Annotated in this window: 56 protein-coding genes (2 of these 56 cut by a window edge); 38 read left to right on the top strand and 18 right to left on the bottom strand. The window is 71.4% G+C overall.

Translation table 11 applies throughout. The annotated features are described in order from the left end of the window. The 3 genes from ABIA35_RS28315 to ABIA35_RS28305 form a co-directional block, all read left to right on the top strand. A protein-coding gene (locus ABIA35_RS28315; RefSeq protein WP_370341790.1) for a bifunctional (p)ppGpp synthetase/guanosine-3',5'-bis(diphosphate) 3'-pyrophosphohydrolase crosses the window boundary here: on the top strand, positions 1-2,139 show its 3' portion. 213 nt of this gene lie to the left of the window's left edge; only the last 2,139 of its 2,352 coding nucleotides appear in the window; its start codon lies beyond the left edge, outside the window; it ends in the stop codon at positions 2,137-2,139. 77 nt (positions 2,140-2,216) lie between these two features. After that, a complete protein-coding gene (locus tag ABIA35_RS28310; protein ID WP_370359894.1) occupies positions 2,217-3,116 on the top strand; it encodes a hypothetical protein in 900 nt (299 codons plus the stop codon). Positions 3,117-3,207: 91 nt separating this feature from the next. Beyond that, positions 3,208-3,765 (top strand): hypothetical protein, encoded by a 558-nt coding sequence (locus tag ABIA35_RS28305; RefSeq protein ID WP_370341787.1) that lies wholly within the window; start codon positions 3,208-3,210, stop codon positions 3,763-3,765. A 136-nt stretch (positions 3,766-3,901) separates the two neighbouring features. Here ABIA35_RS28305 and ABIA35_RS28300 read toward each other — a convergent pair whose 3' ends face one another. Further along, complete coding sequence (locus tag ABIA35_RS28300) at positions 3,902-5,146, bottom strand: DUF349 domain-containing protein (protein ID WP_370359893.1); 1,245 nt, start codon at positions 5,144-5,146, stop codon at positions 3,902-3,904. A 205-nt stretch (positions 5,147-5,351) separates the two neighbouring features. Continuing rightward, positions 5,352-6,179, bottom strand: coding sequence for a peptidylprolyl isomerase (locus tag ABIA35_RS28295; protein ID WP_370341784.1), 828 nt, complete (start codon positions 6,177-6,179; stop codon positions 5,352-5,354). A gap of 209 nt (positions 6,180-6,388) precedes the next feature. Between ABIA35_RS28295 and ABIA35_RS28290 the strand changes: the two genes are divergently transcribed. The 5 genes from ABIA35_RS28290 (at position 6,389) to ABIA35_RS28270 (ending at position 11,575) form a co-directional block, all read left to right on the top strand. Then, positions 6,389-7,108, top strand: coding sequence for an MBL fold metallo-hydrolase (locus tag ABIA35_RS28290; RefSeq protein ID WP_370359892.1), 720 nt, complete (start codon positions 6,389-6,391; stop codon positions 7,106-7,108). Positions 7,109-7,125: 17 nt separating this feature from the next. Continuing rightward, positions 7,126-8,388 (top strand): histidine--tRNA ligase, encoded by a 1,263-nt coding sequence (hisS, locus tag ABIA35_RS28285; protein ID WP_370341782.1) that lies wholly within the window; start codon positions 7,126-7,128, stop codon positions 8,386-8,388. Then, a complete protein-coding gene (gene aspS / locus ABIA35_RS28280) occupies positions 8,385-10,190 on the top strand; it encodes an aspartate--tRNA ligase (RefSeq protein WP_370359891.1) in 1,806 nt (601 codons plus the stop codon). The genes hisS and aspS overlap by 4 nt, the downstream gene beginning before the upstream one ends. A 92-nt stretch (positions 10,191-10,282) precedes the next feature. Beyond that, complete coding sequence (locus ABIA35_RS28275) at positions 10,283-11,041, top strand: hypothetical protein (RefSeq protein ID WP_370341779.1); 759 nt, start codon at positions 10,283-10,285, stop codon at positions 11,039-11,041. A gap of 63 nt (positions 11,042-11,104) precedes the next feature. Then, positions 11,105-11,575 (top strand): pyridoxamine 5'-phosphate oxidase family protein, encoded by a 471-nt coding sequence (locus tag ABIA35_RS28270; RefSeq protein WP_370359890.1) that lies wholly within the window; start codon positions 11,105-11,107, stop codon positions 11,573-11,575. Positions 11,576-11,656: 81 nt separating this feature from the next. Here ABIA35_RS28270 and ABIA35_RS28265 read toward each other — a convergent pair whose 3' ends face one another. Then, complete coding sequence (locus tag ABIA35_RS28265; protein WP_370359919.1) at positions 11,657-12,328, bottom strand: YitT family protein; 672 nt, start codon at positions 12,326-12,328, stop codon at positions 11,657-11,659. A gap of 295 nt (positions 12,329-12,623) precedes the next feature. Between ABIA35_RS28265 and ABIA35_RS28260 the strand changes: the two genes are divergently transcribed. Beyond that, positions 12,624-14,144, top strand: coding sequence for a PLP-dependent aminotransferase family protein (locus ABIA35_RS28260; RefSeq protein WP_370341774.1), 1,521 nt, complete (start codon positions 12,624-12,626; stop codon positions 14,142-14,144). Positions 14,145-14,169: 25 nt separating this feature from the next. Beyond that, positions 14,170-14,727, top strand: coding sequence for a GNAT family N-acetyltransferase (locus ABIA35_RS28255; protein WP_370359889.1), 558 nt, complete (start codon positions 14,170-14,172; stop codon positions 14,725-14,727). A gap of 16 nt (positions 14,728-14,743) precedes the next feature. Here the strand turns inward: ABIA35_RS28255 and ABIA35_RS28250 are convergent, their stop codons facing one another. From ABIA35_RS28250 to ABIA35_RS28235, 4 genes are all read right to left on the bottom strand, one after another. Then, positions 14,744-15,343 (bottom strand): hypothetical protein, encoded by a 600-nt coding sequence (locus ABIA35_RS28250; RefSeq protein ID WP_370341772.1) that lies wholly within the window; start codon positions 15,341-15,343, stop codon positions 14,744-14,746. A 135-nt stretch (positions 15,344-15,478) separates the two neighbouring features. Continuing rightward, positions 15,479-16,240 carry an iron export ABC transporter permease subunit FetB gene (gene fetB, locus ABIA35_RS28245; RefSeq protein ID WP_370341771.1) on the bottom strand — a complete coding sequence of 254 codons (762 nt, stop codon included), beginning with the start codon at positions 16,238-16,240 and terminating at the stop codon, positions 15,479-15,481. Between the two features lie 166 nt (positions 16,241-16,406). Continuing rightward, positions 16,407-17,078, bottom strand: coding sequence for an ATP-binding cassette domain-containing protein (locus ABIA35_RS28240; RefSeq protein ID WP_370341770.1), 672 nt, complete (start codon positions 17,076-17,078; stop codon positions 16,407-16,409). Continuing rightward, positions 17,075-17,860 carry a GNAT family N-acetyltransferase gene (locus ABIA35_RS28235; protein ID WP_370359888.1) on the bottom strand — a complete coding sequence of 262 codons (786 nt, stop codon included), beginning with the start codon at positions 17,858-17,860 and terminating at the stop codon, positions 17,075-17,077. The genes ABIA35_RS28240 and ABIA35_RS28235 overlap by 4 nt, the downstream gene beginning before the upstream one ends. A gap of 64 nt (positions 17,861-17,924) precedes the next feature. On the opposite strand from ABIA35_RS28235, the gene ABIA35_RS28230 reads away from it, so the two are divergent. The 7 genes from ABIA35_RS28230 (at position 17,925) to ABIA35_RS28200 (ending at position 26,570) form a co-directional block, all read left to right on the top strand. Beyond that, positions 17,925-19,316: a replication-associated recombination protein A gene (locus tag ABIA35_RS28230; RefSeq protein WP_370341767.1), complete on the top strand. Its 1,392-nt coding sequence runs from the start codon at positions 17,925-17,927 to the stop codon at positions 19,314-19,316. A 135-nt stretch (positions 19,317-19,451) separates the two neighbouring features. Further along, positions 19,452-19,877: a DUF948 domain-containing protein gene (locus ABIA35_RS28225; RefSeq protein ID WP_370341766.1), complete on the top strand. Its 426-nt coding sequence runs from the start codon at positions 19,452-19,454 to the stop codon at positions 19,875-19,877. 7 nt (positions 19,878-19,884) lie between these two features. Next, positions 19,885-20,184 (top strand): hypothetical protein, encoded by a 300-nt coding sequence (locus ABIA35_RS28220; protein WP_370341764.1) that lies wholly within the window; start codon positions 19,885-19,887, stop codon positions 20,182-20,184. A 122-nt stretch (positions 20,185-20,306) separates the two neighbouring features. Next, the gene (gene alaS, locus ABIA35_RS28215; protein WP_370341763.1) at positions 20,307-22,976 is read left to right on the top strand and encodes an alanine--tRNA ligase; all 2,670 of its coding nucleotides are present in this window, start codon (positions 20,307-20,309) and stop codon (positions 22,974-22,976) included. 264 nt (positions 22,977-23,240) lie between these two features. After that, positions 23,241-23,756: a Holliday junction resolvase RuvX gene (gene ruvX, locus ABIA35_RS28210; protein ID WP_370341761.1), complete on the top strand. Its 516-nt coding sequence runs from the start codon at positions 23,241-23,243 to the stop codon at positions 23,754-23,756. Next, positions 23,756-25,738, top strand: coding sequence for an endolytic transglycosylase MltG (gene mltG, locus ABIA35_RS28205; protein WP_370359887.1), 1,983 nt, complete (start codon positions 23,756-23,758; stop codon positions 25,736-25,738). Before ruvX ends, mltG begins: the two co-directional genes overlap by 1 nt. Before the next feature lie 10 nt (positions 25,739-25,748). After that, the gene (locus ABIA35_RS28200) at positions 25,749-26,570 is read left to right on the top strand and encodes a shikimate dehydrogenase (protein ID WP_370359918.1); all 822 of its coding nucleotides are present in this window, start codon (positions 25,749-25,751) and stop codon (positions 26,568-26,570) included. A gap of 64 nt (positions 26,571-26,634) precedes the next feature. On the opposite strand, the gene ABIA35_RS28195 is transcribed toward ABIA35_RS28200, so the two are convergent. Next, entirely contained in the window at positions 26,635-27,522 is an 888-nt protein-coding gene (locus tag ABIA35_RS28195; protein ID WP_370341759.1) for a class I SAM-dependent methyltransferase, read from the bottom strand. A 121-nt stretch (positions 27,523-27,643) separates the two neighbouring features. Between ABIA35_RS28195 and ABIA35_RS28190 the strand changes: the two genes are divergently transcribed. Then, complete coding sequence (locus tag ABIA35_RS28190; protein ID WP_370359886.1) at positions 27,644-28,243, top strand: TetR/AcrR family transcriptional regulator; 600 nt, start codon at positions 27,644-27,646, stop codon at positions 28,241-28,243. Here the strand turns inward: ABIA35_RS28190 and ABIA35_RS28185 are convergent. The 4 genes from ABIA35_RS28185 to ABIA35_RS28170 form a co-directional block, all read right to left on the bottom strand. Next, positions 28,240-30,021, bottom strand: coding sequence for a protein kinase (locus ABIA35_RS28185; protein WP_370359885.1), 1,782 nt, complete (start codon positions 30,019-30,021; stop codon positions 28,240-28,242). The two genes, ABIA35_RS28190 and ABIA35_RS28185, sit on opposite strands and share 4 nt — an antisense overlap. A gap of 80 nt (positions 30,022-30,101) precedes the next feature. After that, on the bottom strand, positions 30,102-31,064 hold the full coding sequence (locus ABIA35_RS28180) for an ATP-binding cassette domain-containing protein (RefSeq protein WP_370341865.1): 963 nt from the start codon (positions 31,062-31,064) through the stop codon (positions 30,102-30,104). Continuing rightward, a complete protein-coding gene (locus ABIA35_RS28175; protein ID WP_370359884.1) occupies positions 31,061-31,927 on the bottom strand; it encodes an ABC transporter permease in 867 nt (288 codons plus the stop codon). The genes ABIA35_RS28180 and ABIA35_RS28175 overlap by 4 nt, the downstream gene beginning before the upstream one ends. Further along, positions 31,920-32,714, bottom strand: coding sequence for an ABC transporter permease (locus ABIA35_RS28170; RefSeq protein WP_370341754.1), 795 nt, complete (start codon positions 32,712-32,714; stop codon positions 31,920-31,922). The genes ABIA35_RS28175 and ABIA35_RS28170 overlap by 8 nt, the downstream gene beginning before the upstream one ends. Positions 32,715-32,840: 126 nt before the next feature. Between ABIA35_RS28170 and aroC the strand changes: the two genes are divergently transcribed. From aroC to nusB, 7 genes are all read left to right on the top strand, one after another. Next, complete coding sequence (gene aroC / locus ABIA35_RS28165) at positions 32,841-34,088, top strand: chorismate synthase (RefSeq protein WP_370359883.1); 1,248 nt, start codon at positions 32,841-32,843, stop codon at positions 34,086-34,088. Then, positions 34,085-34,591, top strand: coding sequence for a shikimate kinase (locus ABIA35_RS28160; RefSeq protein ID WP_370341751.1), 507 nt, complete (start codon positions 34,085-34,087; stop codon positions 34,589-34,591). The genes aroC and ABIA35_RS28160 overlap by 4 nt, the downstream gene beginning before the upstream one ends. Continuing rightward, a complete protein-coding gene (gene aroB / locus ABIA35_RS28155) occupies positions 34,588-35,700 on the top strand; it encodes a 3-dehydroquinate synthase (RefSeq protein ID WP_370341750.1) in 1,113 nt (370 codons plus the stop codon). Before ABIA35_RS28160 ends, aroB begins: the two co-directional genes overlap by 4 nt. After that, positions 35,697-36,140: a type II 3-dehydroquinate dehydratase gene (gene aroQ, locus ABIA35_RS28150; protein WP_370341749.1), complete on the top strand. Its 444-nt coding sequence runs from the start codon at positions 35,697-35,699 to the stop codon at positions 36,138-36,140. The genes aroB and aroQ overlap by 4 nt, the downstream gene beginning before the upstream one ends. Before the next feature lie 24 nt (positions 36,141-36,164). Then, complete coding sequence (locus tag ABIA35_RS28145) at positions 36,165-37,304, top strand: aminopeptidase P family protein (RefSeq protein WP_370341748.1); 1,140 nt, start codon at positions 36,165-36,167, stop codon at positions 37,302-37,304. Between the two features lie 62 nt (positions 37,305-37,366). Then, positions 37,367-37,930, top strand: coding sequence for an elongation factor P (gene efp, locus ABIA35_RS28140; protein ID WP_370341747.1), 564 nt, complete (start codon positions 37,367-37,369; stop codon positions 37,928-37,930). Continuing rightward, complete coding sequence (gene nusB / locus ABIA35_RS28135) at positions 37,930-38,367, top strand: transcription antitermination factor NusB (protein WP_370341746.1); 438 nt, start codon at positions 37,930-37,932, stop codon at positions 38,365-38,367. Before efp ends, nusB begins: the two co-directional genes overlap by 1 nt. A 65-nt stretch (positions 38,368-38,432) precedes the next feature. Here nusB and ABIA35_RS28130 read toward each other — a convergent pair whose 3' ends face one another. Together ABIA35_RS28130 and ABIA35_RS28125 are read right to left on the bottom strand one after the other, a co-directional pair. Further along, positions 38,433-39,434: a phosphotriesterase gene (locus ABIA35_RS28130; RefSeq protein WP_370359882.1), complete on the bottom strand. Its 1,002-nt coding sequence runs from the start codon at positions 39,432-39,434 to the stop codon at positions 38,433-38,435. Beyond that, positions 39,431-39,856, bottom strand: coding sequence for a carboxymuconolactone decarboxylase family protein (locus tag ABIA35_RS28125; protein WP_370359881.1), 426 nt, complete (start codon positions 39,854-39,856; stop codon positions 39,431-39,433). Before ABIA35_RS28125 ends, ABIA35_RS28130 begins: the two co-directional genes overlap by 4 nt. A gap of 87 nt (positions 39,857-39,943) precedes the next feature. On the opposite strand from ABIA35_RS28125, the gene ABIA35_RS28120 reads away from it, so the two are divergent. Both ABIA35_RS28120 and ABIA35_RS28115 read left to right on the top strand, forming a co-directional pair. Then, positions 39,944-40,516: an ABATE domain-containing protein gene (locus ABIA35_RS28120; RefSeq protein WP_370359880.1), complete on the top strand. Its 573-nt coding sequence runs from the start codon at positions 39,944-39,946 to the stop codon at positions 40,514-40,516. Between the two features lie 99 nt (positions 40,517-40,615). After that, positions 40,616-41,440: an alpha/beta fold hydrolase gene (locus ABIA35_RS28115; RefSeq protein WP_370359879.1), complete on the top strand. Its 825-nt coding sequence runs from the start codon at positions 40,616-40,618 to the stop codon at positions 41,438-41,440. Between the two features lie 139 nt (positions 41,441-41,579). On the opposite strand, the gene ABIA35_RS28110 is transcribed toward ABIA35_RS28115, so the two are convergent. Continuing rightward, entirely contained in the window at positions 41,580-42,134 is a 555-nt protein-coding gene (locus ABIA35_RS28110; protein ID WP_370341740.1) for a transcriptional regulator, read from the bottom strand. A gap of 334 nt (positions 42,135-42,468) precedes the next feature. Here ABIA35_RS28110 and pyrR point away from each other — a divergent pair, with 334 nt between their 5' ends. The 9 genes from pyrR (at position 42,469) to ABIA35_RS28065 (ending at position 53,368) form a co-directional block, all read left to right on the top strand. Continuing rightward, positions 42,469-43,059, top strand: coding sequence for a bifunctional pyr operon transcriptional regulator/uracil phosphoribosyltransferase PyrR (pyrR, locus tag ABIA35_RS28105; protein WP_370341739.1), 591 nt, complete (start codon positions 42,469-42,471; stop codon positions 43,057-43,059). Continuing rightward, on the top strand, positions 43,056-44,060 hold the full coding sequence (locus ABIA35_RS28100; protein ID WP_370341737.1) for an aspartate carbamoyltransferase catalytic subunit: 1,005 nt from the start codon (positions 43,056-43,058) through the stop codon (positions 44,058-44,060). The genes pyrR and ABIA35_RS28100 overlap by 4 nt, the downstream gene beginning before the upstream one ends. Then, positions 44,057-45,349: a dihydroorotase gene (locus ABIA35_RS28095; RefSeq protein ID WP_370341736.1), complete on the top strand. Its 1,293-nt coding sequence runs from the start codon at positions 44,057-44,059 to the stop codon at positions 45,347-45,349. Before ABIA35_RS28100 ends, ABIA35_RS28095 begins: the two co-directional genes overlap by 4 nt. Further along, complete coding sequence (locus tag ABIA35_RS28090) at positions 45,346-45,918, top strand: hypothetical protein (RefSeq protein ID WP_370341735.1); 573 nt, start codon at positions 45,346-45,348, stop codon at positions 45,916-45,918. The genes ABIA35_RS28095 and ABIA35_RS28090 overlap by 4 nt, the downstream gene beginning before the upstream one ends. After that, the gene (carA, locus tag ABIA35_RS28085; RefSeq protein WP_370341734.1) at positions 45,915-47,063 is read left to right on the top strand and encodes a glutamine-hydrolyzing carbamoyl-phosphate synthase small subunit; all 1,149 of its coding nucleotides are present in this window, start codon (positions 45,915-45,917) and stop codon (positions 47,061-47,063) included. The genes ABIA35_RS28090 and carA overlap by 4 nt, the downstream gene beginning before the upstream one ends. A 1-nt stretch (position 47,064) precedes the next feature. Then, a complete protein-coding gene (gene carB, locus ABIA35_RS28080; protein ID WP_370341732.1) occupies positions 47,065-50,364 on the top strand; it encodes a carbamoyl-phosphate synthase large subunit in 3,300 nt (1,099 codons plus the stop codon). Between the two features lie 55 nt (positions 50,365-50,419). After that, complete coding sequence (locus tag ABIA35_RS28075) at positions 50,420-51,550, top strand: quinone-dependent dihydroorotate dehydrogenase (protein ID WP_370341731.1); 1,131 nt, start codon at positions 50,420-50,422, stop codon at positions 51,548-51,550. Between the two features lie 26 nt (positions 51,551-51,576). Next, the gene (gene pyrF, locus ABIA35_RS28070; RefSeq protein ID WP_370359877.1) at positions 51,577-52,422 is read left to right on the top strand and encodes an orotidine-5'-phosphate decarboxylase; all 846 of its coding nucleotides are present in this window, start codon (positions 51,577-51,579) and stop codon (positions 52,420-52,422) included. Positions 52,423-52,486: 64 nt separating this feature from the next. After that, positions 52,487-53,368, top strand: coding sequence for an aminoglycoside phosphotransferase family protein (locus ABIA35_RS28065; protein ID WP_370341864.1), 882 nt, complete (start codon positions 52,487-52,489; stop codon positions 53,366-53,368). A 33-nt stretch (positions 53,369-53,401) separates the two neighbouring features. Here the strand turns inward: ABIA35_RS28065 and ABIA35_RS28060 are convergent, their stop codons facing one another. Next, complete coding sequence (locus tag ABIA35_RS28060) at positions 53,402-53,839, bottom strand: SRPBCC family protein (protein ID WP_370341728.1); 438 nt, start codon at positions 53,837-53,839, stop codon at positions 53,402-53,404. After that, the gene (locus ABIA35_RS28055) at positions 53,836-54,270 is read right to left on the bottom strand and encodes an MmcQ/YjbR family DNA-binding protein (RefSeq protein WP_370341727.1); all 435 of its coding nucleotides are present in this window, start codon (positions 54,268-54,270) and stop codon (positions 53,836-53,838) included. The genes ABIA35_RS28060 and ABIA35_RS28055 overlap by 4 nt, the downstream gene beginning before the upstream one ends. A gap of 104 nt (positions 54,271-54,374) precedes the next feature. Here ABIA35_RS28055 and ABIA35_RS28050 point away from each other — a divergent pair, with 104 nt between their 5' ends. Continuing rightward, on the top strand, positions 54,375-55,019 hold the full coding sequence (locus ABIA35_RS28050) for a TetR/AcrR family transcriptional regulator (RefSeq protein WP_370341726.1): 645 nt from the start codon (positions 54,375-54,377) through the stop codon (positions 55,017-55,019). A 54-nt stretch (positions 55,020-55,073) separates the two neighbouring features. Here the strand turns inward: ABIA35_RS28050 and ABIA35_RS28045 are convergent, their stop codons facing one another. Further along, entirely contained in the window at positions 55,074-55,565 is a 492-nt protein-coding gene (locus ABIA35_RS28045) for a dCMP deaminase (RefSeq protein ID WP_370359876.1), read from the bottom strand. Between the two features lie 162 nt (positions 55,566-55,727). On the opposite strand from ABIA35_RS28045, the gene ABIA35_RS28040 reads away from it, so the two are divergent. Continuing rightward, positions 55,728-56,240, top strand: partial view of an HAD family hydrolase gene (locus tag ABIA35_RS28040; protein WP_370341724.1) — the 5' portion only. The gene runs 150 nt beyond the window's last position; only the first 513 of its 663 coding nucleotides appear in the window; it begins with the start codon at positions 55,728-55,730; its stop codon lies beyond the right edge, outside the window.

Below are 56,240 nucleotides of genomic sequence, written 5' to 3'. Positions count from 1 at the left end.
GTCGCCGAGCGCCACCACCGCGGCCAGCGGCGCAAGAGCGGCGACCCGTACATCACCCATCCGCTGGCGGTCACCACGATCCTGGCCGAGCTGGGCATGGACGTGCCCACGCTGTGCGCCGGGCTGCTGCACGACACCGTCGAGGACACCGACTACTCGCTCGACATGCTTCGCGGCGACTTCGGCGACACCGTCGCGCTGCTGGTCGACGGCGTCACCAAGCTGGACAAGGTCAAGCTCGGCGAGGCCACGCAGGCCGAGACCGTGCGCAAGATGGTCGTGGCCATGGCCCGGGACATCCGGGTGCTGGTGATCAAGCTCGCCGACCGGCTGCACAACATGCGCACCATGCGCTACATGAAGCGGGAGAAGCAGGAGAGCAAGTCCCGCGAGACGCTGGAGATCTACGCCCCGCTGGCGCACCGGCTGGGCATGAACACGATCAAGTGGGAGCTGGAGGACCTGGCGTTCGCCATCCTCTACCCCAAGATGTACGACGAGATCGTGCGCCTGGTCTCCGAGCGCGCGCCCAAGCGCGAGGAGTACCTCTCGCAGGTGATCGACGCCGTGCACGGCGACCTGCGCGAGGCCAAGATCCGCGCCACCGTCACCGGCCGGCCGAAGCACTACTACTCGGTCTACCAGAAGATGATCGTGCGCGGCCGCGACTTCGCCGACATCTACGACCTGGTCGGCATCCGGGTCCTGGTGGACTCGGTGCGCGACTGCTACGCGGCGCTCGGCGCCATCCACGCGCGGTGGAACCCGGTCCCGGGCCGGTTCAAGGACTACATCGCGATGCCGAAGTTCAACATGTACCAGTCCTTGCACACCACGGTGATCGGCCCCGGCGGCAAGGCCGTCGAGCTGCAGATCCGCACCTTCGCGATGCACCGCCGCGCCGAGTACGGCGTCGCGGCGCACTGGAAGTACAAGGAGGACGCGGTCGAGGGCGTCCGCAAGCCCACCAACGGCGCCGGGACCGCGAACCCCGGCGGCGACATGGCGTGGCTGCGGCAGCTGCTGGACTGGCAGAAGGAGACCGCGGACCCGAACGAGTTCCTGGACGCGCTGCGCTTCGACCTGTCCACTGCCGAGGTCTACGTCTTCACGCCCAAGGGCATGGTGATGGCGCTGCCCTCGGGATCGACCCCGGTCGACTTCGCCTACGCGGTCCACACCGAGGTCGGGCACCACACCATCGGCGCCCGCGTCAACGGCCGCCTGGTCCCGCTGGACAGCAAGCTGGACAACGGCGACGTGGTCGAGATCTTCACCTCCAAGGCGCCCAACTCCGGGCCCTCCCGCGACTGGCTGGGCTTCGTGGCGTCCCCGCGCGCCCGCAACAAGATCCGCCAGTGGTACACCAAGGAGCGCCGCGAGGAAGCGGTCGAGCAGGGCAAGGACCAGCTGGCCAAGGCCATGCGCAAGCAGGGCCTGCCGCTCCAGCGCCTGATGACCTCCGAATCCCTGGCCACCGTCGCCCACGACCTGCGCCACGCCGACATCAGCGCCCTGTACGCCGCCATCGGCGAGGGCCACGTCTCGGCGCAGCACGTGGTCCACCGCCTCCTGCACCTGCTCGGCGGCGAGGAGGGCGCCACCGAGGACCTGGCCGAGGCCACCGTCCCGGGCAACATCGAGAAGCTCTCCCGCCGAGGCCAGGCCCGCCCCGCCGGCGACCCCGGCGTCCTGGTGAAGGGCGCGGACGACATCTGGGTGAAACTGGCCCGCTGCTGCACCCCGGTCCCCGGCGACGACATCATCGGCTTCATCACCCGCGCCTCCGGCGTCAGCGTCCACCGCGCGGACTGCACCAACATCGAATCCCTGGCCGCCCAGCCCGAACGGATGGTGGAGGTGTCATGGTCGCCCGGAGGGGCGTCCATGTTTCTCGTCGCGATCCAAGTAGAGGCGCTTGACCGCTCGCGTCTCCTCTCGGACGTGACACGCGTGCTCTCGGACCAGCACGTCAACATCCTGTCGGCCTCGGTGACGACCAGCCGCGACCGGGTGGCGATCTCGCGCTTCACGTTCGAGATGGCGGACCCGGCGCACTTGGGGGCGGTGCTGAAGGCGGTGAAGGGCGTTGAAGGGGTGTTCGACGTCTATCGGGTGACGAGTGCGAAGCACGCCTGAGGAATTTCGCACTCTTTGGAGTGAAACGGGTGGGCGTGGCCTGATTTGCCGCGCCCGTCCTGAATATCATCCCTGACATGGTCAGTTCTTCGCATGAAGCCCTGCATCGGATCTTTCATCATGATTCGGAGCTCATCGGGCGTACTTTCCAAACTCTGGGGTTGGAGCTGCCGACACCTGACACGGTGTCTGTCATCTCCGGCGACGTCACAGAGATCCGGCCGCTGGAGCGGCGCATCGATACGTTACTGCGCTGCGAAACGGTTGACGGTGAAGCGTATCTGGTGCTTGTCGAGGCGCAGCGTGGGTGCGACCCGGACAAGCCGTTTTCGTGGATGTACTACCTCGCGTACCTGGCCGACAGATACAAGCTGCCTGTTCTGCTGCTTGTGGTCTGCCAGGACAAACGCGTCGCGAAGTGGGCATCGCAGCCCTTCAAACACGGGGTCGGGGCGTGGGCCGCGTTGACACTCCGGGCCCTCGTGGTGGGTCCGCACAACGTGCCGGCGGTCGTCGATGAGGAGGTGGCCAGCCGCGATGTCCTCCTGACGGTGTTCTCCGTGCTGACTCACGCGAACAACGCCGAGATCGATGCGATACTGAGAGCGCTGGTCTCGGCACTGAAGACGCTGGATGACGAAGAAAAGGCCTTCGACCTGGCCGAACTCACCCTTGTCGGCTTGGAGGACACCCCGGCCGGCGCGATCTGGAGGCAGATGATGGCGATGGACACTTCCTTCTACCGCTCGTCGTTCTCGCGACAGCTCCGTGCTGAGGGCCGTGCTGAGGGCCTTGCAGAAGGCAGTGCTGAGGGTCGCAGCGATGCCGTGTTGCGTGTCCTGGACAAGCGTGGTGTCGTCCTGAGCGAGGAGCAGCGTGCCCGCGTGGCGGGCTGCATCGATCTGGACCAGCTCGACGCCTGGCTCGATCGTGCCGTCACCGCGACCCGCGCATCAGAGGTCTTCGACGCCGACTGAATTCGCACAGGCGTTTCGGGCGATCGCAACGTTTTGGGCAAGCGCACGATTCGGTCTACAACCGGGACGCCGTGATCGCTAAGGTGTCCGGGTGCGGAGTCGAGTGCCGGCGCGGATGACGTTGTCCCCGGCGCGCAAGGGGTTGATCGCGGTGGGTGCCGCGCATCTTGTCGCGCTGCTCGGTCTGTTGGTCGCGGCTCAGTGGGATCGGGCTGCGATGTGGGTGGTGGCCGGTGGGTTCGGGGTGCTGGTCGTGGGCTTGCCGTGGATGTTGATGGCGCTGTGTGTGGACTACGTCGGGGACCCCGCCGCGTGGCGTCGCACCGTCGTGGTCGACGGGTTGGCGACCAGTGAGGGCTATACGGTTCCGCCGCATCCCGCCGACGAGAGCTACGTCCTGCACCGCGTCTATGAGTACACGACCCTGCGCGGCGAGAAGCGCCGTGCCGGAAGCCGCGCCACCTTCCCCGAGGCACCAGACGGTCGGATCCGGCTGCGCTACGACCCCCGGCGACCCAGTCGGATCTGGCCGGCGCGGGTCGCTCCCGGGACGGCCGCGGCCGGGGCCGTGATCGCCGTGCTGATGCTCACCGCGACCGCCTTCGCGTTGGCCGGGGCGATCGGCTTCGGGCATTCGACGTGGACCTAGCGCGGGTAGCCAGGCCCTGGGCCCCTTAAGGAACAACCCCTAAAGCGCGCAGAGCTTCCGCAACCACAGCACAGCCCCCAAAACCAGTCCGGGCGCCCTCCCGAAGGAAGACGCCCGGACCCCGAACCCTCAAACCTCAGCGCGTGAACTCCGCCAGCGCCTTCTCCGCCTCGGCCAGCCACTCCTGGCGAGCGGCGATCGAAGCCTCCGCGTCCGCGGCCTTCTTCTCCTGACCGGCGGCGCGGGCCTTGTCGGCCTGCACCCGGAGCTTCTCCAGCGCCGTGCGCAGCTGCTCCACCGTGGCCTCGGCGCGGGCGCGCTTCTCGGGGTCCTTGCGGGACAGCTCGGCGGCCTCGGCGTCGGCGATGGCGCGGTCGACGGTGTGCAGCCGGCCCTCGATGCGCTGGCGGGAGTCGCGGGGGACCGGGCCGATGGCCTCCCAGCGCTCGTTGAGCGAGCGCAGGGCCACCCGGGCGGCGCGGTGGTCGGTGATGGGCAGCAGCCCCTCGGCCTCGACCACCAGGATCTCCTTGGCGGCCAGGTTCTCGCGCTCGGCGCCGTTGCGCTCGTCCAGGAGCGCGTTGCGCGCGGCGAAGAAGGTGTCCTGGGCGGCCTTGAAGCGCTTCCAGAGCTCGTCCTCGACGTCGCGCTGGGCGCGCCCGGCCGTCTTCCACTCGCTCATCAGGTCGCGGAAGCGGCCGGCGGTGGGGTTCCAGTCCGTGCTGTCCTGCAGGGCCTCGGCCTCGGCGATCAGCTGCTCCTTGTGGGCGCGGATCTCCACGCGCTGGGCGTCCAGCTCGGCGAAGTGCTGCTTGCGGCGCTTGGCGAAGGCCGAGCGGGCCTGGGACAGGCGGTGCCACAGCTCGTCGTCGGTCTTGCGGTCCAGGCGCGGAGCGGCCTTCCACTCGTCCAGGAGGACCTTCATGCGGTCCCCGGCCACCCGCCACTCCGTGGAGGCCGCCAGGCGCTCGGCCTCCTCGGCCAGGGCCTGCTTGGCGCCGCGGGCCTGGGCCTGCTGCTGCTCGCGGACCGCGCGGTGCTCGGCCTTGCGCTGCTCGGCGAGCTCCACCAGGCCGTCCAGGCGGGTCAGCAGGCCGTCCAGGTCGCCCACGGCGTTGGCGCCGGAGATGGACTCGCGCAGCTTGCCGATCTTGTCCAGGGCGTCCTTCGGGGACGGCGCGGAGGGGCCGCTCTGCTTCAGGCGGTTGGCGATCAGGTCAACCTCGACCTTGAGGCCGTCGAACTTGCGCTGATAGTACGCCAGCGCCTCGTCCGGGGACCCCGCCGCCCACGAGCCGACCTGCCGCTCGCCGTCGGCGGTCCGGACGTAGACGGTGCCGTCCTCGGCGACCCGGCCCCAAGCCTCGGTTGCCTCGCCCACGATGAGCCTCCAAGTTCTGCTGGACCGGGGTGTCTGCGGACCGGTCCGCCACATACACCTGCACGGATCCGGGTCCCGGTCGTCCAGTGGGAAACAATAGCGCGGACCGTCCCGATGAGGGGACGGCCCGCGTCACGTTCCGGAATCGAACCGCTGTTCCTGCCCCGCCGTCAACCGTGGCGGGCCCTGGCGCGGATCGGCCGGGTTACTTGATGGTCACGCTCTTGATGGTGGCGTCCAGCTTCGGGTGGCCGTCTCCGGCCCCGTTGGCGTCGTCCTCGCCGCCGGCCGCGATCTTGGTGACCACGTCCATCCCGGAGGTGATCTTGCCCCACGGGGTGTAGTTCGCCGGCAGCGGGGAGTCCTTGTAGCAGATGAAGAACTGGCTGCCGTTGGTGCCGGGTCCGGCGTTGGCCATCGCGATGGTCCCGGCCGGGTAGGTGGCGCCGGTCAGGTTCTCGTCCTGGAACTGGTAGCCGGGACCGCCGCTGCCGGTGCCGCTGGGGTCGCCGCACTGCAGCACGTAGATCCCCGTGGTCACCAGGCGGTGGCACTTGGTGTTGTCGAAGTAGCCCTTGCCGGCCAGGTACTTGAACGAGTACGTGGTGTACGGCGCCTTCGTGGTCAGCGCCTCGAAGGCCAGGTCGCCCGAGCCGAAGTGGAGCGTGGCGGTGTACGGCTTGGCCGCGTCGGCCGCGTTGTAGGTCGGCACGCCGACGTCCTTGGACGCGTTGCCGGTCTTCTGGTAGCCGATCTGCTCCGGGCTGGAGCTGGTCGGCGCCGGCGAGGACGGCGAGGAGGTGTCCGACGGCGAGGACGCGCTGGTCGGCGTCGAGCTCGCGGCGCTGGTCGTCTTGTCGTTGCCGCCGGTCGCGACGGCGACGCCGACCCCTATCCCGACGACCGCCACCGCGGCCACGACCGCGGTGATCATGTTGCGCTTCTTGGCGGCCGCCTGCTGCTGGGCCAAGCGGGCCTGGACGCGCTCATACCGGGCGCGCTCGAGCTCTCGCTGACGGTCCTTGCTGGTCACCGTTTCGCCTCCGGATAGTGGGTCGGCCCGGCGGGCCGAGGTCATATCAGATCCGCTCTGTGATCGAGCTATCAGCGGGACAGTGTACGGTGCCTTCCCTAGAAAACACCTGTGAGCTTCCAATGAGTTCGCAAAGGGACCGGCGCCCCCGGTAGCCTGCGTAGGGAAATCTCCTGACCGCAATCACCGAACATAGTGTGGGGCGCAGCGTGCTAGTCGCCGGATTCCCAGCCGGAAGCCTGGGTGCGAACTGCTATCTCGTGGCGCCCGGCGCCGGTGAGCAGTGCGTGATCATCGATCCCGGCGAGGACGCCGTCCCCGGGGTCGAGGAAGTCGTCCGCGAGCACAAGCTGCAGCCGGTCGCGGTCCTGCTGACGCACGGCCACGTCGATCACACGATGAGCGTGGTCCCCGTCTGCGGCGACTACGGCGTCCCCGCCTACATCCACCCCGGCGACCGCGAGATGCTCACCGACCCGCAGACGTGGCTGGGCATCGCCCCGGGCACGCCGATCTTCGGGCGGTCCAAGTTCGTGGAGCCCTCGGACGTCAAGGAGCTCACCGACGGCGTCGTGCTGAGCCTGGCCGGTCTGGAGATCACCGTCGACCACGCCCCGGGCCATACCAAGGGCTCAGTGACGTTCCGGACTCCCGAGCTCCAGGACATCCCGCAGGTGCTCTTCACCGGGGACCTCCTGTTCGCCGGAGCAGTCGGCCGCTGGGACCTCCCCGGCGGCGACCGCGAAGAGTTGCTGGCGTCACTGGCCCGCGTCTGCCTGCCGCTGCCGGACGAGACCGTCGTCCTGTCCGGCCACGGCCCCCAGACCACGATCGGCCGCGAGCGCGCCACCAACCCCTACTTCTCCGAAGTAATCGGGCATGGTCTCACGGAAGCCGCGCCGCCGCAGATCAAACCCCGCGGCATGTAGGGACACCCACGACCATCATGAGCACCTTCAAGAACGCGCCGGGCACCTTCGACATCCTCCCGCCCGACTCGGCGGCCTACCTCGCGGTGCGCGAGGCGATGGCGGCGCCGCTGCGCGGGGCCGGCTACGGCTACGTCGAGACCCCGGCCTTCGAGTCGACCGCGATGTTCAAGCGCGGCGTCGGCGAGAGCACGGACATCGTCACCAAGGAGATGTACTCCTTCACCACCCGCGGCGGCGACGAGATCACCCTGCGCCCGGAGGGCACGGCCTCGGTGCTGCGCGCCGCGCTCCAGGCCAACCTGATCCGCGGCAGCCTGCCGGTGAAGCTGTGGTACTCCGGCTCCTTCTACCGCTACGAGAAGCAGCAGCGCGGCCGCTACCGCCACTTCTCCCAGGTCGGCGCGGAGGCCCTGGGCGCCGAGGACCCGGCGCTGGACGCCGAGCTGCTGATCATCGGCGACGACATCTACAAGGGCCTGGGCCTGACCGAGTACTCGCTGCTGCTGAACTCCCTCGGCGACCAGAAGTGCCGTCCGGTTTACCGCGAGAAGCTCCAGGAGTTCCTGCGCGGGTTGGACCTCGACGAGGAGACCCGCAAGCGCGCGGAGATCAACCCGCTGCGGGTGCTGGACGACAAGCGCGAGACGGTGCAGAAGCAGCTCACCGACGCCCCGCTGATCAGCGACAATCTCTGCGAGGAGTGCAAGGCCTACCACGACGAGGTCCGGCGCCTGCTCACCGCGGCCGGCGTGGCCTACGTCGACGACCCGAAGCTGGTCCGCGGCCTGGACTACTACACCCGCACCACCTTCGAGTTCGTGCACAGCGGCATCACCGGCTCGCCGACCGCGATCGGCGCCGGCGGCCGCTACGACGGCCTGTCCGAGGAGCTCGGCGGCCCGAACCTGCCCAGCGTCGGCTGGGCGCTGGGCGTGGACCGGACCATCCTGGCGATGCAGGCCGAGGGCCGCGAGGTGCCCGGCGGCGAGCAGCTCGGGGTGTTCGCGGTGCCGCTGGGCGACCAGGCCAGGGAGATCCTGTTCGAGCTGGTCACCGCGCTGCGCCGGGCCGGCGTCGCCGCCGACTTCGGCTACGGCAGCAAGGGGCTCAAGGCCGCGATGAAGGCCGCCGACCGTTCCGGCGCGAAGTTCGCGCTGGTGCTCGGCGAGCGGGACATCGCGGAGAACGTCATTCAAATCAAGGAACTGGCGACCGGCGAGCAGGAGTCCGTCTCCCTGGCCGACATCGTCACGACGATTCAGGAGAAGTTGAAGTGATCCGCACCCATGAGGCGGGTACGCTGCGCGCGTCCGACGCCGGTACCACCGTCACGCTGGCCGGGTGGGTCGCCCGCCGGCGCGATCACGGGGGCGTGACCTTCCTGGACCTCCGTGACGCCTCCGGGTTCGTCCAGGTCGTGGTCCGCGAGAGCGAGTCCGTGCACGACCTGCGCAACGAGTACTGCGTCGTGGCCACCGGCGAGGTGCGGGTGCGCCCCGAGGGCAACGAGAACCCGGACCTGCCGACCGGCGCGATCGAGGTCGTGGTGGACACCGTCGAGGTGCTCTCGCCGGCCGCGCCGCTGCCGTTCCCGATCGACGAGCACAAGAGCTCGAACATCAACGAGGAGATGCGGCTGAAGTACCGCTACCTCGACATCCGGCGCGAGCCGATGGCCCGGGCGCTGCGCATGCGCTCCAAGGCCACCAAGGTCATCCGGGACGTCATGGAGGAGCACGGCTTCCTCGACGTGGAGACCCCGACCCTGACCCGCTCGACCCCCGAGGGCGCGCGCGACTTCCTGGTACCGGTGCGCCTGCAGCCGGGCGCCTGGTACGCGCTGCCGCAGTCCCCGCAGCTGTTCAAGCAGCTGCTGATGGTCGCCGGCCTGGAGCGCTACTACCAGATCGCGCGCTGCTACCGGGACGAGGACTTCCGCGCCGACCGGCAGCCGGAGTTCACCCAGCTGGACATCGAGGCCTCCTTCGTCGACCAGGAGGACATCCTGAAGGTCGGCGAGGCCGTGGTGGCCGCGGTGTGGAAGGAGACGCTCGGCGTCGAGGTCCCGCTGCCGCTGCCGCGCATGAAGTACCACGAGGCGATGGACCGCTTCGGCTCGGACAAGCCGGACCTGCGCTTCGGCCAGGAGCTCACCGAGCTGACCGAGTACTTCGCCGGCACCGAGTTCCGGGTGTTCCAGGCGCCCTACGTCGGCGCCGTGGTGATGCCGGGAGGCGCGTCCCAGACCCGCAAGGAGCTGGACGCCTGGCAGGACTGGGCCAAGGCGCGCGGCGCCAAGGGCCTGGCCTACGTGGTCATCGACGCCGAGAGCGGCGAGCTGCGCGGCCCGGTGGCCAAGAACCTGTCCGAGGCGCACCTGGCGGGCCTGGCCGACAAGGTCGGCGCCAAGCCCGGCGACGCGGTGTTCTTCGCCGCCGGCAAGCGCACCGCCTCCCAGGAGCTGCTCGGCGCGGCCCGGCTGGAGATCGGCAAGCGCGGCGAGCTGATCGACGAGAGCGCCTGGAAGTTCCTGTGGGTCGTGGACTTCCCGATGTTCGAGCCGATCGAGGACGCCTCCGGCGTGCAGACCGGCTGGCACGCGGTGCACCACCCGTTCACCGCGCCCACCGCGGAGAGCCTGGACAGCTTCGACAAGGACCCCGGCTCGGCCCTGTCCAACGCCTACGACATCGTGCTCAACGGCACCGAGCTGGGCGGCGGGTCGATCCGTATCCACCGCAAGGACGTGCAGGAGCGCGCGTTCGACGCGATCGGGCTGTCGCACGAAGAGGCGCAGTCGCAGTTCGGCTTCCTGCTGGAGGCCTTCAACTACGGCCCGCCGCCGCACGGCGGGATCGCGTTCGGCCTGGACCGCCTGGTCGCGCTGCTGACCGGCGCGGACACCATCCGCGACGTGATGGCCTTCCCGAAGACCGCCACCGGCGGCGACCCGCTGACCGGCGCGCCGACGCCGATCACGGCGGCGCAGCGCAAGGAGGCCGGCGTGGACGCGGTGTACGAGCCCAAGGGCGGCCAGGACAAGCAGGACAAGAAGGACGCGGCCGCGGCCAAGGCCTGATCCGCGAAGCCTTGAAACGGGTCCGAGGGCGGGCCGGGAGTGATCCCGGCCCGCCCTTGTCGTGCGTCGCCGAACCCTGATTGACTGGTGGCATGGCTGCTGTGACCGGAGTTCTGGCCGACTACGCAGGCGGGGAAGCCTCGGAGAGCGACGTGGTGCGCGCACTGCTCGCCCACGACGGCTGGTACGCCCCGATGATGTGGCTCGACGAGGTGTTCCCGGACCGCAGGGTCTACGACAGCATGATCCCGGCGCCGGCCCTCGGCCAGGCCCCGGCCCCCGGCGACCTGTGGCTGTTCACCGGCGCCGCCGAGGTGGACGCCGCGATCCAGGCCGGCGCGGCCTTCGCCGCGGCCGGCGGTCCCGTGCGGGGCGTGGAGCTGTTCGGCGCGCTGAGCCGGAACGTGTCGGAGGTCCGAGTGAACCCCGCCGGGCCGACCGTGCACGGATGGTCGGTGGGCATCGACGACGCCGTGCTGGACTTCCTGGCGCGCTGGATCGGTGCGCTGGAGATCGAGACCGCGCTGAACGACAGCACCGAGGACCTCGGTCCGCGCCTGGCGGCCTTCGAGCACTACGTCGTCCCCGTCGACGACACCGGCCGGCCCCGCGTCGTCGCGCTGCCGAAGCCGCCGGGCAACTACGTCATGGCGTTCACCGCGCCGGACCTGTACATCGCGCACCAGCAGCGCGATCCCGGGGTGACCGGCGCCGCGGACATGACCGCCGCGACGCTGTTCGGGCTGGCGGACTACGACGGCGTGGACGGAGTGGTCCTGGACATGCAGGAGTCCGACTCCTTCGTCCTGCCGCGGGACCTCTGCGACGCGGTGCTGAAGCTGATCGCATAGTCAGGGCCGATCGCATAGTCAGGGCCGATCGCATAGTCAGGGCCGGCTGCCTATCGTGGCCGCATGACTGATCCCGCTCGTGCGCACGTCCTCCCGGACCCGGCCACCGAATACGGCCGGACCGTCCGCCGCCGCCTGGCCCAGGAGGAGATCGTCTGGCTGGTCACCGTCAACGCCGCGGGTGTTCCGCAACCGAACCCGGTGTGGTTCCTGTGGACCCCGGACGAGGACGACGAATGGGGCGACGGCAGTTTCCTGATCTACCACTCCGACACCGCGGCCCGGCTCCGCTCCATGACGGAGCGGCCGACGGTGGCGCTGCACTTCGACGGCGGCGTGCACGACCTGGAGGTCGCGGTCTTCACCGGCGACGTCGAGATCCTGGACGGGCATCCGCCGATCGGCGAGGTCCCGGAGTTCGTGGCGAAGTACACAGACCGGGCCGCGAAGTACTTCGGCAAGACGGTCGCCGAGGCCATGGAGAAGTACACGGTGGCGACGCGGATCCGCCCGAGCAAGGCCCGAGGGTTCTGAGCGGGGCTCGGAGACGATAAGCAGGCCGGAGCGCGTCCTCCAAGGCCCCACCAAGGAAGACGCGCTCCGGAGTCTGGCTATTCAGCAGTTCTCTGACACGAGCTGTCCGGCATTCACCCGGCGTGGCTTCTCAGCACGGGCCGCCTGCGCCGCCGTGTCCTGCTCTGCCGCGTCCTGCTCTGCCATGCCCTTCTTCGGCCGGATCGCCAGCAGCGGGATGAACCGGTGCGCCAGCGGCCCGATCAGCAGCGCGTAGGCCGCGGTCCCGATGCCCACCGTGCCGCCCAGGAGCCAGCCGGCGGACAGCACCGTGATCTCCATCGAGGTGCGGACCAGGCGGATCGAGTGGCCCCGGGCCGCGTAGCCGGTCATCACGCCGTCGCGCGGGCCGGGGCCCATGCCGGCCCCGATGTAGGCGCCGGTCGCCACGCCGTTCAGCACGATCCCGGCGAGCATCTCGCCCCAGCGCAGCCACCAGGCGTGCGGCGTCGGCATCCAGGCCATCGCGCCGTCCATCGCCAGGCCGACCACGACCACGTTGCTGAGCGTGCCGAAGCCGGGCTTCTGCCGGATCGGGATCCAGGCCAGCATCACCACCGCGCCGACCAGGATCACCGTCGTGCCGACCGGCAGTCCGATGTGCTCGGCCAGACCCTGGTGGAAGACGTCCCAGGGGTTCGCGCCGAGCCCGGACATCAGGATCATGCCGTCGCTGATGCCGTACAGGACCAGCCCGAGCTGGAGCTGGAGCATGCGGCGCGCTCGGCGGTCGCGGGGAATCGACAGCGCGGAGCTCAGCGCGGCGAGCCGGGCCAGCGCGGCGCGGGCCAGGTCCGCCACCGGCAGCGGTTCGGCGATCCGGTCCTCGTGCCGTCCGAGCATCGCGCGCTCGGCCTGGTCACCGGCCACGGGGGCGGTGAGGGTGGCGCGTTCCGCGGACGCCGTGCTGGTCATGTTGGCCTCCTGTGAGGATTGCCCTTGCGGGCCACTTCCATCAGGATGGAGGTCAAGTGGCCCGCTCATACAGGGCCAATCGAAGGAGGGTGGCATGGCTGCTCCGATGGAGCTGGTGACGACCGACCGCACGGTGGGCAGCACCCGCCTGGCCCGGCTGATCCGCGAGGTCGCGCATCTGGGCGGCGCCGGCGTCCCGGCCGCCGAGTCCGACCGCCGCCCGGCCTACCGCGCGCTGGCGCACAGCGTCCGGGGCCTGATCCTGGACGGCCGGATCGCGCTGCGTACGCGGGTCCCCGCCGAGCGGGACCTGGCCGCCGCCCTGGGGATGAGCCGGACCACCGTCACCGCCGCCTACGACCTGCTGCGCGAGGACGGCTTCCTGGAGAGCCGGCGCGGCTCGGGCACCTGGACCACGCTGCCGCCGGGGGCCGGGCCCCAGGTCTCCGGCGGCTGGCTGCTGCCCAGCCAGCCCGGCGCCGCGGATGTGGCCATCGACCTGTCCTGCGCCTCCTTCGGCATGCCCGGCGAGCTGATGGCCGAGGTGCTGGCCGAGGTCACGCCGACCATCTCGGCGCTGACCGCGGACACCGGCTACTACCACGCCGGCTGGCCGGAGCTGCGCGAGCTGATCGCCGAGCGCTACGTCCGGCGCGGGCTGCCGACCACGCCGGACCAGATCGTCATCACCTCCGGGGCGCAGCACGGCAACGTGCTGGCGCTGGGCCTGCTGTGCGGGCCGGGGGACCGGGTCGTGGTGGAGAGCCCGACCTACCCGAACAGCGTGGAGGCCATGCGGCGGGCCCGGCTGCGGCCGGTGCCGGTGCCGGTCGGCGAGGACGGCATCGAGTCCGACGTGCTGGCCGCGCAGCTGCGCCAGACCGCGCCGCGGGTGGCGTACCTGATCCCGGACTTCCAGAACCCCACCGGCACGCTGATGTCGCCCGAGCGCCGGGCCCAGGCGGCCGAGGCGGCGCGGGCCGCCGGCACCTGGATCGTCAACGACGAGACCGTCGCGGACATGGCCCTGGACGTCCCGGCCCCGGTGCCGTTCCCGGCCTCGGTCTCGCGCGCGGCGGCCGAGCAGGTGATCAGCGTCGGCTCGATGTCCAAGAGCCACTGGGGCGGTCTGCGGATCGGCTGGATCCGGACCACCCCGCGGATGGCCACCGAACTGGCCGGCCAGCGGGTGGCGATGGACATGGCGGGCTCGGTGCTGGACCAGATCATCGCCGCCGCCCTGCTGCGCCGCGGCGAGGGCATCGTCGAGGAGCGCCGGGCGCGGCTGCGGCGGCAGCGGGCCGCGCTGGAGGCGGCGCTGGCGGCGGAGCTGCCGGACTGGACGTGGCGCCGGCCGCCGGGCGGCCTGTCGCTGTGGGTCGACATGGGCGAACCGTCGTCCACGGAGCTGGCGGACCGGGCCGCGGCCTTCGGCGTGCGGCTGGTCGGCGGGCCGCAGTTCGGCGTGGACCCCGGGACGTTCGAGCACCGGGTGCGGATCCCGTACACGCTGCCCGAGGAGACGCTGCGCGACGCGGTGCGCAGGCTGGCTGCGGCGTTCCGCTGCGAGACCGCCCTGCCGCCGGTACCGGAGGAAAACCGTTGGGTGGCGTGACGACCGGTCGGCGATGATCGGCTGCGTGGACCCCTACCTCGAGACCGACCGCCTGCTGCTGCGCCGCTTCACCGCGGAGGACGCCGACCTGCTGATCGAGCTGGACAGCGATCCCGCGGTGATGCGGTATCTCACCGGGGGCAAGCCGACGCCGGCGCAGGACGTCCGCGACCGGATCCTGCCGCGGATCCTCGCGGGTCTGGAGAAGTGGGAGTACAAGCTCGGCATGCTCGCCGCGCACGAGAAGGACGGCGGCGCCTTCGTCGGCTGGTTCATCCTGCGGCCCGGGGCCGAGGGGCCGCTGGACGAGGTCGAACTCGGGTACCGGCTGCGGCGGGCCGCATGGGGCAGGGGCTATGCCACCGAGGGGTCGCAGGCGTTGCTGCGCAAGGCGTTCACCGAACTCGGGGTGCACCTCGTCTGGGCCGAGACGATGTTCGTGAACCGCGGTTCACGCAACGTGATGGAGAAGCTGGGGATGACCCACGTGAACACGTATTTCCCCGAGCTGGAGCCGATCGAGGGCTCCGAACTCGGGGAGGTCCGCTACGAGCTGACGGCGCGGGAGTGGGCCCGGCCGTAGCAGTCGGTGCTCCGGCTTACTGCTGCCCGCCGCTGGCGGCGCCGGCGGGCACCGAGATGGTCCCGGTGAAGACGTCGAAGTACATCGCGGCGGCCACCCCCAGCCCGATGACGCCGAGCACCAGCGCGCCCCAGGTCACGACCCGGACCCAGACCGGCGGCTGCTCCTTGGCGGCGAACGCGCCGAGGAACAGCGTGGCGGCGGCGATGACGACGGCCGCGATCGCGAAGCCCATGCTGACGAACGCCTGCTTGTGCCACACGTCGGTGTAGCGCTGCTTGATGATGGCGTCCGCGGCGGAGTTCGCGGTGTTGATCTGCCCGATCAGGGACTGGCGCTGCGACAGGACGTCGCCGAGCCAGTTCCCGCCGAGCGAGGTGATGGCCAGGCCCGCGGCGGCGACCGCGGCGGCGCCGGCGGCGATGACGCCCCCGGAGCCGGGCTTGGCGTCGTAGGCCGGGAGGGCGTCCGCGCCCTCGACGAGTTCGTCGTCCTCGACGAGCTCGGGCACGATCTCGTCGGACGGCTCGGTCTCGGCGAGGAGTACGGTTTCCGCGTCGTCGGCCTCGACGGCCTCCACGCGGTCGGTGCTGTCGGTGCTGCTAGACGTAGTCATGGGAGTGGAGCTTAGGCATAGCAGCCTGAGAGAGCGATTAACGGACGGCCGCAATTGAGGGTCGAAGAGGGTTTATGGTCTCGCCCCGCACCGCCTCCAGGCGCCCTGAGCTGGTATTTCGGCCTTCTGTCCGGACTACCGCAATTGCTGTGCGGGGGTGAACAACATCCGCTGCCCGAGCTCCGCCGACGCCAGCGCGGCGGTCACCGCGGCGGCCAGCAGCATGTACATCACCACGATCTGGTACCGGATCGCCACCTCCGGTGACACCCCGGCCAGGATCAGACCGGTCATCGCCCCCGGCAGACTGATCAGCCCGACCACCTTCGTGGAGTCCAGCGTCGGGATCAGCGCGGTGCGCAGCAGCTCCCTGCGATGCGGCGCGAAGGCGGCCGCGGCGCTGAGCCCCAGCGACAGCCGCGCCTCGATCGCCGCCCGCTGCCCGCGCGCCTCGGCGACCATCCGCGCCAGCGTCACGCCGGTGGCCGCCATCGACCCGCTGACCACCATCCCGCCGACCGGCACCACCACGCGCGGCGTCGTCTGGATCACCCCGAACGCCATCAGCACGCCCATCGTCACGGCGGCGGCGATCGCCACGGCCGCGGTGGCGACGTACCGCGAGTGCCGCAGCCCCTTGCCCCGCCGCCCGGCCACCTGCCCGGCGATGAGCACCATGACCGCGAGCCACCCGAAGCCGCCCAGCAGACCGGCGTGGTTGAACAGGTACAACAGCACCGCGCCGACCAGGAACAACTGGATCCCCGCCCGCACCGCCGCGACGACGACCTCGCGCGCCAGCCCGAGCCGCTGGCGCCAGGCGATGAGCACGGCGACGCCGACGAGGCTGATCGAGAGGGCGACGCCGGTCCATTCGGGGACTGCGGGGCTGCTCATGGGGCGAGTGTAGGGGGTGGGTCGGACAGGGGCGGGCGCCGGTGGGTGTGCCGGAGTGCGGCGAGGAGCCGGTCGGTGTGTCGGAGAGCGGCGGGCGATTGGTCGCCGTGCCGCACAGCGGCGGTTGGCGGTCGGCATTTTGCGGCGCGCGGGTCCGGCTCCGCCCCTAGCCGCCCTCGCTCACATAAGCCACTTCCGCGACCGGTCCGCTCTCCACCAGCCGCCCCTTGCGCAGCACCAGGGCGTCGTCGGCCATCTTCCGCACCTGCGCCGCCCGGTGGCTCACCAGGATCGCCGTCAGCCCGTCGCCGAGCAGCCCGCACAGAGTGTCCTCCACCGCGGCCGCGGCCTCCGGGTCCAGGGCCGAGGTCGGCTCGTCGAGCAGCAGCACCTGCGGCCCGACCGCCAGCGTGCGTGCCAGGCACACGCGCTGGCCCTCGCCGCCGGACAGGCCCTGGGTGGGCCGGTCGTAGAAGTCCTCGCCGAGCCCCACGCGCCTGAGCAGCTCCAGTGCCTGTTCGTCGGTCAGCTCGGGCGCTCCGACGCGGAGCTCCTCCGGGACCGACTCCGTCACCAGCACCGGCCGCTGGCCGACCAGGCCCACGCGCCGCCGGAGCGCGAGCACGTCCAGCGAGTCCAGCGGGGCGCCGTCCAGCAGGATCGTGCCCTCGCTCGGGTCGTCGAGGCGGTTGAACAGGCGCAGCAGCGTCGACTTGCCCGCGCCGCTGGGGCCGACCAGGGCCGTGCAGCGTCCCGGCGCGATCGTCGCGGTGACCCGGTCGATGATCAGCGCGTCCTCGCGGCGGACCGAGACCTCGCGCAGGTCGAAGCGGCTCACGCCGCGAGCCTGCCGCTCTTCATCTGGTGCGTCGTGCGGTAGCCGAGGCGCGCGTACATGCGGCGGGCCGGCTCGTTCGGGTGCCAGTGCCCCAGGGCGCAGAAGCCGTCGCCGTTCGCCAGCGAGCGGCGGGTCAGCCAGGAGGACACCGCCGTGCCGAGGCCCTGGCCGCGAGCTGCCGGGGCCGTGCCTATCGACGCCAGATATCCGTTGCCGCCGTCGCGCCGGCAGTACGCGCCGCAGGCCAGCAGCGCGCCGTCGGCGTCGCGCACCACGCCCCAGGCGTCGATCGCCTCCCAGCCCGGCTTGGCGGAGTGCGAGGGGTTCGCCAGTTTCAGGAACTCGCCGATCTCGGCGTCGGCGGACGCCGACGGCAGCAGTTCGGCGACCCGCTCCTCGCCGGGGAGCACCGCGAGCTCCACGCCCCACGCCGGGTCGAAGGCCATGAAGTCCCACTGGTCCAGCTCCGAGGCGGCCAGGGAGCCCAGGTCCGTCTCCCGCGGCACGCTGAAGCCGTGCGGCGGACGCGGCAGCTCGGCCAGCGCGCGGCGCAGCAGCGTCAGGGAGGTGTCCGGGGTCCCGATCACGGTCAGCCAGTCGACCAGGTCCGGGCCCTCCTTCGAACCGCCGAAGGCGAAGCCGCCGTCGGCCGCGAGCCAGGCCACGCCCTGGTCGGCCAGTGACTCCTCCGGGGCGGCGTCCGAGCGGAGCAGGTAGTCCCGGCCCGCGGCGGCGAACAGATCGTCGGTCGATTCCGCGCGCCGTATCACTGGTTCGGTCATCACTTCCCTCATGACGATCATTGTGGCGGACGGGGCTGTCAGTCCGGGGCGCTAAGGTCGTGACGTGGAGCAGCTGGACTTGTTCGAGGAGGCGGGCGCCGAGAAGGCCAGGATCGCGGCCCCGCTCGCGGTGCGCATGCGCCCGCGGGTCCTGGACGAGATCGTCGGGCAGAAGCACCTGCTGCGCTCCGGCTCCCCGCTGTGGCGGCTGGTCAAGGCCGGGGACGGGGTCACCGTCCCCTCCTCCATCCTGCTCTGGGGCCCGCCCGGCACCGGCAAGACCACCCTGGCCTACGTGCTGGCCAACGCCACCGAGCGCACCTTCGCCGAGCTGTCCGCGATCAACGCCGGGGTCAAGGAGGTCCGGGCCGTCGTCGAGCGGGCCAAGCGCGAACTGGGCATGTACGGCCGCGAGACGCTCCTGTTCCTCGACGAGATCCACCGCTTCTCCAAGGCGCAGCAGGACTCCCTGCTGCCGGCCGTGGAGAACCGCTGGGTCACCCTGGTCGCCGCGACCACCGAGAACCCACACTTCTCGGTCATCTCCCCGCTGCTGTCCCGCTCGCTGCTGCTGACCCTGCAGCCGCTGACCGAGGACGACGTCCGCGAGGTCATCCATCGCGCGCTGGAGGACGAGCGCGGCCTGGCCGGCAAGGTCACGCTCCCGGCGGACTCCGAGGAGCACCTGCTGCGCATCGCCGGCGGCGACGCCCGCCGTGCCCTCACCGCGCTGGAAGCAGGCGCGGCCGGCGCGCTGGCGGCGGCGAAGGGCGAGGGCCCCGCCGCGCTCGAGCTCGACATCCTGGAGCAGGCCGTCGACCGCGCCGCGGTCCGCTACGACCGGGACGGCGACCAGCACTACGACGTCGCCAGCGCCTTCATCAAGTCGGTCCGCGGCAGCGATGTGGACGCGGCCCTGCACTATCTGGCGCGCATGGTCGACGCCGGCGAGGACCCGCGCTTCATCGCCCGGCGCCTGGTGATCTCGGCCAGCGAGGACATCGGCATGGCCGATCCGAGCTCGCTGCAGATGGCGGTGGCCGCGATGCAGGCGGTCTCCTTCATCGGCTGGCCCGAGGCGCAGATCACGCTGGCGCACGCGGTGATCCATCTGGCCCTGGCCCCGAAGTCCAATTCCGCGGTCAAGGCCATCGGCGCGGCGCTGGGGGATGTGCACAAGGGTCTGGCCGGCCCGGTGCCGCCGCATCTGCGTGACGCTCATTACTCCGGCGCCCAGTCCCTGGGCCACGGCCAGGGCTACGTCTACGCCCACGACGTCCCCGGCGGCGTGGCCGCGCAGCAGTACGCCCCGGACGCCGTGAAGGACCGCCGCTACTACGAGCCCACCAGGCACGGCGCGGAGGCCCGCTACTCCGACGTCTACGACCGTGTCAGGGCCATGCTCGGTGGCGTAGACGCTCGTACGGACGATGCTGTAGGCCCCGACGGCTCCTGACACACCGATGCCGTAACCGCGCCGAGCCCCGTGCCTGATACCCCAGGCCGCGCGGTAGGGTGCTGTGCTCATACGCAATGTCTTGCTCATACAGAGCGCGTCTTCAAATTTCGATAACAACTCAGGGAGTCCCTGGTGTCCGCTGGCGCGATTGTCGGACTGGTGTTCGCGATCTTCTTCGCGATCGGAGTGTGCTTCTTTGCCTTCGTTCTGGTCCGCGTGGCCGAGGTGCTGAAGGAGACGACCAAGCTCGTCGCCGGGATCACCCAGGAGACCGTCCCGCTGCTGAACGAGATCACCGACACCGTCAAGAACGGCAACGCCCAGCTGGTCAAGGTCGACGCCATCACCGACAACGTCGAGACGATGTCCAAGAACGTCTCCGGACTGGTCTCCACCGCCACCTCGGCGATCGGCGGACCGCTGGTGAAGGTGGCCTCCTTCAGTTATGGGGTGCGCGCGGCCATCACCTCGCGCAAGAATGAGGATGTGGCCAAGCGCGTCAAGGCCGAGCTGAAGGCGGACCGCAAGGCCCGTCGCGCCGACAAGAAGAAGGGATGACGGTCTGATGTTCACGGGAACTGTGCGCCGCCTCTTCTGGGTGTCCATGGGCGCGACCGCGGGTGTGCTGGTCTTCCGCAAGGTCACCGCGACCGCCAAGGAGCTGACCCCCGCGGGCCTCGCGGACCGGGTCTCGGTCTCCGGCGGCGGTCTGCTGGACTCGGTCAAGGAGTTCTTCGAGGACGTGCGCGAGCGGGCGCACGACCGCGAGGAGGAGTTGAACGTCGCGCTGGGCATCGACGTGCCGCCGGCGTCGGACCGTGACCCGGAAGGTGACGGTTTCTCCAAGAAGGCGCGAGCTACCTAGGGCCGGTCGACCGCCCTTCCCGGCCGACCAGGCCCACCCCGACGCCCCGTCACCACTCGCGGCGCCAGGGTCCTCATCCGAACCCCGACGCGCGCCGCATTTCCTAGAAGGCTGACAAGCTCATGGAATCCGCGGAGATCCACCGCCGCTGGCTCGACTTCTTCCAGAAGAAGGGCCACACGGTCGTCCCGTCGGCGTCGCTCATCTCGAACGACCCGACCACCTTGCTCACCATCGCGGGCATGGCCCCGTTCAAGCCGTACTTCCTCGGTGAGCAGCCGCCGCCCTGGCCGCGCGCGACCTCGGTCCAGAAGTGCGTGCGCACGCTGGACATCGAGGAGGTCGGCAAGACCACCCGGCACGGCTCGTTCTTCCAGATGTGCGGCAACTTCTCCTTCGGCGACTACTTCAAGGAGACCGCCATCCCGATGGCGTGGGAGCTGTGCACCACGCCGGTCTCCGAGGGCGGCTTCGGCCTGGACCCGGACAAGATCTGGGTCACCGTCTACCTCGACGACGACGAGGCGGAGGAGATCTGGAAGAAGGCGGGCTTCCCGGCCGAGCGCATCCAGCGGCTGGGCATGAAGGAGAACTACTGGTCGATGGGCGTGCCCGGGCCCTGCGGCCCGTGCTCGGAGCTCTTCTACGACCGGGGCCCGGAGTTCGGCGAGGCCGGCGGCCCCGCGGTGAACGACGAGCGCTACATGGAGTTCTGGAACCTGGTCTTCATGCAGTTCGAGCGCGGCGCGGGCGGCGACAAGGGCGGCTTCCCGATCCTGGGCGAGCTCCCGTCGAAGTCCATCGACACCGGCCTCGGGCTGGAGCGCCTGGCGACGATCCTGCAGGGCGTCAACAACCTGTACGAGATCGACACCTCGCGCGCGATCCTGGACAAGGCGGCGTCCATCGCGGGCGTCGAGTACGGCGCGGAGACCAAGACCGACGTCTCGCTGCGCGTGGTCACCGACCATGTGAAGACCGCGACGATGATGATCGGCGACGGCATCACCCCCGGCAACGAGGGCCGCGGCTACGTGCTGCGCCGCCTGATGCGCCGCGCGATCCGCAACATGCGCCTGCTCGGCGCGCACGGCGCGACCATAAAGGATCTCGTCGAGACCACCATCGGCGCGATGGGCCAGGCCTACCCCGAGCTGATCGCGGACTCCTCGCGCATCGTCGCGGTCGCGGTGGCCGAGGAGACCTCGTTCCTGCAGACGCTGCGCACCGGTTCGGCGATGTTCGAGACCGTCGCGGACGAGGCGAAGAAGTCCGGCGGCACGGTCTTCTCCGGCGACCAGGCGTTCAAGCTGCACGACACCTTCGGCTTCCCGATCGACCTGACCCTGGAGATGGCCTCCGAGGCGGGCCTGACGGTCGACGAGGACGGTTTCCGCCGTCTGATGAAGGAGCAGCGGGACCAGGCGAAGGCGGACGCGCGGGCGAAGAAGACCGGCCACGCGGACATGTCCGCGTACCGGGAGCTGCTCGACGCGGCGGGCCCGTCGGCGTTCACCGGCTACCACGAGGTCTCCTCCGAGGGCCTGCTGAAGGCGATGCTGGTCAACGGCCAGGTCGGCAGCTCGGCGCAGCCCGGCGACGAGGTGGAGCTGGTCCTGGACCGCACCCCCTTCTACGCGGAGGGCGGCGGCCAGCTCGCCGACCACGGCCTGATCCGGCTCGGCAACGGAGCGCTGGCCGAGGTCGTGGACGTGCAAAAGCCCGTCGGCGACCTGATCGCGCACCGCGCGATCGTCCGCGACGGCGAGGTGCTGCTGGGCACCGAGGCGTGGGGCGAGGTGGACACCGCGCGGCGCGCGGCGATCTCCCGCGCGCACACCGCGACACACATGGTTCACAAGGCGTTCCGCGAGCTGCTCGGCGAGACCGCGACCCAGGCGGGCTCGGAGAACTCGCCCGGCCGCTTCCGCTTCGACTTCGCCTCCCCGGGCGCGGTGCCGCACTCGGTGCTGGCGGACGTCGAGCAGCGTGTCAACGAGCTGCTGATCGACGACCTCACGGTCACGGCGCAGGTGATGAGCCAGCCCGAAGCCAAGGCGATGGGCGCGATGGCGCTGTTCGGCGAGAAGTACGGCGACCGGGTCCGGGTGGTCTCGGTCGGCGAGTGGGCGCACGAGCTGTGCGGCGGCACGCACGTGGACAACACCGGCCGCCTGGGCCTGGTGAAGCTGCTGAGCGAGTCCTCGATCGGCTCCGGCGTGCGGCGCGTGGAGGCGCTGGTCGGCACCGACGCGTACCACTTCCTGGCGCGCGAGCACGTCCTGGTGGCGCAGCTCGCCGAGGTCGTGAAGGCGCGGCCGGAGGAGCTGGTCGAGCGGGTCGGCGGCATCATGACCAAGCTGCGCGACGCGGAGAAGGAGATCTCCGCGCTCAAGGCCGGCCAGCTGCTGCGGATCGCGGGCTCGCTCGCGGACGGCGCGACCGACGTGCACGGTGTCGCGGTGGTCACGCACCAGGCGCCGGACGGCGCGTCCGCGGACGACCTGCGCAAGCTGGTGCTGGACGTGCGCGGCCGGCTCGGCACGCGCCCGGCGGTGGTCGCGGTCGCGGCCGCGGCGGGGGAGCGCCCGGTGGTGGTCATCGCGACCAACGAGGGCTCGCGGGCCTTGAGCCTGAAGGCGGGCGAGCTGGTGCGCTCGGCGGCCAAGACGCTCGGCGGCGGCGGGGGCGGCAAGGACGACGTCGCGCAGGGCGGCGGCACCGACGTGACCGCGATCCCGGCGGCGCTGGAGGGCGTCGGCCGCGCGGTGGCGGAGAAGGTGGCGGCGTAAGGCGCGCTGAGGCACACACAGGCGCACACCGGCGCGCAGAGCACGCCGAGCGCTTTTCAGGCCCGGGACCGGATGACGGTCCCGGGCCCTTTACCGAGTCCCGAAGCCTGTCCCGTCACGGACGGTGATTCGTATCTTGTCATACCGTGTCCGGCAAGTCGGGTATCGCCGCCGGAGGCGACAGCGGAGGCCGGAACCGGGTACGGTCACGGACGCGTCACGGTTGGCGTGGACCGTACCCGGACGGAAGGAGGACCGCCGAACATGGAGATGTCAGAGGTCCCGGACCCGTCCCCGCAGCGCGAGATGCGCCGGGGTGTGCGGCTGGGGGTCGATGTCGGCACCGTCCGGATCGGCGTGGCCTCCTGCGACCGCGACGGCCTGCTGGCCACCCCGGTGGAGACGGTGAAGGCCGAGCCGCGCCGCGCCTCCCTGGACCGCCTGGCCGCGCTGGCCGCCGAGTACGAGGCCTTCGAGATCGTGGTCGGCCTGCCGCGCTCGCTGTCCGGCGGCGAGGGCCCGGCCGCGGCCAAGATCCGTGGCTACGCCCGGGATCTGGTCCGCCGCCTCGGTCCGCGGGTGCCGGTCCGGCTGGTCGACGAGCGTCTGTCCACGGTCACCGCGACCCAGGGGCTGCGGGCCTCGGGGGTCAAGGCGAAGAAGGGCAGATCGGTGGTAGACCAAGCGGCCGCCGTGGTTATCTTGCAGAACGCACTTGATGCCGAACGGATGTCCGGACGTCCGCCCGGCCTGATGGTCCAGCTGGAGGACGGCAACTGATGAGCGACGGCGATTGGCGATACGGGGGCGACGCGCCTCAGGGGCGGGGCCGCCGGAGGGCCGATGCGCAGCCGTCGGATCCGTACGAGCAGGATCCGTCGTATGGCCAGCAGGGTCAGCAGGGCCAGCAGCAGCAGGGGCAGCAGGGCCAGCAGCCCGGGTACGACCGGGGCTACGGCCAGCAGCAGGGTTCGTACGGCCAGCAGGGCCAGCAGGGCTACGGCAGCCAGCAGGGTTCTTACGGCCAGCAGCAGGGGTACGGCCAGTCCGGCCAGCAGCAGGGCCCCGGTCCGCAGCGCGGCTACGGCCAGCAGGCCGGCTACGGCGGCCAGGCGCAGCAGCAGGGCGGCGGCCAGGGCTACGGCCAGCCGCAGGTGCCGCAGCAATCGCAGCCGCAGTACGGCCAGCAGGGCCAGCAGGGACAGCAAGGACAGCAGCAGGGCTACCAGCAGTCCGGCTACGGCCAGCAGCCCCCACCGGGCTACGGCCAGCAGCAGGCCGCGCCGGCCGCCGGCGGCACGCGCGGCCGCCGCGCCGCCCGCCCGGGCCCGAAGGTCGTGCAGAGCGAGGTCATCGACCCCTACGCGCAGCCGTCGCAGGATCCGTACGGCGCCGGCGGCACCGCGACCGCGGCCGACTCCTACGCCGACGACGGCTGGGGCGACACCGGCTCGGCGGCCGCGGGCGAGGCCGGCTACACCGAGCACGGCAGCGCGGGCTGGGACGACGGCGGCCGGGCCGGCCGCCCTGCACGATCTTCGGGCCGGGGGAGCCGCGGCCGCCGCGGCGCCGCCGAGGAGGAGTACGACCAGGGCGGCTACGACCAGGCCGGGTACGGCCAGGGCGGCGGCGACTGGGACGACGACGGCTTCTTCGAGGACCAGGCCCCGCGCCGCCGCGGCGGCAAGCTGCGCGCCTGGGCCCCGCTGTTCGTCCTGGTCGGCATCCTGAGCTTGTTCGGCGGCTGCATGTACGCCGGCTACTCCTACTACAAGGGCAAGTACGGCCCCGCCCCCGACTACACCGCCGGGGCCACCTGTGCGGCGAGTGCGAAGGTGCCGGTGGACATCCCGCGCGGCGCGACCGGCTCGCAGATCGCGGACGCCCTGTTCACCGCCGGCGTGGTCAAGAGCTCGCGGGCCTACGTCAACGCGGCGAACCAGAACCAGGGCTCGACCGGCATCACCGCCGGCACGTACTCGATCTGCCCGGCGATCTCCGGCACCAACGCGGTGCTGGAACTGCTGAAGAAGTCGAACCTGTCCGACGCCTCGCAGATAATCGTCCAGTCCCACGAGTGGGCCAAGGACGTCGTGGCCAGTCTGATCGACAAGCGCAAGTGGAAGCAGGCCGACTTCGACAGCGCGGTGGCCGACAACACGATCGGCCTGCCGCCGTGGTCGAAGGACAGCAGCGGCAAGTTCACCATCGAGGGCATGCTCGAGCCGGGGACGTATTCGCTGACGACGTCGGACAACCCGGTGAGCGTGCTGAAGCAGATGGTGGCCAACCGCATGGCGTTCCTGAACAACATCGGCTTCCCCACCAAGGCCGTGGGCCTGACCTGCGGCACCGTCAAGTGCACGCCGGAGGACGTCCTGAAGGTCGCCTCGATCGCCGAGGGCGAGGTCACCGACCCGACCGACGGCCAGAAGGTCGCCGAGGGCGTCTACCTGCGCCTGAAGGACAACGACTACCTGGGCGTGGACTCCACGGCGCTGTACTACATCGGCCACCTCCCGAACGGCGCGCTCCCGACCGCGAAGCAGGTCCAGGACCCGAACAACCCGTACTCGACCTACGCCCCGCACCACGGCCTGCCGCCGACGCCGGTGTACATCCCCTCCGACGACATGATCAAGTCCGCCTTGGCGCCGAGCCACGACAACGACTACTACTGGTGCGTCACCGCGACCGGCACGGAGTTCTTCGAGAAGAGCCAGAAGGCGTCGCGCGACAAGGCCTGCTCCACGTCACAGTGAGGAACCCGACCTGAGCCGCCACGCCGCCGTCCTCGGTTCGCCGATCGCGCACTCGCTGTCCCCGGTCCTGCACCGGGCCGCGTACGCCGCCCTCGGCCTGACGGACTGGATCTACGACGCGCACGAGGTCGACGAGGCGTCGCTCCCGGACTTCCTGTCCGGGCTCGACGCCTCCTGGGCCGGCCTGTCGCTGACCATGCCCCTCAAGCGCGCGGTGATCCCGCTGCTGGACGAGGTGAGCGCGACGGCGCGGGCGGTGGAGGCGGTGAACACGGTGCTGTTCGCCCAGGACGGCGCCCGCACCGGCACCAACACCGACGTCCCCGGCCTGGTCAACGCCCTGGCCGAGCGCGGCGTGAGGCAGGCCTCGGCGGCGTCGGTCCTCGGCGCGGGCGCGACGGCCTCCTCGGCCCTGTCGGCCCTGTCGGGCATCGCGAAGGGCGAGGTCGAGATCTACATCCGCAACCGCGCCCGCGACGCCGAGGTCCACGCGATCGCCGAGGCGGTCGGCACCGCCGTCCGGATCCGCGACTGGGCCGAGGCCCCCGCGGCGTTCGAGGGCGACCTGGTCATCAGCACGACGCCGGCCGGCGCCACGGACACTCTCGCACCTTCGGTCCCGACGAACCCGGGGACCCTGTTCGACGTGCTCTACCACCCCTGGCCGACGCCGCTCGCCGCCGCGTGGGCGGAGCACGGCGGCGCGGTGCTCGGCGGGCTGGACCTGCTGGTGCACCAGGCGGTGTTGCAGGTGGAGCTGATGACCGGGCGGGCGCCGGCGCCGCTGGCGGAGCTGCGGGCTGCGGGGGAAGCGGCGCTGGGCGGGCGCTGAGGTTCGGCCCGGTCGGCTCGGTCGGCTCGGTCTGGCCCGGTCTGGCTCAGGTGACCTGACTCAGTCACTCTCGCGGAGCGCGGAGCGCGGCGACCGTCACCGTCGCGTATTCGACCTCGAACTCCCCGCCGACCGCGTCCACCTCGGCTCCGATCGCCTCCTGCAACGCGGCCACGGTCGTGCGCGGCAGCAGCGCGTGGCCGCCGAAGGTGGGGAACAGGTCCAGCCATTCGGCGCGGGTGTAGGTGCGCTTCCACTCGTCGCGCCAGTGCTCGACCTGCTCGAACCCGGCCTCGCGCAGCCGGTCGGCGGTGCCGGCCAGGAGCGGTGCGTAGACCTCTTTGCCGGCCCGCACGCCGTGCTGGTACATCGGGTGCTCCGGCAGGAGCTCGGCGTAGACCTCCGCGAAGGCCTCGGCGAGTTGCGGCGGGACCTGGAAGGCGTTCCAGAACAGCGCGATCCGACCGCCGGGCCGCAGGACCCGCGCCGCCTGCTCGGCCCCGGCCTCCGCGTCGACCCAGTGCCAGGTCATGCCCGCGGTCAGGACGTCGAAGAGCCGGGCCGCCGGATCCCAGTCCTCGAACGTCGCGACCTCGACGCCCACCCCGCGCCCCGCCGCGAAGGCGGCCATCCGCGCATCGGGCTCGACGCCGGTGACCACGCACCCGGCGGCCTGAAGCTGGCGGGCCACGATGCCGGTGCCGCAGCCGACGTCGAGCACGGTGCGCGCGGGCCGCCCGGCGACGACGCGGTCGATCAGCGCACGCGGATAGCCGGGGCGGGCGCGGTCGTAGCGGGCCGGGTCCTCGCCGAAGGAGGCGGAGATCGCGCTGCCGGCGGGCTGGGTTGGGGAGGGCGGCTGGTGGGGCTCGGGGCTCGGCACAGTGGGCGCTGCCGGTTCGGTCGGCCGCTGCACAGGCTCGTCGCTCGGGTCGCGGGGCTGCTCAGGCATGGTGTCTCCGGCTATAGTGACCGTGTGCCCACTCTAGTGGGCGCTCGCCCACCTTAAGTGGGCGCCTGCCCACTCGTCCACCGGACGTGCCATCCGCCATCCGCCGAAGGGAACCCCCGCCGTGCCGACCGGCATCGCCATCCGCGACCCCCGCCAGCAGCTCTTCGACGCCGCCGAGCGGGTCCTGCTCGGGCCGGGGCCGGCCGCGCTGACCAGCCGTGCGGTCACCGAGGAGGCCGGCGTGGCCAAGGGCGTGCTGCACCGGCACTTCGCCGACTTCGACGCCTTTCTCGCCGACTACCTCATCGACCGGGCGCGCCGGGTCGCCGAGCAGGACGAGCGGCTGCGGGCGCGGGCCGGGCAGGGCGATCCGGCCGACAACCTGGCCGAGGCGCTGACCGACTTCTTCGGGTCGGTGGCCCGGCACGTGCTCGCCCTCGTGACCTTCCGCGACGGCCTGCGCGCCCGCCTGCGAGCGGCGGGCGTCCCCGGGCTGCCGGTGCTGACCGAGGGCACGCGCATGGTGGCCGGCTACCTCGACGCCGAGCGCGCGCTCGGCCGGCTTCCCGCCACGCTCGACCCCGACCTCAAGACCCTGATGCTGGTGGGTTCGGCGCAGCTGGCCTTCGCCGAGCACGGCGACGAGCCGCCGGCCTTCGGCGAGGTCCGGCGGTTCGTCGTGGAGGCGTTGGGTTTGGGCAGGCCGCCGGGTTCGGGCTAGCCGCCGCTCGCGCCGCCGCCGCTGCTGGCCCCGCCGGAAGGAGTGCAGGTGATGTCCACGGACCCGGCAGTCGTCGAGCCCCCGGACGTGCCCGGCGCGCTCCACGTGACCTGGACCGTGCCGGACAGCCCCTTCTGCGAATGCTGATCGTCCACGACCGTGAACCCCGTGGTGGTCGTGCCGTCGCGGGCGTCGACCTCGCCCGAGCCGCTCGCGCCGCCGCTGCCGCCGGTCCCGGTGCCGGGCACGTGCCAGTGGAACGTGATCGGCACCGAATTCCCGGCCGGCAGCCCGCCCACGGTGAACGTCACCGCTCCGGTCGGCGGATCGGTCGGCGGACAGGGGCCGCTGTACGTGCTCTTCGTCATGCTCGCGCTGGCCGAGACCGTCACCGTGGCGCTCGGCGACGTCGGCGGCGCGCTGCTGCCGGTCGGGCTGCCCGGGCCGGAGGTCGGCGGCGGGCCGGCCGGCGCGGAGGTCGGCGGCGGGTCCCAGGAGTGCAGCGTCGGTATCGGCAGGCCGACGAGCGTCGCCGTGCTGGTCGGTGCCGATCCCGAGCCCGGGCCGGTGGCCGTGGTCGCCGAGGTGCTCGAGGCGTCGCTCGTCGCCTTCGCCGAGGTCGGGGAGCTGCTGCCGGCGCTGCTCGAACCCGGCTTCGGGGCCGCCCCCGCCACCCCCGGCGAATCTCCGCCGTCGGTCGGCGCGGCCTGGTCCGAACCGCTCGACACGATCTCGCCGGACGGCGCTGCCGCCGCCGCACTGTGCTTGCCCGGGGACAGGGTCATCGCCGCCACCACGGCTCCGATCACCGCGATCACCGCGGCGCCGATCCCGATCTTGGTCCCGCGGTTCATGCCCGCGCCGTCGTCACCGGCGGCGATGGCCGAACGTGACGCGTCCGTCGGTGCCACGGCTGTCGGGTCTTCCTCGGGAAGCGCCGCCACCAAAGCGCCGAGCTCCCGCCGCCCGCGCTCCTCCCACTCCAGCCCGAACTCCACGACCGCGGCCGCTTCCAGCTCGGCGAGGAACGCCGTCGCCGTCGCCGGCCGCTCCGCCGGGGTCTTGGCCAACCCCAGCGCCAGCAAAGGCGCCAGCGCCGCGGGTATGCCGGCCACGGGTATCGGAGCCGCCCGGTGCATCGTCTGCAGCTCGAACACGGAGTCCGCCGTGTACGGCACGCGCCCCGTCAGGCACTCGTAGAAGGTGGCCGTCGCCGCGTAGATGTCGCTCACGGGCCCCGGCGCCGCACCTTCCCACAGCTCGGGCGCCATATAAGAAGGCGGACCGGCTGCGGGCATCATCGCCCCGGTCCGCACGGCGAGCCCGAAGCCGCCCACCTTCACCGCCCCGTCGGGCGCGACCACCACGTCCGAGGGCTGGTAGTCCCGGTGCACGACCCCGATGTCGCCGGCGGCGCCGAGGCCGAGCAGCGACGCGCGCAGCACCGTGAGCGCCGCCTCCGGGGACAGCGGGCCGGAGATCGCGAGCACCCTCCGCAGTGCTGCGCCCTCGACCGCGTCCGTGACCAGCGCCAACGCGGACCCGTCCGCCGCCAGGCCGCGGACCCGCACCACGTTCGGGTGGTCCAGGCCCGCCAGGAGCTCCGCCTCGCGGCGGAAGCGTTCGCGGAACACCTCGTCCGAGCACAGCTTCTCGCTCAGGTACGTGATCGTGACCCGGTCGCCGCTCGCGTCGTGCACGGCCTCGTCGATCCGGCCGGCCTCCCCGACGCCCAGTACCCGGGTCCCGCTGTACCCGGGGACGGTCCATCCGGCCATGGCGCCCTCCCGATGTGGTGTCGCAGATCTTTTGTTCGATACTGACCAGCATCAATGCCCGAGATTGCCGCGTCACCATATCAGCCTGTGTACAGGTTGCGAATAACCTCTTCGATGTCTGCGTCGCGGATCGACACGTCCAGCAACTCGTAGCGCGCCGCGATCGCGGCCACCAGAGCCGCCGCGTTCGCCTCCGCCGGGAACGCCAGCCACTGCCGCGGGCCGTCGACCCGGGTCACCGTCGCGCCCGGCACGGTGATCGCCGGACCCGGCTCGGCCAGGTCGACGACCAGCGTCCGGTCCGCGGCGACCCGGGCCCGCAGCGCGGTCAGCTGGCCGTCGTAGGCGACGGTCCCGTGGTCGATGACCACCACCCGGCGGCACAGGCGCTCGATGTCGTCCAGGTCGTGGGTGGTCAGCACGATCGTCGTGCCCTGCTCGCGGTTCAGCTCGGACAGGAACTCGCGGACCACGGCCTTGCTGGTGACGTCCAGGCCGATCGTCGGCTCGTCCAGGTAGAGCACGGCCGGGTCGTGCAGCAGCGCCGCGGTCAGGTCGCCGCGCATGCGCTGGCCGAGGCTGAGCTGGCGCACCGGCGTGTCGAGGAGGGGTTCCAGCTCGAGCAGGGCGACGTAGCGTTCGAGGTTCGCGGCGAAGCGGGCGTCCGGGACCGCGTACATCCGGTGCAGCAGGGCGAAGGAGTCGCGCAGGGGCAGGTCCCACCACAGTGTGGTGCGCTGCCCGAACACCACGCCGATGCGCCGGGCCAGTTGCTTGCGGTCGCGGATCGGCTCCAGCCCGGCGACCCGGAGTGTGCCGGCGGAGGGGGACAGGATGCCGGTGAACATCTTGATGGAGGTGGACTTCCCCGCGCCGTTCGGCCCGATGTAGCCCAGCAGCTCTCCCTCGGCGACGGAGAGGTTCAGGTCGCGGACCGCCTCGACGGTGGTCCGTTCGCGTTTCAGGCGTCCGGCCTTCCTGCGCAGGGTGTAGGTCTTCGACAGGTTCTCGGCCTCGATGATCACAGAGGTCACGGCGGTCAGCTCCCGGTGGATCGGTGGTGGCGCAGGGCCTGGCGCCAGGCGAGGAGCGCCAGGGCCCACAGGGCCGCGGCGAACAGCGGCCCGGCGAAGCGGAGGAAGGCTGGGGTCCCGAGCGGGTCGGGGTGGCCCAGGACGTAGAGCGTGGGCTGCCAGTTCACGTAGGCCAGCGGCAGGCCGAAGGTCAGGAACAGCATCAGTTTGCGGCCGTACAGGGACAAGGGATAGGAGGTCATGAACTGGCCGCCGTAGGTGACGCTGTTCATCACCTCCGAGGCGTCGGCGGCGACGATCTGGAAGGCGCCGACCAGGATCCAGATCGCGCCGAAGACCGCGATGCCGATGAGCAGCGTGTAGGGCACCATCGCGGCGCGCAGGAGCGTCCAGTGCACTGGGGCCCTGGCCACGCCGATCGCGAGGGCAGCGTAGGCGGGGACCAGGGGAGCCACGCGGCGTGGGGTGAACTGGTCGGCGAACACCTGCGGGAGGACGCCGACCGGGCGGATCAGCAGGCCGTCGAATGTTCCGAGGCGGATGCGGTCGGCCAGGTTCTCGGTGCCGGTGAAGAGGAGGTCGCTGGTGAAGAAGGCGGCTTGCGCGGTGCCGTAGAGGTAGAGCGCTTCCGGGAGTGAGAAGCCGCCGATCGAGTCGACGTTGCCGAAGACGACCAGGATCCCGAGCAGCTCCAGGCTGGCGGTGAAGCCGGAGTTCACCATGGTGAGGATCATCGAGGCGCGGTATTGGAGGGCGGAGCGGCCCCACATTCGCGCGGTCCACATGTAGGTGGCTACGGGGCCCGGCGGTCTGCGGTCGGTTTCTGGCGCGGTCGGTGCGGCCACTTCGGCCGCCGCGGGTGCCTCAGCCACCCTGGACCACCACCCGGTGCCGGGCCCGGCGTGTGACCAGGCGCCCGGCCAGCAGCAGCGCCGCGGCCCAGCCGATCTCGAACAGGTACGCCCCGCCGATCGCGGCGCCGGTGCGCTTCCCGAGGAACACGTCCGCCGGCAGCTGCACGAGCGAGGCCCACGGCAGGGCGCGCGCCAGGTGCCCCAGCCAGCCGGGGAACAGCACCAGCGGCACGATCATGCCGCCGAGGAAGGAGGTCAGGATGTTCGCCATGCTGGTCACGCCCTTCTCGTCCAGCAGCCAGAAGGCGGACATCGCCGCCAGGTAGCGCAGTGCGAAGCTGACCACGGTGCCGAGGAACACCGCCACCAGGAACGCGGCCCAGACGCGCGGATCCTTCGGGACGTTCAGATGGAACAGCAGCGCGCCGATCACGAAGGGCACGACGCTGCGGCCCAGGATCGCGAACGCGGCCCGGCCCAGATCGGTGGCCAGCCAGTAGGTCTGGAAGTCGACCGGCCGGAACAGGTCGGTTCCGATGTCCCCGGACCGGATGCGGGCCGGGATGTCCAGGCCGTTGGTCAGCAGCGACATCGGCCCGATCATCGCCTGTGCGAGGAAGACATAGGTGAGGGCGTCGGCCAGCCCGTAGCCGCCGATGCTCGGCCGCTGGGTCCACACGGCGGTCATGATGAAGGCCTTGATCACGCCGAAGACGGTGTTGGCCAGTACGCCGCCGAACAGGGCGCCGCGGTAGGTGAGGTAGCGGCGGAAGGCTTGGCGGGAGATGAGGGCATAGACGACCAAGGGTCTTGTCCTTCCGAGGGCGAACTTGGCACTGTGCCAGCGGGCGGGTTCGGTGTGCAACGGGATTTGACGTCCACTCCCCGAACGCCGTCCGGCTCGCCTGTCAAGACGTGGAAGAATCGCACCATGTCGCTACGCTGGCTCACCGCAGGGGAATCCCACGGTCCGGCCCTCACCGCGGTCCTCGAAGGGCTGCCGGCCGGGGTCGAGACGTCCACCAAGGCCATCACCGACGCCCTGGCTCGGCGTCGCCTCGGTTATGGGCGCGGCGCGCGCATGAAGTTCGAGCAGGACCAGGTGACCATCCTCGGCGGCGTGCGGCACGGGCTCACGCAGGGCGGCCCCATCGCGATCCAGGTGGGCAACACCGAGTGGCCCAAGTGGGAGACGGTCATGGCCGCCGACGCGGTCGATCCCGAGGTGCTGGACGCGCAGGCGCGCAACGCGCCGTTGACCCGGCCGCGTCCTGGTCATGCGGACCTGGCCGGCATGCAGAAGTACGGTTTCGACGACGCCCGTCCGGTGCTGGAGCGTGCCTCCGCCCGGGAGACCGCGGCGCGGGTGGCGCTCGGCGAGGTGGCGCGGGACTTCTTGCGGCAGGCCATCGGAGCCGAGATCGTCTCGCATGTGGTCGGTATCGGGGCTGCCGAGTCGCCGCGCGAGGCAGTCCTGCCGCTGCCCGGGGACGTCGAGAAGCTCGACGCCTCGCCGGTGCGCTGCCTGGACCCGCAGGCCGAGGCGGCGATGATCGCCGAGATCGACCAGGCGCACAAGGACGGCGACACCCTCGGCGGCGTCGTCGAGGTGGTCGTCTACGGGCTGCCGCCGGGCCTGGGCTCGCACGTGCAGTCCGACCGCCGCCTGGACGCCCGGCTGGCCGGCGCGATCATGGGTATTCAGGCCATCAAGGGTGTGGAGATCGGCGACGGCTTCCTGCTGGCGCGCATTCCCGGTTCGCAGGCGCATGACGAGATGGAAGTCGCCGCGAACACTGGGCCCGATTCGAAGTCAAGGCTGTCCGTCCGGCGCCGTACCGGCCACAGCGGCGGCACCGAGGGCGGCATGTCCACCGGCGAGGTGCTGCGGGTGCGGGCTGCGATGAAGCCGATCGCGACCGTTCCGCGTGCTCTGGGCACCATCGACACCGCCACCGGTGAGTCGGCCGTGGCGCATCACCAGCGGTCGGACGTCTGCGCGGTTCCGGCGGCTGGCGTTGTTGCGGAGGCGATGGTCGCGCTGGTGATCGCCGATGCGGTGCTGGAGAAGTTCGGCGGGGACTCGGTCAAGGAGACCCGGCGCAACTACGAGTCCTACCTCGCGAGCATGCCTGTGCAGATCGCAGGGCCCGAGCACACCGTAGGGGCGCAGGCGTGAGCCCGGTTGTCGTCCTGGTCGGAGCCCCCGGCTCCGGCAAGTCCACCGTCGGCCGGCTGGTGGCCGAGCAGCTCGGCGTCGCCTTCCGGGATTCCGACGAGGACATCGAGACTGTTGCCGGGCAGCAGATCTCCGAGATCTTCGTCGAGCACGGCGAGGCGCACTTCCGCGCGTTGGAGAAGACCGCGGTCAAGGATGCGCTGGCAGCTCACGACGGCGTCCTCGCGCTCGGCGGCGGTGCCATCCTCGACGCCGACACCCGGATCCTGCTCAAGGAGCACCGGGTGGCCTTCCTGGAGGTGACGCTCAGCGATGCCGCCTCCCGCGTCGGCCTCAACCGCGACCGGCCGCTGCTGCTGGGCAACGTGCGCGGCACCCTGCTCAAGCTCATGGACGAGCGGCGTCCGCTCTATGAAGAGGTCGCGGTCCTGACTGTCCGTACCGACCGCGAGCCCGAAGAGGTCGCGGCAGAGATCGTCGAAAGCCTGGGGAAGCAGCAGTGACGACGGAGACCCGCATCAAGGTCGGCGGCGACGCGCCCTACGAGGTCGTTATCGGCAATGGGCTGCTCGGCGAGCTGCCCGGAATGATCGGCACCAAGGCCGCGCGGGTGGCGATCGTGCACCCGCGCGCGCTGGCGGCCACCGCCGAGGCGATCCGCGACGACCTCATCGAGCACGCCGGCTACCAGGCGCTGACCATCGAGGTCCCGGACGCCGAGGAGGCCAAGTCGGTCGAGGTCCTGGCCTACATCTGGGAAGTGCTCGGCAAGTCCAACTTCACCCGGACCGACGCGGTCGTGGGCCTGGGCGGCGGCGCCACCACCGACCTGGCCGGCTTCGCCGCGGCGACCTGGCTGCGCGGGGTGCGCGTGGTGCAGATCCCGACCACGCTGCTGGGCATGGTCGACGCCGCCGTCGGGGGCAAGACCGGCATCAACACCGCCGAGGGCAAGAACCTGGTCGGGGCCTTCCACCCGCCGGCCGGGGTGCTGTGCGACCTGGACACGCTCCAGACGCTGCCCGCCAACGACTTCGTGGCCGGCATGGCCGAGGTCGTCAAGTGCGGGTTCATCGCCGACCCGGAGATCCTGCGGCTGGTCGAGGCGGACATCGAGGGCGCCAAGCGCTTCGACGGCCCGCACACCCGCGAGCTCATCGAGCGCGCGATCGCGGTCAAGGCCGACGTGGTCTCCTCGGACCTGAAGGAGGCCGGGCGGCGCGAGATCCTGAACTACGGCCACACCCTGGGCCACGCCATCGAGCGCAACGAGCGCTACCGCTGGCGGCACGGGGCGGCGATCAGCGTCGGCATGATCTTCGCCGCCGAACTCGGCCGGGTGGCCGGGCGGCTGGACGACGCCACCGCCGACCGGCACCGCGAGATCCTGACCGCGCTCGGCCTGCCGACCGGGTACGACGGGCACGCCTGGCCGAAGCTGCTGGAGACCATGCGCGTGGACAAGAAGTCGCGGGCGGACATGCTGCGATTCATCGTGCTGGACGGTCTGGCCAAGCCGGCCGTGCTGGAGGGGCCGGACCCGGCGTTGCTGGTCGCGGCGTACAGCGAGGTGGCCGAGGAGCAGAGCGCCGGGGGAGTGGTCGACCTGTGAGCGGGCCGCGCAAAGTCCTGGTCCTGAACGGCCCCAACCTGGGCCGTCTGGGCAGCCGCGAGCCCGATGTCTACGGCTCGGTCTCCTACGCCGGCCTGGTCAAGGCCTGCGAGGCGCTCGGCGGCGAGCTCGGCTTCGACGTCGAGGTGCGCGAGACCAACGACGAGGGCGACATCGTGCGCTGGCTGCACGAGGCCGCCGACGGACGGGTGCCGGTGGTCATCAATCCCGGCGCCTTCACGCACTACTCCTACGCCATGCGCGACGCCGCCGCGCAGCGCACCGCGCCGCTGATCGAGGTCCACATCTCGAACCCGCACGCGCGGGAGGAGTTCCGCCACAAGAGCGTCATCGCCCCGGTGGCCAGCGGGACCATCGCCGGGTTCGGGATCGGCTCCTATCTTCTTGCGCTAAGGGCCCTGTCTGAGCTGCCGGAGTGAACGGAGCTTCGTAGTCTGGGGGGCATGACCGCAGACCGCAGCGCAACCGGACCCGCCGCCATCGACCCCTCGGCGTACGCCGCCCGCCGCGAACGGCTGCGGGCCCGGCTGGAGGCGGTGGACGCGGACGCCGCGCTGGTCACCAAACTGGTGAACGTGCGCTATCTGACCGGCTTCACCGGCTCCAACGGGGCGGTGCTGGTCACCCGGGGCGGTGCCGTGTTCTGCACCGACTTCCGCTACGACACCCAGGCCGCCTCCGAGGTGCCGGACGTGGAGCGCATCATCGTCCGGCACTGCGCGCCGGCGCTGGTCGAGCGCGCCGCCAAGGACGGGCTGCGGCGGATCGCGGTGGAGGAGCACGAGATCACCGTCGAGGAGCACCGGCAGCTCTCGTCCGAGCTGACGGCGGCGGCGCCGGCCGCGAGCCTGGTCGGGCTCGGGCACGCGGTGGAGGAGCTGCGCCGGGTCAAGGACGAGAGTGAGATCGCGCTCATCCGCGAGGCCTGCGCCATCTCCGACCGGGCGCTGGCCGAGCTCACCGAGTCCATCCTCATCGGGCGCACCGAGCGGCACATCGCGCAGGAGCTCGAGCGCCGGATGACCGACCACGGCGCCGACGGCCGGGCCTTCGACACCATCGTGGCCTGCGGGCCGAACTCCGCGGTGCCGCACCACCGGCCCGGGGAGCGGCGGGTCGGCGAGGGGGAGTTCCTCAAGATCGACTTCGGCGCGCTCTACCAGGGCTACCACGCCGACATGACCCGGACCTTCGTGGTCGGCCGGGCCCCGGCCGACTGGCAGGTCGAGGTCTACGACCTGGTGTTCGCCGCGCAGAAGGCCGGGCGGCAGGCGCTGGAGCCCGGCGCGCGCTGCGCCGACGTGGACGCCGCCGCGCGGCAGGTCATCGAGGCCGCCGGCTACGGCGAGCACTTCGGGCACGGTCTGGGACACGGCGTGGGCCTGGAGATCCATGAGGACCCGAGGCTCGGTGCCGGGCTGCCGGGTACACTGGATGATCGCACTCCGGTGACCGTCGAACCCGGGGTCTATCTGCCGGGCCGCGGCGGTGTCCGCATCGAGGACACCCTGGTGGTCCGGCCGAAGGCCGAGGGCGGTCCGGAGCTGCTCACCATTACCACCAAGGAACTGCTGGTGCTGTAGACCGCTCCGATGCGGTCTGACTCGCCGGGGCCGGCAGTCGGGAAGCAGGAGTACACACCGACGTGGCGTCCACAAACGAACTGAAGAACGGCATGGTCCTCAAGATCGACAACCAGCTCTGGTCTGTCGTGGAGTTCCAGCATGTCAAGCCCGGCAAGGGCCCCGCGTTCGTCCGCACGAAGCTCAAGGCCGTGCTCTCGGGCAAGGTGGTCGACCGGACCTTCAACGCCGGCATCAAGGTCGAGACGGCCAACGTCGACCGCCGTGACATGCAGTACCTCTACAAAGAGGGCAACGACTTCGTGTTCATGGACACGGACACGTACGACCAGATGCACGTCTCCGGCGACACCGTCGGCGACGCGGCCAACTACATGCTCGAGGGCACCATGGCCCTGGTCGCCACGAACGAGGGCACCCCGCTGTACGTGGAGCTCCCGGCGGCCGTCGAGCTGGTGATCCAGTACACCGAGCCGGGCCTGCAGGGCGACCGCTCCACCGGCGGCACCAAGCCGGCCACCCTGGAGACCGGCCACGAGATCCAGGTCCCGCTGTTCCTGACCCAGGGCGAGAAGGTCAAGGTCGACACCCGCGACGGCTCCTACCTCGGCCGCGTCAGCAGCTGATGGCCTCACCGCGCAGCAAGGCCCGGCAGCGGGCCCTGGAGATCCTCTTCGAGGCGGATCTGCGGGGCGTCGACCCGCGCACGGTCCTGGCCGACACCCAGGCCCGGATCCGGGCCCAGGGGCCCGAGGGCACGATCCCGGCCGTGCAGCCGTACGCGGCGACGCTGGTCGAGGGCGTGCTGGAGCACGTGGACAAGATCGACGACCTGCTCGACGAGCACAGCCAGGGCTGGGCCCTGGACCGCATGCCGACCGTGGACCGCAACGTCCTGCGGATCGGCGTGTACGAGTTGCTGTGGCAGTCCGATGTGCCCGACGCGGTGGTCCTGGACGAGGCGGTCTCGCTGGCCCGGCTGATGTCGACCGACGAGTCGCCGCAGTTCGTCAACGGGCTGCTGGCGCGGATAGCCGAGGTCAAGGACACCTTGAGACGGTAGGCAGGACAAGAAGTCACAGGAAAGGGCCCGCCCGCGGAATGCGCGGAGCGGGCCCTTTCGTGTTCTCAAAGGCGCCAGTCGGCGTCGAAGGCGCGCGCCGGATTGCGGCGGAACACCGCGTCGGCGACGTCGGGGCCGAAGTCGCGCAGCACGCGGGCCCTGATATCGGTGAGCAGGAACGGGATCCCCGGTCCGCCGCCGCTGGAGGCGCGGGCCGCGGCGCTCGTGGTGTCGCCGCCGAGCAGCACCTGGCCGGCGTGGCCGGTCTCGACGAGCGAGTCCAGCAGGTCGAACAGACGCCAGTCGGTGGCGTGGTTGGCGCGCGAGGGGCCGTCGAAGCCGAGGAAGGCGCCCGCCTCGGCGGCCTCGCGGTGCGGTCCGGGGTCGGGGAAGCGGTTCAGGTGGCCGAGGATGACCGAGCCGGCGGGGACGCCGAGCCGGTCGTGCAGGGTGGCCAGCACGCCGAGCGGAAGGGTGCCGCCTTCCAGGTGGACGGCGATCGTGGACCCGGTGGCGTGGTGCGCGGCGGCCGCCGCCTCGAAGACCAGCGAGGCGTGCCGGTCCAGGTGGTGGAAATCACCCGCTATCTTGATCAATCCGGCGCGCGGTGATCGGATTCCGGCGCCATCGCCATCGCCATCGCCATGGCCACCGCCACCGCCGGCCGCTGCGGAGAGCGCGATCGGCGGCCCGTCCGGCTCGTCATCGCGCCGCAGGCCTTCGCTGATCTCTGCGATGAAGCGCTCGGCCAGGTTGTCGAGCAGCACGGCAAGCCGCTCCGGCTCGTAGTGCCCGGCCTGGTGCAGTCCGGTCGCCGCGATGATGTGCACCCCGGCGGCCTCCGACAGCGCCGGCAGCTCCTCCGCGTGCCGCCCGAGCCCCATCGGCGTCCACTGGGCCAGCGCCTGCCCGCCGGCCGCGGCGAACGCGCGCAGCTCGGCCCCGGCCGCCGCGGCGTCGTCGAGTTCCTGGCTGGGCAGCTTCGCCGAGGCGAAGAACAGGTGGTCGTGGGAGTCGGTGACGCCCAGCTCCCCGGGGGCGATGTCGCCCAGGACCGTGCGGATCACTTCGCCGCCTCGACCGCTGCCTCGAACGCTGCCTCGAACGCTGCCTCGAACGCCGTCGCGGCGGCCCGCAGTCCGGCCAGCGCCTTCGGCACTCCCACGTACGGCGCCAGGTGCACGAACACCTCCACGATCTCCTCGCGGCTCATCCCGACCCGCTCGCTGGTCTTCACGTGCCCGACCAGCTGCGGCTCCACGCCGCCCAGGGCGGTCAGCGCGGCCAGGTTCGCGATCTGCCGCTCCCGCAGCGTCAGGTCGGGCCGCTGGTACGTCCCGCCGAACAGCGCGGTCACGATCCAGTCGGTGAAGCCCGGCGCCAGCTTCTCCACGGCCGGGAGGGCGGCGTTCTGCGTGGCCTGGTCCTGCAGTACGTCCAACATCGCGTAGCCGGCCTCGCGGTCGAGGATGGCGGCTTCGAAGTCCATGGAAAGTCCTCCCCGGTTGATGTAACGCCTCAAGCGTTACTTGAGAACCGTAGCAGATGTAACGGTGATACCGTTACACTTGCTGCCATGGAATCCATCCCCTTCCGCCTCGACACCGGCGCGACGTGGCTGAACCTCCTCGCCACGCGGGGCAGCGCGTTCGGCCGCCATCCGGAGGAACGCATCCCCACCTCGGAGCGTCTCGCGGACTGGCTGGCAGCCGTGGAGCTGGCACCGCAGGCCACGGTCACGGACGCGGACCTGGAGTTGGCCCGCGAGCTGCGCGAAACCCTGCGTCCGCTGGCCCTGTCCGCCGCCACCGGCGAGGAGCCGTCTCCGCAGGCCGCGCCGGCTCTGATGGCCTTCCTGCAGGCCCACGACGAGCCGCTGAGCCTCGTGGCCGCCGCCGGCCCTCCGGGACTGGAGCGGTCGGCCCCGAAGGACGCCGCGGCCGCGCTCGGCCGGCTTGCCCGCCAGGCCGCCGAACAGCTCACCGGCCCGGAGCGCCACGCGCTGAAGTCCTGTCCGGAGTCCGACTGCCGGGGTGTCTTCGCGGATCCGGACGGCCGGCGCCGCTGGTGTCCGTCCCCGGCGTGCGCCAGCCGCGGGAGGGTCCGGGCACACCGGGCCCGCAAGGCGACAGCCGCTGAGACGGGCTGACCGGCCGCTGTCAGCGGTCCGTCAGCGGTCTGCCAGCCGCCGGCGCGACTCTGTTCCCGGACGGGGATCCGTCCGGCGAGGCAAGCGAGGGGAGCTGCGATGGGCGCCTATGCCGCTATAAACGGCGACGGTCTGAGCATGTACTACGAGGTCGTCGGCGAGGGCGAGCCGGTGGTGCTGGTCCACGGCACCGGCGGGTACGCCGGCAGCTGGGCCGCGCAGCTGGACCTGCTCGCCGACTGGTACCGGGTCTACACCCCGGAGTGCCGGGGCCACGGCCGGACCGCCGACGTCGAGGGCCCGTACTCCTACGAGGTCTTCGCCGACGACCTCGCCGGCTTCATCGAGGCGCTCGATCTCGGGCCGGTCCGGCTGGCCGGCTGGAGCAACGGCGCGAGCGTGGCCCTGCGCCTGGCCCTGCGGCGGCCGGACCTGGTGAGCCGGCTGGTCCTGCTCAGCGGCGCGACCACGAGCCGCGAAGGGGAGACCGCCGCCGCCACGGCGCTGTCGGTGGAGCCCGGCCGGTCCTGGCTGGCCGAGACCTGGCGGCCGCTCTACGAGGCGCTGTCCCCGGACGGCCCCGAGCACTTCCCGGTGGTCGAGGAGAAGCTGAACCGCATGTGGCGCGAGGCGGCCCCGGTGGCGATGGAGCAGATCGCGGCGCTGCCGATGCCGCTGCTGGTCATGCAGGGCGACGACGACTGCGTGGAGATCGCGCACGCCGCGGCCATGGCCGGGACGGCGCCGGACGGCCGCCTGGCGGTGGTGCCGGGGACCTCGCACGTCTCGCCGATGGAGAAGCCGGAGCTGGTGAGCCTGCTCCTGCTGGACTTCTTCGAGGAGAAGCCGCCGACGCGGTACTTCCCGCTGGGTTCGCTGCGCTCGGCGGCCGAGGCGGCGTGCACCATCGCGCGAGCCGCCTGATTGCGTGCTTCCTGCTTCCTGCTTCCTGCTTGCTTCTTGCTTGGCTTCTCTTTAGTTTCCGCCTTCGTCTGAACAGCCTAAAGCCCGCCGCGCATCACTGCGGGGCGGGCTTTGAGCTGTGCGAAGCCGTGCGGCGTGCTTACGCCTCGTCGTCCTCGGCGAAGCCGCCGGGGAACGCGCCGCCCTCGCCGTCGCCGTCCTCGTCGTTGTACGGACGCGCCGCGGCCGGGTTCAGGACGTCCCACTCGGTGAGCATCTTGATCAGCTCGGACGGGGCCATCTCGTAGATGACGCCGAGCGTGCGCAGGTCCTCGCCGCGGATCGTCATGACGCGGCCGTTCCAGTCGCCGCGCTGGCTCTGGATGCTGCCGACATAGCGCAGCAGCGGGCCGGCCTGGTCGACCGGGAGGCTCTTCAGGCGCTCCAGGTCGAGCACCAGCTTGCCGCCCTGCTCGTGCGCCGACGCCGGCGCACCGGTGCCGGGCAGCAGTTCGTGGACCGGCACGCCGTAGAACTCGGCGAGCTCGGACAGGCGCTGCACGGTGACAGCGCGGTCGCCGCGCTCGTAAGAGCCGACGACGACGGCCTTCCAGCGTCCTTGCGACTTCTGCTCCACGCCGTGCAGGGACAGGCCCTGCTGGGATCGGATGGCGCGCAGTCGGACGCCCAGCGCTTTCGCGTACTCGGTGGACATGTAGCTCCCCATAGACACAACTGCGGCCTCACGCGTTCCCCTCGCCACACGGCTTGGCCCAGTTCAGCGGATCGGCAGTTTTCTCGAATGACCCGTTGGTGACTTAGCGTGACGGTACGCGCAGCTGTCATTCTGCGCAAGTCCCGTCGTTGTCAAGAACACCGGTGACTGCCGGGTGGTCTGGTCCAATCAGCTTATGTCACTCAGAGCAGTGCTCCGCACTCGGATGGCGGAGCGCTCTTGACGATCATGCGTGATCGTCCTGGTAGAGTCGTCGCCGACCGAGTCCTTTAACGATCTGTCCCGTGAGGCAGAGAAGGGGGTCCGCATTTTCATGCCCGAAAAGCACAGCCCTGCGCCCGCGATACCGCAGGGTGCGCGGTCGGTTCTTGACGAGGCCGACATCTCCCGGGCGTTGACCCGGATAGCGCATGAGATCCTCGAACGCGCCAAGGGCGCCGAGGACGTCATGCTGCTGGGGATCCCCACCCGCGGCGCCACGCTCGCCAAGCGCCTGGCCGCCCGCATCGCCGACGTCGAGGGCACCACCGTCCCGGTCGGCTTCCTGGACGTCACCATGTACCGCGACGACCTGCGGATGAAGCCGGCCCGCGCGCTGGAGCGCACCGAGATCCCCGACGAGGGGGTCGACGGCCGCCTGATCGTCCTGGTGGACGACGTCCTGTACTCCGGCCGGACCATCCGCGCCGCGCTGGACGCCCTGAACGACATCGGCCGCCCGCGCGCCGTGCAGCTGGCGGTCCTGGTCGACCGCGGCCACCGCGAGCTGCCGATCCGCGCCGACTACGTCGGCAAGAACCTGCCGACCTCCCAGCGCGAGAGCGTGAAGGTCCGGCTGCGCGAGCACGACGGTGTGCAGCATGATGCCGTCTACCTGGGGATTGAGAGCGAGACGGCTATATGAAGCGCCACCTGTTGTCCACCGCCGACCTCTCCCGCGACGACGCGGTGCTGATCCTGGACACCGCCGAGGAGATCGCCCGGCTGGCGGCCCGCCCGATCAAGAAGCTGCCGACGCTGCGCGGCCGCACCGTGGTGAACCTCTTCTTCGAGGACTCCACCCGCACCCGCACCTCCTTCGAGGTCGCCGCCAAGCGGCTGAGCGCCGATGTGATCAACTTCTCGGCCAAGGGCTCCAGCGTCTCCAAGGGCGAGTCGCTGAAGGACACCGCGCTCACCCTGGAGGCCATGGGCGCCGACGCGGTCGTGGTGCGGCACAGCGCCTCCGGCGCCGCCTACCGGCTGGCCAACGCCGGCTGGAGCTCCAGCCACGTGGTCAACGCCGGCGACGGCACCCACGAGCACCCCACGCAGGCCCTGCTGGACGCCTTCACCATGCGCCGCCACCTCGGCGGCTTCGAGGGCCGCCGGGTCACCGTGGTCGGCGACGTCCTGCACTCCCGGGTCGCGCGCTCCAACGTGCACCTGCTGGCCACCCTCGGCGCGCGCGTGACGCTGGTCGCCCCGCCGACGCTGCTCCCGATGGGCGTGGAGAGCTGGCCCTGCGAGGTCTCCTACGACCTGGACGCGGCCGTCCCGGGCAGCGACGCGATCATGATGCTGCGGGTCCAGCGCGAGCGGATGAACGGCGGCTTCTTCCCCACGCAGCGCGAGTACAGCCGCCGCTACGGCCTGGACGCGCAGCGCATGGCCAAGCTGCCGGACAAGGCGATCGTCATGCACCCCGGGCCGATGGTCCGCGGCATGGAGATCTCCGCCGAGGTCGCCGACTCCGACCGCTCGGTGATCGTCGAGCAGGTCGCCAACGGGGTCAGCGTCCGGATGGCCGTGCTGTACCTGCTGCTGAGCGGGAGCGAGTCGGCGATCGGCAGCGACGAGGGCCAGAGCCAGAACCAGAGCCAGCAGCAGAACCCGCACACCGAACCGAAGGGCGCCGCCGCGTGAGCACCACCTACCTGATCAAGAACGCGAGCGTCCTGGGCGGCGACCCGCAGGACCTGCTCCTGCGCGACGGCATCATCGCCGAGGCCGGAGCCCTGGGCCCGGTCGCCGGCACCGTCGTGATCGACGCCGGCGGCCTGATCGTGCTGCCGGGCCTGGTGGATCTGCACACCCACCTGCGCGAGCCGGGCCGCGAGGACGCCGAGACCGTCGACACCGGGACCCGGGCCGCCGCGCTCGGCGGCTTCACCGCGGTGCACGCCATGGCCAACACCGACCCGGTCGCCGACACCGCCGGCGTGGTCGAGCAGGTCTGGCGCCTGGGCCGCGAGGCCGGGCACTGCGACGTGTTCCCGGTCGGCGCGGTCACCGTGGGCCTGGCCGGCGAGCGGCTGGCCGAGCTCGGCGCGATGGCCGACTCCGCGGCCCGGGTCCGGGTCTTCTCCGACGACGGCAAGTGCGTCTCCGACGCCAACCTGATGCGGCGCGCGCTGGAGTACGTGAAGGCCTTCGACGGCGTGATCGCGCAGCACGCGCAGGAGCCGCAGCTGACGCAGGGCGCGCAGATGAACGAGGGCGAGCTGTCCGGGGTCCTGGGCCTGACCGGCTGGCCGGCGGTGGCCGAGGAGGCGATCATCGCCCGCGACATCCTGCTGGCCGCGCACACCAAGTCCCGGCTGCACGTCTGCCACGTCTCCACGGCCGGCTCGGTGGAGCTGATCCGCTGGGCCAAGTCCAAGGGCTGGCCGGTGACCGCCGAGGTCACCCCGCACCACCTGATCCTGACCGAGGACCTGGTCAAGAGCTACGACCCGATCTACAAGGTCAACCCGCCGCTGCGCACCGCCGCGGACGTCGAGGCGCTGCGGGCCGGCCTGGCCGACGGCACCATCGACGCCGTGGCCACCGACCACGCCCCGCACCCGCACGAGGACAAGGACTGCGAGTGGGCCGCGGCTGCCATGGGCATGCTGGGCCTGGAGACCGCGCTGTCCGTCGTGCAGCAGACCATGGTCGACAGCGGCCTGATGAGCTGGGCGGAGGTCGCCGACCGGATGTCGGTGCGGCCGGCGGCCATCGGCCAGGTCGACGACCGGCACGGCCGCCCGATCGCGATCGGCGAGCCGGCGAACCTGGTCCTGGTGGACCCGAAGGCCAAGCGCACCGTGGACCGCACCGCGCTGGCCTCGCTGTCGCAGAACACCCCGTATCAGGGGATGGAGCTGCCCGGGGCGGTCGTCGCGACGTTCCTGCGGGGGACCGCCACCGTGCTCGATGGGAAGCTCGCATGAACAACCGGTTCCTGATCCACCCCGTCCTGGCCTCCGGCGAGCACTCCGCGCCGGTCACGCACATCGGCCAGCGGATCCTCTGGACGATCGTCACGCTGGCCGCCATGGGCGGCATCTACCTGCTGATGTGGCGGGGCTGGAAGAAGCGCCAGGCCCGGCAGTCCGATCTGCTGCCGCTGAACGAGATCCCCGAAGGGGTCTTCTCCGGCGAGGGCGGCTTCGAGGCGGTCTACGTGTCCACCACCTCCGAGGGCGACTGGCTGGACCGCATCGCGGTGCAGGGCCTGGGCGAGCGCAGCAACGCGCAGGTCCACATCGCCGAGGCCGGCGTGCTGATCGACCGCGAGCCGACCGCGGTCTTCATCCCGGCCGCCGCGGTCCGGGGCGTCCGCCTGGCCTCCGGGATGGCCGGAAAGTATCTGAGGGACGAAGGCCTGGTGGTGATCACGTGGCAGCACGGTGACCGCACCCTGGACACCGGCGTCGACCCCCGCCACGGGACTGATGGACTGATGCGGGCCCTGGAGGCCTACTTCGCAGTCAGCGCTACAGAAAGGCCGTCCGCATGAACAACCGACCCCCGGCGATCCTGGTTCTGGAGGACGGACGGACCTTCCGCGGCGATGCCTACGGCGCGATCGGCGAGACCTTCGGCGAGGCCGTTTTCACCACCGGCATGACCGGTTACCAGGAGACCCTGACCGACCCCTCCTACCACCGGCAGGTCGTCGTGATGACGGCCCCGCACATCGGCAACACCGGCGTCAACGACGAGGACCCGGAGTCCCGGCAGATCTGGGTCGCCGGCTACGTGGTCCGCGACCCCAGCCGGGTGGCCTCGAACTGGCGCTCCCAGCGCACGCTGGACGAGGAGCTCGCCGCGCAGGGCATCGTCGGCATCTCCGGCGTCGACACCCGCGCCATCACCCGCCACCTGCGCGAGCGCGGCGCGATGCGCTGCGGCGTGTTCTCCGGCGAGGCGGCCGCGCAGGACCCGAAGACGCTGGCCGACAAGGTCAAGGCGAGCCCGGAGATGGCCGGCGCGGACCTGGTGGGCGACGTCAGCACCAAGCAGGGCTACGTGGTCGAGCCGATCGGCGAGCACAAGTTCACCGTCGCCGCCTACGACCTCGGCATCAAGTCCATGACACCGCACCGGATGGCCGAGCGCGGCGCCCGGGTGCACGTGCTGTCGGCCTCGGCGACCCTGGAGGACGTCCTGGCGCTGGAGCCGGACGGCTTCTTCATGAGCAACGGCCCCGGCGACCCGGAGACCACCGAGGAGACGATGGTCCCCATCGTGCAGGCGGTCCTGGACCGGAAGATCCCGGTCTTCGGGATCTGCTTCGGCAACCAGATCCTGGGCCGGGCCTTCGGCTTCGGCACCTACAAGCTCAAGTACGGGCACCGCGGCATCAACCAGCCGGTGCAGGACCGCGCGACCGGCAAGGTCGAGGTCACCGCGCACAACCACGGGTTCGCCGTGGACGCGCCGCTGGACAAGGTCTCGGACACCAAGTACGGCCGGGTCGAGGTCAGCCACGTCTGCCTGAACGACGACGTGGTCGAGGGCCTGAAGGCCCTGGACGTCCCGGCGTTCAGCGTGCAGTACCACCCGGAAGCGGCGGCAGGCCCGCACGATGCGGCTTACCTGTTCGATCGATTCGCGGATCTCATGGCCGAGACCAAGAACAAGCAGAAGAGCGAGGCCTGAGATGCCGAAGCGTGAAGATCTGAAGTCCGTCCTGGTCGTCGGCTCCGGCCCGATCGTCATCGGCCAGGCCGCCGAGTTCGACTACTCCGGCACCCAGGCCTGCCGCGTGCTGCGCAGCGAGGGCCTGCGGGTCATCCTGGTGAACTCCAACCCGGCGACGATCATGACCGACCCGGAGGTGGCCGACGCGACCTACGTCGAGCCGATCACCCCGGAGTTCGTCGAGAAGATCATCGCCAAGGAGCGCCCGGACGCTCTGCTGCCGACCCTGGGCGGCCAGACCGCGCTGAACACCGCGGTCGCGCTGGCCGAGAACGGAGTCCTGGACAAGTACAACGTCGAGCTCATCGGCGCCAACATCGCCGCGATCCAGTCCGGCGAGGACCGCGAGAAGTTCAAGCGGATCGTCGAGAGGATCGGCGCGGAGTCCGCGCGCTCGGTGATCTGCCACTCCATGGACGACTGCCTGGCCGGGGTCGACGAGCTCGGCGGCTACCCGGTCGTGGTCCGGCCCTCCTTCACCATGGGCGGTGCCGGTTCCGGCTTCGCGCACGACGAGGCCGAGCTGCGCCGCATCGCCGGCACGGGCCTGGCGCTCTCGCCGACCACCGAGGTGCTCCTGGAGGAGTCCATCCTCGGCTGGAAGGAGTACGAGCTGGAGCTGATGCGCGACAAGAACGACAACGTCGTCGTGGTCTGCTCCATCGAGAACTTCGACCCGATGGGCGTGCACACCGGCGACTCGATCACCGTCGCGCCGGCGATGACGCTCACCGACCGGGAGTACCAGGAGCTGCGCGACATCGGCATCGCGGTGATCCGCGCGGTCGGCGTCGACACCGGCGGCTGCAACATCCAGTTCGCGGTGAACCCGGCCGACGGCCGGATCATCGTGATCGAGATGAACCCGCGGGTCTCGCGCTCCTCGGCGCTGGCCTCCAAGGCCACCGGCTTCCCGATCGCCAAGATCGCCGCGCGCCTGGCCGTCGGCTACACCCTGGACGAGATCCCGAACGACATCACCCGGGAGACCCCGGCGTCCTTCGAGCCGGCCCTGGACTACGTCGTGGTGAAGGTGCCGCGGTTCGCCTTCGAGAAGTTCCCGGCCGCCGACAGCACCCTGACCACCACCATGAAGTCGGTCGGCGAGGCCATGGCCATCGGCCGCTCCTTCCCCGAGGCGCTGCAGAAGGCGCTGCGCTCGCTGGAGAAGAAGGGCTCGGAGTTCACCTGGGTCGGCCCGGTCCGCGACAAGGCGACCGTGCTCGCCGAGGCGGCGCGCCCGACCGACGGCCGGATCAACCTGCTGGTGGAGGCCTACCGGGCCGGTGCCTCGATCTCCGAGCTGCACGAGTCCACCAAGATCGACCCCTGGTTCCTGGACCAGGTGCTGCTCGTCCACGAGACGGCCTGCGAGCTGCGCGACGCCGAGCGCCTGTCGCCGGAGCTGCTGCACCGGGTCAAGCGGACCGGCTTCTCCGACAAGCAGATCGCCGACATCCGCAACCTCACCGAGTCGGTGGTCCGCGAGCTGCGGCACTCCCTGGGCGTGCGGCCGGTGTACAAGACCGTCGACACCTGCGCCGCCGAGTTCGCCGCGAAGACCCCGTACCACTACTCGTCCTACGACGAGGAGACCGAGGTCGAGCCGCGCGACAAGGCCGCGGTGATCATCCTGGGCTCGGGGCCCAACCGGATCGGGCAGGGCATCGAGTTCGACTACTCCTGCGTGCACGCCAGCTTCGCGCTGCGGGACGCGGGCTATGAGACCGTGATGGTCAACTGCAACCCCGAGACCGTCTCCACCGACTACGACACCTCCGACCGGCTCTACTTCGAGCCGCTGACGTTGGAGGACGTGCTGGAGATCGTGGACGCCGAGCGGAGCGCCGGCCCGGTGGCCGGGGTCATCGTGCAGCTGGGCGGCCAGACCCCGCTGGGGCTGGCGCAGTCCCTGAAGGACGCCGGCGTGCCGGTGGTCGGCACCTCCCCGGAGGCCATCCACCTGGCCGAGGACCGCGGCGCCTTCGGGCGGGTGCTGGCCGAGGCGGGCCTGCCGGCCCCCAAGCACGGCACCGCGTTCTCCTTCGCCGAGGCCAAGGCCATCGCCGACGAGATCGGCTACCCGGTGCTGGTCCGGCCCTCCTACGTGCTGGGCGGCCGGGGCATGGAGATCGTCTACGACGAGGCCATGCTGCACGACTACATCGACCGCGCCACCCAGATCTCCCCGGAGCACCCGGTGCTGGTCGACCGGTTCCTGGACGACGCGATCGAGATCGACGTGGACGCGCTGTTCGACGGCGAGGAGCTCTACCTCGGCGGCGTGATGGAGCACATCGAGGAGGCCGGCATCCACTCCGGCGACTCGGCGTGCGCGCTGCCGCCGATCACCCTGGGCGGCCACGACATCAAGCGGCTGCGCGCCTCCACCGAGGCGATCGCCCGCGGCGTCGGGGTGCGGGGCCTGATCAACATCCAGTACGCGCTGGCCGGCGACATCCTGTACGTGCTGGAGGCCAACCCGCGCGCCTCGCGCACGGTGCCGTTCGTGGCCAAGGCCACCGCGGTGCCGCTGGCCAAGGCCGCGGCCCGGATCGGCATGGGCGCCACGGTCGCCGAACTGCGCGCCGAGGGGCTGCTGCCGAAGGAGGGCGACGGCGGCACGCTGCCGTCCGACTCGCCGATCTCGGTCAAGGAAGCGGTCATGCCGTGGTCCCGGTTCCGGACCCCGGACGGCCAGGGCGTGGACGTCATCCTGGGCCCGGAGATGCGCTCGACCGGCGAGGTCATGGGCATCGACGCGGACTTCGGCAAGGCCTTCGCCAAGTCCCAGGCCGGCGCCTACGGCTCGCTGCCGCTGAAGGGCCGGGCGTTCGTCTCGGTGGCCAACCGCGACAAGCGCTCGATGGTGTTCCCGGTCAAGGCGCTGCACGACCTGGGCTTCGAGATCCTGGCCACCGACGGCACGGCCGACGTGCTGCGCCGCAACGGGATCCCGGCGACCACGGTGCGCAAGCTGTCGCAGGGGACCGGCCCGAACGGCGAGCCGACGATCGTGCAGATGATCGTCGACGGCGCGATCGACCTGATCATCAACACCCCCTTCGGGGTCGGCCCGCGGCTGGACGGCTACGAGATCCGGACCGCGGCGGTGCAGGCCGGCAAGCCGTGCATCACCACGGTCCAGGGCTTCGCGGCGGCCGTGCACGGCATCGAGGCGCTGCAGCGCGGCGAGATCGGCATCGGCTCGCTGCAGGAGTACGCGGACAAGATCAACGCCTCGCGCGCCGAGGGCTGAGAAGCCCCGGCTCCGCGAGACGATGATCATGTCCCACTGAGAAAGGCGCCTGGTGATGCGGATCTATCCGAAACTGTTCAACCTGGTGTTCCGCCGGATGGACGCCGAGCAGGCGCACCACCTCGGATTCGGCACGATCAAGGCCGTCGGCGCCCTGCCGGCGGGCGTCGGCCTGGCGCTGCTGGAGCGGCTGTTCCCGGCCCATGACGCGGTCCTGAAGCAGACCGTGTTCGGGGTCGGGTTCCCGGCGCCGTTCGGCCTGGCCGCCGGCTTCGACAAGAACGCCGAGGGCATCGACGCCCTGGCCGCCCTGGGCTTCGGCTCGGTGGAGATCGGCACGGTCACCGGCCAGGGCCAGCCCGGCAACGAACAGCCCCGGCTGGCCCGGCTGATCGCCGATCGCGCCGTGGTGAACCGCATGGGCTTCAACAACGGCGGCGCCGAGGAGGTCGCGCGCCGGCTCAAGCGCCGCGTGGCCAAGCCCGAGCGCTGGGACAAGGTCCCGCCGGTGGTCGGCGTCAACATCGGCAAGACGAAGATCGTGCCGGAGGACGAGGCCGCGACCGACTACGTGGTGTCGACCAGGCTGCTGGCGCCGTACGCAGACTACCTGGTGGTCAACGTGTCCTCGCCGAACACCCCGGGCCTGCGCAACCTGCAGGCCGTCGAGGTGCTGCGGCCGCTGCTCAAGGCGGTGCGCGCGGCGGCCGACGAGGCGGTGCCGGGCCGGCACGTCCCGCTGCTGGTGAAGATCGCCCCGGACCTGGCCGACGCGGACGTCGACGCGGTCGCCGACCTGGCCCTGGAGCTGCGCCTGGACGGCATCATCGCGACCAACACCACGATCGGCCGCGAGGGGCTGAAGTCCTCCGAGGAGAAGATCACGGCCGCCGGCGGCGGCGGTCTGTCGGGCGCGCCGCTGAAGGCCCGCTCGCTGGAGGTGCTGCGCCGCCTGCGCTCGCGCACCGACGGCCGGCTGGCCCTGGTCTCGGTCGGCGGCGTGGAGACCGTCAACGACGCCTGGCAGCGCCTGGTCGCCGGCGCCGACCTGGTCCAGGGCTACACCGGGTTCATCTATGAGGGGCCGGCCTGGGCCTCCCGGATCAACCGCGGGATCGCCGCCAGGGTGCGGGCCGGCGGTTACACGAGCCTGCGCGACGCCGTCGAGGCGGCCCGCGTTTCTTAGACCCCATATATAAGAGGAGAGTTGTCATGGCTGTACGACCGGATTCTCCCTTCGGCGCCCGCTTGCGGACTGCTCTGGACGAGCGGGGCCCGCTGTGCGCCGGGATCGACCCGCACACCGCGCTGCTGGCCCAGTGGGACCTCAGCGACGACGTCGCGGGGCTGGAGCGCTTCGCGTACACGGTGGTCGAGGCGCTGGCCGACCGGGTCGCCGCGCTCAAGCCGCAGTCGGCCTTCTTCGAGCGCTACGGCAGCCGCGGCATCGCGGTCCTGGAGCGCGTCGTCGACGACGCCCGCTCGGCCGGCACCGTGCTGATCATGGACGCCAAGCGCGGCGACATCGGCTCCACGGTCGCGGCCTACGCCGACGCCTACCTGGTGCCGTCCTCCCCGCTGTTCTCCGACGCGCTGACCGCGAACCCCTACCTGGGCTTCGGCTCCCTGGAGCCGCTCTACGCGGCCGCGGAGAAGAACAACGCGGGCGTCTTCGTCCTCGGCCTGACCTCGAACCCCGAGGGCTCCCAGGTCCAGGGCGCGACCGGCGCCTCGGGCCGCACCGTCGCGGAGGAGATGATCACCGCCGCGGCCGTCCGCAACGCCGGCGCCTCCCCGATGGGCCCGATCGGCGTGGTGGTCGGCGGCACCGTCGAGACCCCGGACTTCGACCTGGCGCAGCTCAATGGCGCCTACCTGGTCCCCGGCGTCGGCGCCCAGGGCGCGACCCCGGCGGACGTGCGCCGGATCTTCGGCGCCGGCGCCCACAACGTGGTGCCCTCGAACAGCCGCGAGATCCTGCGGGGCGGCCCGTCGATCGCCGGGCTGCGCGACGCGGCGGCGCGGGCCGTGGACGAGCTGCGGGGGATGCTGGACTAGCTGTTCACGCGCCGAAATCCGGTGTTCGGCGCGGGCGCCCGCATGCGAGACTGCCGCGATGCGGATGCACACCGGCCAGTTGACCGTGTCAGAACCCGTCGTCCGCGGGCTCGTCGGCGAGCAGTTCCCGCAGTGGCGCGAACTGCCCGTCACCGAGATCGCCTCGCCGGGCACGGTCAACGCCATCTTCCGCATCGGCGACGGCCTTGCCGCGCGCTTCCCCCTCAAGGACGGGGAGCCTGACGGCATCCGCCGCCGGCTCGAGGCCGAAGCCGAGGCGGCCCGCGAGCTGGCGGGCAGCACCCGCTTCCCCGTCCCCGAGCCGGTCGCGATCGGCGAACCGGGCGCCGGGTATCCGCTGCCGTGGTCGGTCCAGACCTGGCTTCCCGGGGTCACCGCCACCGACGACGACCCGGGTGCCTCCGTCGCGTTCGCCCGCGACCTGGCCGAGTTCATCGGCGGCGTCCGCACGCTGGACACCCGGGGCCGCACCTTCGGCGGTTCGGGCCGCGGCGGCGACCTGCGTTCGCACGACGCGTGGATGGCGACCTGCTTCGAGCGCAGCGAGCACCTGCTCGACGTGCCCCGGCTGCGCCGTCTCTGGGCTGAGCTCCGCGAGCTGCCCCGCACCGACGCCGAACGGATGACCCACGGCGACCTGATCCCCGGCAACGTCCTGGTCGCCGGCGGGCGCCTGGCCGGCGTCCTCGACACCGGCGGGCTGGGCGCGGCCGACCCGGCCCTGGACCTTGTCGCCGTCTGGCACCTGCTGGAGCCCGGACCCCGCGAGGTGCTGCGCGAAGTCCTGGGCTGCGACGACCTGCAGTGGCAGCGCGGCCGGGCCTGGGCGTTCCAGCAGGCGATGGGCCTGGTCTGGTACTACCTCGACAGCAACCCGACGATGAGCCGGATGGGCCGGCGCACCCTGGACCGCGTCATCGGCTGATGCGCTACTCCGCCGCCTCAAGAACCGTCTGCCTCAAGAATCGTCTGCCTCAAGAATCCGCTTGAGGCGGCCGAGCGAGACCTTGAAGAACAACCGCGTCGTCGGCCCGATCACCAGCCACCCGATCCGGCCCAGCACCCCCAGCGGCAGGTCGACGTCCTCCCACCAGGTCACCCGGCACCCGGCCGCGCCCCGTGGCGTCACCTCGAATCCGCCGGTGCCGCGCACCACGTGCCCGGTGTGGCGCACCGTGCAGCTGCGCGGCGGCTCCCATTCGGTGACCGTCATCGTGTCCAGGAACCCGACCGGCCCGATCCCGGTGAAGCCCTCCAGGCTGCCGCCGACGGCGCTCGCCGTCCCGCGCACCTTGGTCGCGACCATCCACGCGCCCTGCGACTCCCAGTCGGACAGCGTCTCCCAGGCCCGCTCGGCCGAGGCCGCGACGTCCACCGACACCCTCAGCTCAGTCACGACGCGCCGCCGACGACTCGGGCTGCCAAAGGACTCGGGCCGCCAACGACTCGGGCTGCCAACGTCTTCGGCGCCACCTTGCGGTAGGCGTCGCGCACGATGTCCTCGACGTCCTCCCAGTCCGGGTCGCCGTCCAGGTTCACGCCGAGCCAGCCCCGCACGCCGACGTACGGCGGCCGGTAGAAGGTGTCCGGGTCCTGCTCCATCCGCAGCTCCTGCACTCCCTCCGGGGCCGGGCACCAGAAGCCCAGGCGCTCGCCGTGGTGGTGATCGCAGAACATCACGAGCGTGCGCTTGCCGCGGATGAACCACGTCGGCTCGCCATGGCTCTCGCGCTCCTCGACCTCGGGCAGGGCCAGGCAGATGGCGCGGAGGCGTTCCAGCGCGGCCGTCGCTGGGGCATCTTTTCCGGCCTTCTGTTCGGGCGTCATGTCACCATCCTCACGGTTCGCACTGACAAGGTCGAGTCGCGCGGGGTCGAGCCGTGTTGAGCGCGCGCTCAACGAACCCTTGTGCGATCCGGTAGCGTCGCGGCATGACCTCCGACACCCGGGACCGCCTGCTGCAGGGGACGATCGACGCCCTGCGGACCCAGGGCATAGCCGGGGTGTCGGCCCGCACCATCGCCGCGGCCGCCGGGGTGAACCAGGCGCTGGTGTTCTACCACTTCGGCAGCGTCGACGAGCTGCTCGCCGTGGCCGCCGTCTGGTCGACCGAGCAGCAGGTCGCCGAGTACCGGGAGCCGTTCGAGCGGGTGCGCTCGCTGCGGGAGCTGCAACGCGTGGGGCGTGACCTGCACAAGCGGGAGAGCGCGGCGGGGAACGTCACGGTCCTGGGACAGATGCTCGCCGGGGCGCAGACGAACCCGGCCTTCGCGACGGCCACGCGCGACGCGCTGGCGCTGTGGACCGTGGAGATCGAGCGGGTCCTGAACCGGGTGCTGGCGGACTCGCCGCTCGGGGAGGTGGCCGACGTGCCGGGGCTGGCGCGCGCGGTGGCGGCCTCGTTCATCGGGATGGAGCTGCTGGCCGCCGTCGACCCGGAGGGCGACAAGGCGGCGTTCCGCGCCCTGGACCAGCTCGGGGCGCTGCTGGAGTACCTGGACGACCTGGGGCCGGCCGCGCGGGTGGCGGCGCGGCGCGCGGTGCGGACCGCCGTGCGGCGGTCGGTGCGCGCTTAGGGCGGCGGCGCGTGGAGCGGGGCCGCCCCGGCTCGATCGGGGCCGGCTGCCGCCTCAGCCCTCGCCGAACAGGTGCGCGTTCGCGCTCTTGACCAGCGGCGCGAACTCCGGGAACTCGACGACCTCGATCCCGGCCTCGCGCAGCAGTTCGGCGCCCTGGCAGTCCTCGACCAGCAGCGAGGGCTCGCGCCAGGCGAACACCACGCGCCGGATGCCGGACTCGATGATCAACCGCGTGCAGCAGGCCGGCCGGGACTTGCGGATCGAGCACGGCTCCAGCGAGGAGTAGATGGTCGCGCCGGGCAGCCGCGGGTGGTTGGGGACCAGGCGCGCCAAGGCCGACTCCTCGGCGTGGACGTGCTCGTCGGTGTCCCGGGACCAGCCGCGGGCCAGTTCGCGGTCGTCGGCGTCGACGATCAGCGCCCCGACGTTGAACGCGCGCGGCGTCGGCGGGCAGCGCCAGGCGAGGTCGACTGCGGTGCTGAGCCATTCGCGGTCTTCCCCGCGGGTGCGGGCGGAGGCAGATGAGGCGTCGATGGTGGTCACTTTCCCAAGTCCTCGGTTCTGATCGGGTCCGGGGGGACGGCACCGGTTGTGGTCACAAGTCCCAACAGTAGTCGCGCTGAGCCGCCGATTCTCGGGTTCGCCGCCAAGCCGGGCGCTCGAACGGGCGATGGACGCGGGCCGCGCATTGGTATCTTGATCGCCATGCCCAGCCCCATACAGCCGGCCGCCGTCTTCTTCGACATGGACGGCCTGCTCATCGACTCCGAGCCCACCTGGTTCCAGGCCGAGCAGGACATGCTCGCCGGCTACGGGTTCACCCTCGGCCCCGAGCACTACCCGCACGTCCTGGGCAAGCCGATAGAGGTCTCGACCGCCTACCTGCTGGACCTCACCGGCCACCCGGTCAGCGCGGAGCAGTTCGCCGACGGCATCGAGGAGGCGATGGTCGAGCGTCTGCGCGACGGCGTCCCGATGATGCCCGGCGCGAAGGACCTCCTGGTGGAGCTCGAGACCGCGGGCCTGCCCCTGGCCCTGGTCTCGGCGTCCTCCCGCCGCATCGTGGACGCCTGCCTGCCGCTGATCGGCCCGGAGCACTTCCGCGTCACCGTCTCCGGCGACGACGTGGAGCACAGCAAGCCCAACCCGGACCCGTACCTGCTGGCCGCCAGCCTCCTGGGCGTCGACCCGGCGGACTGCGTGGTCCTGGAGGACTCC

Origin of the sequence: Catenulispora sp. MAP12-49, from assembly GCF_041262705.1 — a bacterium.
Classification (GTDB): Bacteria; Actinomycetota; Actinomycetes; order Streptomycetales; family Catenulisporaceae; genus Catenulispora.
The sequence above is the reverse complement of the archived record's forward strand: the minus strand, read 5'-3'. Positions and strand labels throughout refer to the sequence as shown.

Bases quoted from the DNA above. Each gene is read 5' to 3' on its own strand.
- ABIA35_RS28310 (WP_370359894.1), top strand. From the start codon at position 2,217: ATGGTCAGTTCTTCGCATGAAGCCCTGCATCGGATCTTTCATCATGAT.
- hisS (WP_370341782.1), top strand. From the start codon at position 7,126: ATGAGCACCTTCAAGAACGCGCCGGGCACCTTCGACATCCTCCCGCCC.
- ABIA35_RS28275 (WP_370341779.1), top strand. From the start codon at position 10,283: ATGGCTGCTGTGACCGGAGTTCTGGCCGACTACGCAGGCGGGGAAGCC.
- ABIA35_RS28270 (WP_370359890.1), top strand. From the start codon at position 11,105: ATGACTGATCCCGCTCGTGCGCACGTCCTCCCGGACCCGGCCACCGAA.
- ABIA35_RS28265 (WP_370359919.1), bottom strand. From the start codon at position 12,328: ATGCTCCAGCTCCAGCTCGGGCTGGTCCTGTACGGCATCAGCGACGGC.
- ABIA35_RS28260 (WP_370341774.1), top strand. From the start codon at position 12,624: ATGGCTGCTCCGATGGAGCTGGTGACGACCGACCGCACGGTGGGCAGC.
- ABIA35_RS28250 (WP_370341772.1), bottom strand. From the start codon at position 15,343: ATGACTACGTCTAGCAGCACCGACAGCACCGACCGCGTGGAGGCCGTC.
- fetB (WP_370341771.1), bottom strand. From the start codon at position 16,240: ATGAGCAGCCCCGCAGTCCCCGAATGGACCGGCGTCGCCCTCTCGATC.
- ABIA35_RS28235 (WP_370359888.1), bottom strand. From the start codon at position 17,860: ATGACCGAACCAGTGATACGGCGCGCGGAATCGACCGACGATCTGTTC.
- ABIA35_RS28220 (WP_370341764.1), top strand. From the start codon at position 19,885: ATGTTCACGGGAACTGTGCGCCGCCTCTTCTGGGTGTCCATGGGCGCG.
- alaS (WP_370341763.1), top strand. From the start codon at position 20,307: ATGGAATCCGCGGAGATCCACCGCCGCTGGCTCGACTTCTTCCAGAAG.
- ruvX (WP_370341761.1), top strand. From the start codon at position 23,241: ATGGAGATGTCAGAGGTCCCGGACCCGTCCCCGCAGCGCGAGATGCGC.
- mltG (WP_370359887.1), top strand. From the start codon at position 23,756: ATGAGCGACGGCGATTGGCGATACGGGGGCGACGCGCCTCAGGGGCGG.
- ABIA35_RS28195 (WP_370341759.1), bottom strand. From the start codon at position 27,522: ATGCCTGAGCAGCCCCGCGACCCGAGCGACGAGCCTGTGCAGCGGCCG.
- ABIA35_RS28185 (WP_370359885.1), bottom strand. From the start codon at position 30,021: ATGGCCGGATGGACCGTCCCCGGGTACAGCGGGACCCGGGTACTGGGC.
- aroC (WP_370359883.1), top strand. From the start codon at position 32,841: ATGTCGCTACGCTGGCTCACCGCAGGGGAATCCCACGGTCCGGCCCTC.
- ABIA35_RS28145 (WP_370341748.1), top strand. From the start codon at position 36,165: ATGACCGCAGACCGCAGCGCAACCGGACCCGCCGCCATCGACCCCTCG.
- nusB (WP_370341746.1), top strand. From the start codon at position 37,930: ATGGCCTCACCGCGCAGCAAGGCCCGGCAGCGGGCCCTGGAGATCCTC.
- ABIA35_RS28125 (WP_370359881.1), bottom strand. From the start codon at position 39,856: ATGGACTTCGAAGCCGCCATCCTCGACCGCGAGGCCGGCTACGCGATG.
- ABIA35_RS28120 (WP_370359880.1), top strand. From the start codon at position 39,944: ATGGAATCCATCCCCTTCCGCCTCGACACCGGCGCGACGTGGCTGAAC.
- ABIA35_RS28115 (WP_370359879.1), top strand. From the start codon at position 40,616: ATGGGCGCCTATGCCGCTATAAACGGCGACGGTCTGAGCATGTACTAC.
- ABIA35_RS28110 (WP_370341740.1), bottom strand. From the start codon at position 42,134: ATGTCCACCGAGTACGCGAAAGCGCTGGGCGTCCGACTGCGCGCCATC.
- pyrR (WP_370341739.1), top strand. From the start codon at position 42,469: ATGCCCGAAAAGCACAGCCCTGCGCCCGCGATACCGCAGGGTGCGCGG.
- ABIA35_RS28100 (WP_370341737.1), top strand. From the start codon at position 43,056: ATGAAGCGCCACCTGTTGTCCACCGCCGACCTCTCCCGCGACGACGCG.
- ABIA35_RS28090 (WP_370341735.1), top strand. From the start codon at position 45,346: ATGAACAACCGGTTCCTGATCCACCCCGTCCTGGCCTCCGGCGAGCAC.
- carA (WP_370341734.1), top strand. From the start codon at position 45,915: ATGAACAACCGACCCCCGGCGATCCTGGTTCTGGAGGACGGACGGACC.
- carB (WP_370341732.1), top strand. From the start codon at position 47,065: ATGCCGAAGCGTGAAGATCTGAAGTCCGTCCTGGTCGTCGGCTCCGGC.
- ABIA35_RS28075 (WP_370341731.1), top strand. From the start codon at position 50,420: ATGCGGATCTATCCGAAACTGTTCAACCTGGTGTTCCGCCGGATGGAC.
- pyrF (WP_370359877.1), top strand. From the start codon at position 51,577: ATGGCTGTACGACCGGATTCTCCCTTCGGCGCCCGCTTGCGGACTGCT.
- ABIA35_RS28065 (WP_370341864.1), top strand. From the start codon at position 52,487: ATGCACACCGGCCAGTTGACCGTGTCAGAACCCGTCGTCCGCGGGCTC.
- ABIA35_RS28055 (WP_370341727.1), bottom strand. From the start codon at position 54,270: ATGACGCCCGAACAGAAGGCCGGAAAAGATGCCCCAGCGACGGCCGCG.
- ABIA35_RS28050 (WP_370341726.1), top strand. From the start codon at position 54,375: ATGACCTCCGACACCCGGGACCGCCTGCTGCAGGGGACGATCGACGCC.